The sequence below is a fragment of the Thiomicrospira sp. genome (assembly GCF_036568485.1).
Lineage (GTDB): Bacteria > Pseudomonadota > Gammaproteobacteria > Thiomicrospirales > Thiomicrospiraceae > Thiomicrospira.
Window position 1 is genome coordinate 1 of the sequence record NZ_DATCSL010000008.1, and the last position, 57,671, is coordinate 57,671.

48 protein-coding genes and 1 pseudogene (1 of these 49 running past the window's edge) are annotated in these 57,671 nt (G+C 43.9%); 11 read left to right on the plus strand and 38 right to left on the minus strand.

All coding sequences use genetic code 11. The features are described 5' to 3' along the window. Positions 1-127, plus strand: a pseudogene (locus VIM91_RS00760) (IS3 family transposase); the annotation flags it as partial. 157 nt (positions 128-284) lie between these two features. Here the strand turns inward: VIM91_RS00760 and VIM91_RS00765 are convergent. The 9 genes from VIM91_RS00765 to VIM91_RS00805 all read right to left on the minus strand — a co-directional run bounded on the left by VIM91_RS00765 (position 285) and on the right by VIM91_RS00805 (position 10,419). Next, positions 285-2,093, minus strand: coding sequence for an AAA family ATPase (locus VIM91_RS00765; RefSeq protein ID WP_331862933.1), 1,809 nt, complete (start codon positions 2,091-2,093; stop codon positions 285-287). Positions 2,094-2,171: 78 nt separating this feature from the next. Next, positions 2,172-2,387: a hypothetical protein gene (locus VIM91_RS00770; protein WP_331862934.1), complete on the minus strand. Its 216-nt coding sequence runs from the start codon at positions 2,385-2,387 to the stop codon at positions 2,172-2,174. Between the two features lie 95 nt (positions 2,388-2,482). Continuing rightward, positions 2,483-3,226: a hypothetical protein gene (locus tag VIM91_RS00775; protein WP_331862935.1), complete on the minus strand. Its 744-nt coding sequence runs from the start codon at positions 3,224-3,226 to the stop codon at positions 2,483-2,485. Between the two features lie 284 nt (positions 3,227-3,510). Then, positions 3,511-5,121, minus strand: a complete 1,611-nt coding sequence (locus VIM91_RS00780) for a dipeptide ABC transporter ATP-binding protein (protein ID WP_331862936.1) — start codon at positions 5,119-5,121, stop codon at positions 3,511-3,513. 96 nt (positions 5,122-5,217) lie between these two features. Then, complete coding sequence (locus tag VIM91_RS00785; RefSeq protein WP_296833577.1) at positions 5,218-5,511, minus strand: HigA family addiction module antitoxin; 294 nt, start codon at positions 5,509-5,511, stop codon at positions 5,218-5,220. A gap of 10 nt (positions 5,512-5,521) precedes the next feature. Next, positions 5,522-5,800: a type II toxin-antitoxin system RelE/ParE family toxin gene (locus VIM91_RS00790; protein WP_331862937.1), complete on the minus strand. Its 279-nt coding sequence runs from the start codon at positions 5,798-5,800 to the stop codon at positions 5,522-5,524. A 49-nt stretch (positions 5,801-5,849) separates the two neighbouring features. Next, positions 5,850-7,247: an ABC transporter permease gene (locus tag VIM91_RS00795; protein WP_331862938.1), complete on the minus strand. Its 1,398-nt coding sequence runs from the start codon at positions 7,245-7,247 to the stop codon at positions 5,850-5,852. Then, positions 7,244-8,221 carry an ABC transporter permease gene (locus VIM91_RS00800; RefSeq protein ID WP_331862939.1) on the minus strand — a complete coding sequence of 326 codons (978 nt, stop codon included), beginning with the start codon at positions 8,219-8,221 and terminating at the stop codon, positions 7,244-7,246. Before VIM91_RS00800 ends, VIM91_RS00795 begins: the two co-directional genes overlap by 4 nt. Then, positions 8,218-10,419, minus strand: a complete 2,202-nt coding sequence (locus tag VIM91_RS00805) for an ABC transporter substrate-binding protein (protein WP_331862940.1) — start codon at positions 10,417-10,419, stop codon at positions 8,218-8,220. Before VIM91_RS00805 ends, VIM91_RS00800 begins: the two co-directional genes overlap by 4 nt. Before the next feature lie 56 nt (positions 10,420-10,475). Here VIM91_RS00805 and VIM91_RS00810 point away from each other — a divergent pair, with 56 nt between their 5' ends. Further along, on the plus strand, positions 10,476-11,255 hold the full coding sequence (locus VIM91_RS00810; protein WP_331862941.1) for an enoyl-ACP reductase: 780 nt from the start codon (positions 10,476-10,478) through the stop codon (positions 11,253-11,255). A gap of 119 nt (positions 11,256-11,374) precedes the next feature. Here VIM91_RS00810 and VIM91_RS00815 read toward each other — a convergent pair whose 3' ends face one another. From VIM91_RS00815 to dnaE, 19 genes are all read right to left on the minus strand, one after another. Continuing rightward, positions 11,375-12,631, minus strand: coding sequence for a HipA domain-containing protein (locus tag VIM91_RS00815; RefSeq protein WP_331862942.1), 1,257 nt, complete (start codon positions 12,629-12,631; stop codon positions 11,375-11,377). Between the two features lie 140 nt (positions 12,632-12,771). After that, positions 12,772-13,116 (minus strand): GIY-YIG nuclease family protein, encoded by a 345-nt coding sequence (locus VIM91_RS00820; protein WP_331862943.1) that lies wholly within the window; start codon positions 13,114-13,116, stop codon positions 12,772-12,774. A gap of 18 nt (positions 13,117-13,134) precedes the next feature. Beyond that, positions 13,135-16,032: an insulinase family protein gene (locus tag VIM91_RS00825; RefSeq protein WP_331862944.1), complete on the minus strand. Its 2,898-nt coding sequence runs from the start codon at positions 16,030-16,032 to the stop codon at positions 13,135-13,137. A gap of 216 nt (positions 16,033-16,248) precedes the next feature. After that, on the minus strand, positions 16,249-18,333 hold the full coding sequence (gene pnp, locus VIM91_RS00830; RefSeq protein WP_331862945.1) for a polyribonucleotide nucleotidyltransferase: 2,085 nt from the start codon (positions 18,331-18,333) through the stop codon (positions 16,249-16,251). Between the two features lie 256 nt (positions 18,334-18,589). Further along, positions 18,590-18,856: a 30S ribosomal protein S15 gene (gene rpsO, locus VIM91_RS00835; protein WP_029934666.1), complete on the minus strand. Its 267-nt coding sequence runs from the start codon at positions 18,854-18,856 to the stop codon at positions 18,590-18,592. A 113-nt stretch (positions 18,857-18,969) separates the two neighbouring features. Further along, the gene (locus VIM91_RS00840) at positions 18,970-19,461 is read right to left on the minus strand and encodes a cyclic nucleotide-binding domain-containing protein (protein WP_331862946.1); all 492 of its coding nucleotides are present in this window, start codon (positions 19,459-19,461) and stop codon (positions 18,970-18,972) included. Continuing rightward, positions 19,430-20,287 carry a methyltransferase domain-containing protein gene (locus tag VIM91_RS00845; protein WP_331862947.1) on the minus strand — a complete coding sequence of 286 codons (858 nt, stop codon included), beginning with the start codon at positions 20,285-20,287 and terminating at the stop codon, positions 19,430-19,432. The genes VIM91_RS00840 and VIM91_RS00845 overlap by 32 nt, the downstream gene beginning before the upstream one ends. Further along, positions 20,277-21,209 carry a tRNA pseudouridine(55) synthase TruB gene (gene truB, locus VIM91_RS00850; protein ID WP_331862948.1) on the minus strand — a complete coding sequence of 311 codons (933 nt, stop codon included), beginning with the start codon at positions 21,207-21,209 and terminating at the stop codon, positions 20,277-20,279. The genes VIM91_RS00845 and truB overlap by 11 nt, the downstream gene beginning before the upstream one ends. 2 nt (positions 21,210-21,211) lie before the next feature. Then, positions 21,212-21,568, minus strand: coding sequence for a 30S ribosome-binding factor RbfA (gene rbfA, locus VIM91_RS00855; protein WP_029934661.1), 357 nt, complete (start codon positions 21,566-21,568; stop codon positions 21,212-21,214). Positions 21,569-21,705: 137 nt separating this feature from the next. Then, positions 21,706-24,198 (minus strand): translation initiation factor IF-2, encoded by a 2,493-nt coding sequence (gene infB / locus VIM91_RS00860; protein WP_331862949.1) that lies wholly within the window; start codon positions 24,196-24,198, stop codon positions 21,706-21,708. Positions 24,199-24,221: 23 nt separating this feature from the next. Then, positions 24,222-25,709 (minus strand): transcription termination factor NusA, encoded by a 1,488-nt coding sequence (gene nusA, locus VIM91_RS00865; protein ID WP_331862950.1) that lies wholly within the window; start codon positions 25,707-25,709, stop codon positions 24,222-24,224. 12 nt (positions 25,710-25,721) lie between these two features. Then, complete coding sequence (gene rimP / locus VIM91_RS00870; RefSeq protein WP_331862951.1) at positions 25,722-26,177, minus strand: ribosome maturation factor RimP; 456 nt, start codon at positions 26,175-26,177, stop codon at positions 25,722-25,724. A gap of 233 nt (positions 26,178-26,410) precedes the next feature. Beyond that, positions 26,411-27,031: a 3'-5' exonuclease gene (locus VIM91_RS00875; RefSeq protein WP_331862952.1), complete on the minus strand. Its 621-nt coding sequence runs from the start codon at positions 27,029-27,031 to the stop codon at positions 26,411-26,413. Next, the gene (locus VIM91_RS00880; RefSeq protein WP_331862953.1) at positions 27,031-28,863 is read right to left on the minus strand and encodes a putative nucleotidyltransferase substrate binding domain-containing protein; all 1,833 of its coding nucleotides are present in this window, start codon (positions 28,861-28,863) and stop codon (positions 27,031-27,033) included. The genes VIM91_RS00875 and VIM91_RS00880 overlap by 1 nt, the downstream gene beginning before the upstream one ends. A 78-nt stretch (positions 28,864-28,941) precedes the next feature. Next, a complete protein-coding gene (locus VIM91_RS00885; RefSeq protein WP_331862954.1) occupies positions 28,942-30,558 on the minus strand; it encodes a cation acetate symporter in 1,617 nt (538 codons plus the stop codon). Position 30,559: 1 nt separating this feature from the next. Continuing rightward, positions 30,560-30,787, minus strand: a complete 228-nt coding sequence (locus VIM91_RS00890; RefSeq protein ID WP_331862955.1) for a DUF485 domain-containing protein — start codon at positions 30,785-30,787, stop codon at positions 30,560-30,562. Between the two features lie 227 nt (positions 30,788-31,014). Further along, positions 31,015-32,970, minus strand: a complete 1,956-nt coding sequence (gene acs, locus VIM91_RS00895) for an acetate--CoA ligase (protein ID WP_331862956.1) — start codon at positions 32,968-32,970, stop codon at positions 31,015-31,017. Positions 32,971-33,106: 136 nt separating this feature from the next. Then, complete coding sequence (locus tag VIM91_RS00900) at positions 33,107-34,627, minus strand: sensor domain-containing diguanylate cyclase (RefSeq protein WP_331862957.1); 1,521 nt, start codon at positions 34,625-34,627, stop codon at positions 33,107-33,109. Beyond that, positions 34,624-38,103 carry a DNA polymerase III subunit alpha gene (gene dnaE, locus VIM91_RS00905; RefSeq protein ID WP_331862958.1) on the minus strand — a complete coding sequence of 1,160 codons (3,480 nt, stop codon included), beginning with the start codon at positions 38,101-38,103 and terminating at the stop codon, positions 34,624-34,626. Before dnaE ends, VIM91_RS00900 begins: the two co-directional genes overlap by 4 nt. Before the next feature lie 147 nt (positions 38,104-38,250). On the opposite strand from dnaE, the gene aat reads away from it, so the two are divergent. The 7 genes from aat to infA all read left to right on the plus strand — a co-directional run bounded on the left by aat (position 38,251) and on the right by infA (position 42,865). Next, positions 38,251-38,973, plus strand: a complete 723-nt coding sequence (aat, locus tag VIM91_RS00910) for a leucyl/phenylalanyl-tRNA--protein transferase (protein WP_331862959.1) — start codon at positions 38,251-38,253, stop codon at positions 38,971-38,973. An 87-nt stretch (positions 38,974-39,060) separates the two neighbouring features. Further along, positions 39,061-39,456, plus strand: a complete 396-nt coding sequence (gene sdhC / locus VIM91_RS00915; protein WP_331862960.1) for a succinate dehydrogenase, cytochrome b556 subunit — start codon at positions 39,061-39,063, stop codon at positions 39,454-39,456. Then, a complete protein-coding gene (gene sdhD / locus VIM91_RS00920) occupies positions 39,453-39,794 on the plus strand; it encodes a succinate dehydrogenase, hydrophobic membrane anchor protein (RefSeq protein WP_331862961.1) in 342 nt (113 codons plus the stop codon). Before sdhC ends, sdhD begins: the two co-directional genes overlap by 4 nt. After that, positions 39,791-41,584: a succinate dehydrogenase flavoprotein subunit gene (sdhA, locus tag VIM91_RS00925; protein ID WP_331862962.1), complete on the plus strand. Its 1,794-nt coding sequence runs from the start codon at positions 39,791-39,793 to the stop codon at positions 41,582-41,584. Before sdhD ends, sdhA begins: the two co-directional genes overlap by 4 nt. Before the next feature lie 16 nt (positions 41,585-41,600). Beyond that, positions 41,601-42,302, plus strand: a complete 702-nt coding sequence (locus VIM91_RS00930) for a succinate dehydrogenase iron-sulfur subunit (RefSeq protein WP_331862963.1) — start codon at positions 41,601-41,603, stop codon at positions 42,300-42,302. Continuing rightward, a complete protein-coding gene (locus VIM91_RS00935) occupies positions 42,299-42,556 on the plus strand; it encodes a succinate dehydrogenase assembly factor 2 (RefSeq protein WP_331862964.1) in 258 nt (85 codons plus the stop codon). The genes VIM91_RS00930 and VIM91_RS00935 overlap by 4 nt, the downstream gene beginning before the upstream one ends. Positions 42,557-42,646: 90 nt before the next feature. Next, the gene (gene infA, locus VIM91_RS00940; protein ID WP_029934638.1) at positions 42,647-42,865 is read left to right on the plus strand and encodes a translation initiation factor IF-1; all 219 of its coding nucleotides are present in this window, start codon (positions 42,647-42,649) and stop codon (positions 42,863-42,865) included. A gap of 91 nt (positions 42,866-42,956) precedes the next feature. On the opposite strand, the gene VIM91_RS00945 is transcribed toward infA, so the two are convergent. The 9 genes from VIM91_RS00945 to VIM91_RS00985 form a co-directional block, all read right to left on the minus strand. Beyond that, positions 42,957-43,454, minus strand: a complete 498-nt coding sequence (locus VIM91_RS00945) for a hypothetical protein (protein WP_331862965.1) — start codon at positions 43,452-43,454, stop codon at positions 42,957-42,959. Beyond that, positions 43,451-43,666, minus strand: a complete 216-nt coding sequence (locus VIM91_RS00950) for a hypothetical protein (RefSeq protein WP_331862966.1) — start codon at positions 43,664-43,666, stop codon at positions 43,451-43,453. The genes VIM91_RS00945 and VIM91_RS00950 overlap by 4 nt, the downstream gene beginning before the upstream one ends. A 9-nt stretch (positions 43,667-43,675) precedes the next feature. Continuing rightward, positions 43,676-44,443 (minus strand): 3-deoxy-manno-octulosonate cytidylyltransferase, encoded by a 768-nt coding sequence (kdsB, locus tag VIM91_RS00955; RefSeq protein WP_331862967.1) that lies wholly within the window; start codon positions 44,441-44,443, stop codon positions 43,676-43,678. Between the two features lie 56 nt (positions 44,444-44,499). Further along, positions 44,500-44,706, minus strand: a complete 207-nt coding sequence (locus VIM91_RS00960; protein ID WP_029934633.1) for a Trm112 family protein — start codon at positions 44,704-44,706, stop codon at positions 44,500-44,502. Beyond that, the gene (lpxK, locus tag VIM91_RS00965) at positions 44,703-45,725 is read right to left on the minus strand and encodes a tetraacyldisaccharide 4'-kinase (protein WP_331862968.1); all 1,023 of its coding nucleotides are present in this window, start codon (positions 45,723-45,725) and stop codon (positions 44,703-44,705) included. The genes VIM91_RS00960 and lpxK overlap by 4 nt, the downstream gene beginning before the upstream one ends. Before the next feature lie 71 nt (positions 45,726-45,796). Beyond that, a complete protein-coding gene (locus VIM91_RS00970) occupies positions 45,797-47,779 on the minus strand; it encodes a cation:proton antiporter (protein ID WP_331862969.1) in 1,983 nt (660 codons plus the stop codon). A 105-nt stretch (positions 47,780-47,884) separates the two neighbouring features. Further along, positions 47,885-48,838 carry a universal stress protein gene (locus VIM91_RS00975; protein ID WP_331862970.1) on the minus strand — a complete coding sequence of 318 codons (954 nt, stop codon included), beginning with the start codon at positions 48,836-48,838 and terminating at the stop codon, positions 47,885-47,887. Beyond that, entirely contained in the window at positions 48,835-50,505 is a 1,671-nt protein-coding gene (locus VIM91_RS00980) for a cation:proton antiporter family protein (RefSeq protein WP_331862971.1), read from the minus strand. Before VIM91_RS00980 ends, VIM91_RS00975 begins: the two co-directional genes overlap by 4 nt. A 142-nt stretch (positions 50,506-50,647) precedes the next feature. Then, positions 50,648-53,077, minus strand: coding sequence for a DNA internalization-related competence protein ComEC/Rec2 (locus VIM91_RS00985; RefSeq protein WP_331862972.1), 2,430 nt, complete (start codon positions 53,075-53,077; stop codon positions 50,648-50,650). On the opposite strand from VIM91_RS00985, the gene VIM91_RS00990 reads away from it, so the two are divergent. Further along, positions 53,076-53,663 carry a DUF2062 domain-containing protein gene (locus VIM91_RS00990; protein WP_331862973.1) on the plus strand — a complete coding sequence of 196 codons (588 nt, stop codon included), beginning with the start codon at positions 53,076-53,078 and terminating at the stop codon, positions 53,661-53,663. The genes VIM91_RS00985 and VIM91_RS00990 overlap by 2 nt on opposite strands. Positions 53,664-53,679: 16 nt before the next feature. Here the strand turns inward: VIM91_RS00990 and VIM91_RS00995 are convergent, their stop codons facing one another. Further along, positions 53,680-55,764 carry a bifunctional diguanylate cyclase/phosphodiesterase gene (locus tag VIM91_RS00995; RefSeq protein WP_331862974.1) on the minus strand — a complete coding sequence of 695 codons (2,085 nt, stop codon included), beginning with the start codon at positions 55,762-55,764 and terminating at the stop codon, positions 53,680-53,682. A gap of 227 nt (positions 55,765-55,991) precedes the next feature. Here VIM91_RS00995 and VIM91_RS01000 point away from each other — a divergent pair, with 227 nt between their 5' ends. Further along, a protein-coding gene (locus VIM91_RS01000) for a single-stranded-DNA-specific exonuclease RecJ (RefSeq protein ID WP_331862975.1) crosses the window boundary here: on the plus strand, positions 55,992-57,671 show its 5' portion. 114 nt of this gene lie beyond the right edge of the window; the window shows 1,680 of its 1,794 coding nt (coding positions 1-1,680); the start codon lies at positions 55,992-55,994; its stop codon lies beyond the right edge, outside the window.

The window sequence follows — 57,671 nt, forward strand, 5'->3', positions numbered from 1 at the left end:
TAGGGAGATGGCTTGGTTCTGGCGGTTAGATTATAACGAAGAACGCACCCATGAAAGTCTGGGTAATCTGCCACCGGCAGCTTATCGAGTAAAACTAGAAAACTCTACTTTACCAGTGTTTCACTAATGGGGAAGTGGACATAACCTTTCCCGTAAAAAATCTATATCTGTAAGGGTAACTGATATATCCGTCATTTAGTTCTCTGCTTCATATATGCCTCACGCCTCAAACACCGGCGCAGTTTACTGCGTCTGAGTGCTTTGACTTGTTACGCGCTGCTACGTTAGACCAAGCTAAGAAAGTCAGTAAACATTTCTGTGAATTCATATTTTTCTTGGCCGTTTTCAATGTATTTTTCAACATCTCTAATTTGTTCTGTGGTCATTAATGTCCAGTAGTTTTCAAGGACATTAGATTTTCGGGTGCCTTTTTCCCTTGCAATCAGATCTTTCGCATCATCAGTATCATTAAATGAGAATGTGCTTCCTGCGGGTAACTGAAGACAATCAAGATGAATATAGTTTTCAGGTTCTCGCTTATTTGTTAAGTAGGCTTTTATCCCGTCTTGATGTAACTCGGTTTGTTTATCAACATTCTGTTGGTGTTCGATTGTCCCCAGATCAGAATCAAGTAGCACGCAGTATGGAATATTAAACTGGGCGGCTAGCTGCAAAGTTCTCCAATGCTTGATGTTTCCACACCCTCCAATGGGTACAATAGCAATTCTTTTATCTTCAAAAGTTTCAGGAATATGACCGCCATCTTTTAACTTTTCGGCAGTATGATTAACGAAAGTAATATCTCCTTTACCCTCGACTAACAGCATAGCAGTGGCATTTTTTGGAATAGGGTCAGCTAGAATTCCTAGGGTATCTGCAATTTTCTCAAAAACCTGATCTGTGCCCATCTCAACAGTTCTGTCGTGGCCATCTTTCTCAATGAACCTTAAACTTTCAAGAGGAAGCAAGCCAGCTAGAGCTGGAGTATGTGTCGTCAATAGTATTTGGCTATTTGGAGTGTTCGATAGCTCAATAAAGGCTTGAATCAACATCTCCTGATGATCAGGGTGCTGCGATGTTTCTGGCTCTTCAAAAGCAAATATTATTTTATTTCCATTTCTTTCTTCGCGCATTCTTTCAGCTTCAGCGCGAAAGAAATTGAGCAAAATAAGCCTTCTAACTCCACTACCTCTTTTGTTAACGGAGATATTGTTTTCAGACTTAATAGATAGTTTAAACTGTGAGTCGAATTTGGGTTCAGATTTAAACTCAGGAATTAGTTGATCCGCTAATTCTGGTGACATTTCATGAAGTTTTTGTAGAGTTCTGTCAGCAGTATCTATAGCTCTTCGCCTAACCTCTTGCTTTATATGCTCAATTTCGGCTGTTAAATCCGAAAGTGCTTGTTTTACTGCAATTTGCATTGGGTCGGTTACTTCTTTGTCATCGTCCTTACTTTTCCGATCAGACTGAAAAAGAGCAAAGAGAGGCAGGTAATTTACAACTGCATCAAAGACCTTCTTCGTATCTTCTTTATCTACTAATAGCTCGGTATTAGTTAATTCTAGGTCATCGAAGTTATTTCTTATAGCCTGTCGAATAGATGAATTAATAGATCCCTTATAATTTTCTTCAGGAACGTTAATTTCATTGGCTCTAGTAACTAGTTGTGGTCGCTTAAGTGTCAGAAGATCATTTGCGTTAGCTACGGATGGATGATTGCAAATTATGTAGACTTTGGGTGAAGGGTTTGCCGCGGTAGCGGCAAATACCTTTTTAATTTCAAGTTTTCCATCACTATTCAATAAATACTCATCTGCGAGTGTTGTCGGATGAGCGGCATCAATAATTAGCTCGTCTGGTAGCTCGGAAAAAATACAGGAAATTTCTATCTTGTTATTATCCGCCTCAATATTGAGATCGTCCTTTTCACACTTAACTAGTTTATTATTGAAAAATATCTCTAGCGCTTCAAAAACTGAAGATTTCCCCGCATCATTTTTACCAATAAATGCGGTTAAGTTTGATATTGGGATAGTCCTTTCAGTTTTATAACCACGAAAGTTCTTTAGTGTAATAGATTCCAGTTTCATGGATATTCCTTATCGCGCGTAACGCTAAGCTAATCGGTGCGCATTTATGCGCATCCTTACTTGAGCGACCTGTTATGTTTACTGATCTAAAAACTCTTGAAGCTTATTTTTTAGTTCTATAGCCATCTCTCTGTTTAATTGAATATTTTGTTTTGAGCCTTCTTCTCTATGTATGTCACCATTTTTATATGTACGAATTTGAAATGCTGATTCATTGAAACAGTAATCGGCAGATACTGCTGTTCTATTTTGAGGAGTTTCATTGACGTGAATTAGCTCTCGAATAAAAGCCATGACAAGATCCTTTTTTTAATTAGTAAACATAACGCCTCAATAACTGGCGCAGCTATGCTGCGTACGGCGCCGAAGGCGCGTAGTTGCTTTATTTGTTAGAAGCTTTTCTCAAAGTTACAAGTCTTTACAGAAAATTGAGAGTTTTCTGGTTTTTTAGATTGATAAATTAAAACACGTTCTCCTCCTAAAAAAAGAACGCTATCTGTTGTATTTGCCCAATTGTCAGAACAAAGGTGGTTATTATTAAAATCTGCCCACAAAGCGAATCGCTTGATGAGAAGCTCTTTATTTACTACCAAATTAGTTACAGCTCCGATAAATAAAGAAAAAAAACCTATAACTAGAAAGCTAAATACGAAAACATACGCAATTCTCTTAAATGGAATAGGAAGCATTAACAGCATTGGAAAAATACTACCCCAAATCATTGCGGCGATAATTAAAGTATTCCACAACCCGGATAAAATCGATTCCTGGTAAAGCATTCCAAACGGGGTAAATAAAAACGCTAGCAATGTATATGTAATACCAAGATTGCTTGCGTCTACAAAAAATACTTGATTTATAACTCCTGCAGCCCATTTTTGAGCGTAAATAGCATATGCAAATAAAAACCATGATATGCCGACTGCAATATGCCACTTTTTTGCATGCTTTCTTATATTTTTCCCTATCTCTGACTTCGAGAGCCAAAGCACAATATAGACGAAAGGAAGCAATCCCGTATAGAAGATTGAGAATGCTGCTACGAGGCCTGATTTTGTCATCATAAAAATAAAGATGGACAGCAACCAAAACAGTAAAACTAAAATATAATCATTTTTAAGCTTATCTAGCACTTTATCTATACTCCTGGGGCTTCTAACATTTAGTATAAGGTTTATTTTATATTGAAGAGCTTTTCAGGCTGTTATGCCTTAGTATCCGCCATAACCTTTCATCCAGACTAGTTATGCGATATTATCTAAATTTACTGTCATAATGAAAAAACTTTATTAATACTACCTCAAAAAACCATACTTACTAGATTAAATGCGTAATAATTTACGCCATTAAGGGTATACCTATTCCACCGAGAATAGCTATTGCTATTGGCTAAAGCGCTTTGTGTAATTTCTCGACTTTACAAACTATGCTGTATGTCATGAAAACTCGGTGCCGCCGCTAGTAGCGTTTGGGTGTAGTGATGTTGGGGGGTTTCTAGGATGGATTGCACTTCGCCCTGCTCTACGATTCGGCCTTCTGACATCACGGCGACGCGGTGGGCGATGCGGGGGATGATGGAGAGGTCGTGGGTGATAAACAATAGGGATAGGTTGTAGGTTTTTTGTAAGTTGTTTAACAGGTCTAAAACCTGTGCGCGCACGGTGACATCTAGCGCGCTGGTCGGTTCGTCGCAGATGATTAATTCAGGTTCTACCGCTAAGGCGCGTGCGATGCCGATACGTTGGCGTTGACCGCCGGAAAACTCATGCGGATAACGTTGTTTGTGTTCTGGCAATAAACCTACTTGAGTTAGCAGTTCGGTAATGCGTGCATCTTGATCGGCTTTTTTCTGCGAACCGACTTTGAGGCTCACCATGCCTTCGCGAATGATTTCGCCAATGGTCATACGCGGGTTTAAGGCCGAATATGGGTCTTGGAAGATCACTTGTATTTTTTGACGTAAGGGTTTGATTTTGTTTTCTTTTAGCTTGGCTAAATCGACATCTTGATAACGGATTTCGCCATCCGTGCTGTCGATTAATCGCAAAATGGCTTGGCCGATGGTGCTTTTGCCGCTGCCGGATTCGCCAACCAAAGCTAGGGTTTCGCCGCGATTAATCACTAAATCGACACCGTCCACCGCTTTTACATAACCAACGGTGCGTTGTAATAAGCCTTTTTTAATCGGGAAATGCACTTTTAAGCCTCGCAAATCCAGCAGCGAATCTTGGCTTGTCGCGGGTTTGTAATCGCGAGTTGGTAGCGCATCTGCCAATAGTTGTTGGGTGTAAGGATGGGTGGGCGCGGTAATAAAGTGTTCGCATTCGGCGGTTTCTAGGATTTTGCCTTTTTGCATAACCGCAACTCGGTCGGCCATTTGCGCGACCACGCCCATATCGTGGGTGATAAATAAAATCGACAAACCACGTTCATCACGCAGTTTTTTCAGCAAAGTGAGTACTTGGGCTTGGATGGTGACATCTAATGCGGTGGTGGGTTCGTCTGCGATTAATAAATCCGGCTCGCAAGCTAAGGCCATCGCGATCATTACACGTTGTTTTTGACCACCTGATAATTGATGCGGATACCAATCCACTCGATCTGATGCTTCTGGAATGCCAACTTCATTAAACAGCTCTATGGTGCGCAGTTTGGCGTGTTTGGATGACAAGCCCAAATGCACACGTAACACTTCGGAGACTTGATCCCCTACTCGCATTACCGGATTAAGCGAGGTCATGGGTTCTTGAAAAATCATCGCGACTGATTTGCCGCGCACTTTTTGCATTTGCGCTTCCGACAAACTTAACAGGGATTTTTGATGCAATTGAATTTCACCGGCTTCAATGTTTAACGCCTCTGGCAATAAACGCATAATCGCCAATGAGGTTAAAGACTTACCACTACCCGACTCGCCCACTAAAGCAAAAATCTCACCCGGCTGAATGCTAAAACTAATACGGTCAATCAGCGTGTTTTCGCCTACTTTAATCACTAAATTATGGACATCTAAAACCGGCTTATTCACAAGCACTTCCCCTAAAACATTAAATATCGTTTGATCTTCTCAACCAGGCCTGGTGGTTAAATTGGAGCGGCAAACCAAGCCATAAAGCCTTCTACTTCAAGCCATGGCTGTTGTGGCAGGCTGAATGCTTGGCCTTGCTTTTTGTTGAACATGCCACAAGTCATATGCCATTTGCATTTTTAACCAGGCCTCTGCTGAAGGCGTTTGAAGCCACTGTTCTAATCGCAATGCCATGTCAGCGGAAATACCTGAATGCTCATTGAGTAAACGAGACAGCTGCACGCGCGATACACCCAGCTGTTTAGCGGCCTCGGTCACACTAAGGCCTAACTCTGGCAATATATCTTCACGTAAAATGGACGCTGGATGCGGAGGGCAAAACATCTTCATTTCATTTTCCTTAATGATAGTCCTGATAATCAACAAGCTCAGCATCTTCCCCATTGAAACAAAAAGTAAGACGCCAATTCTTATCTACACAAACAGCATAATGATTCTTTAATCCGCCAGCCAATGGATGGTAATGCCAACCAGCAACATTCATTTCTTCTGGGTGCGAAGCGTTATTGAGTAATAAAAGTTGTCGTGACAACTTAGGCGCATGCACCGCTTGAATACCGGCTTTAGAGCCAGTTTCAAAGAATTTTTTTAAACCTTTATGCCGAAAGGTTTTAATCATTTAAATTGTAACCTGTAGCGATACAGTTAACAAGCCTAACATAAAAATCTTAATTATTTTTGGGGTCTAGCACACGCTGGACTCGATCAGAGAACAGGTTGGCGGCCAGTACCAGAATAAACATAAAGATAAACGCACTCAGCAGCGACCACCATACCATGGGTTCGCGCGCCATTTCTAAGCGGGCTTGGTTGATCATATTCCCCCAGCTGTGCATGGTCGGGTCAACGCCGACACCGACATAAGAAAGTACGGCTTCGGCTAATACTAACGCGCTGAAATCTAACACTACGGCGATCAATACAATATGCATGACATTTGGCAGAATATGGCGACCGATGATTTTAAATCGGCTCACACCAAATGCGCGGGCGGCGGTGACGTATTCGACTTGGCTGATTTTTAGGGTTTCGGCACGTAATAAACGACACAACCCTGTCCAGCTGGTGAGGCCTAAAATCAGCACCAATACTAGCAAGCGAATATCCGCACGTTCGGTGGCGGTTTCAAACCAGTGTGGATTGTTCATAATCATGGTTTGCATGACCAACACGGCGGCGGCGATTAATAAGATGCCGGGGATTGAGTTCAACGTGGTGTAGAGGTATTGAATGACATCATCAATCCAACCACGGAACAAACCGGCGCTGATGCCTAAAATCAGTGCCAAAGGTAACATTACCAAGGTGGTTAATACGCCGATTAATACGCCGGTTCGCACACTTTTGAAGCTTTGATAAAGCACATCACCACCCACTTTATCGGTGCCGAGCACATGGTAATAATGGCCTAAATGATAAAGCCAAGCTAACACGATTAAACCGATACTAAAGGTTAAATAGGCGGTGCGCCACGGCAAATCGGTTTTACCTTTAAGCACCAGGCCTGCTTGTTGCCGCCAGCTGATTTTCGCAACGCGCGCGCGCCAGTAAATATGCAAGCTAATGAATAATTTGCTTAATACCAAAGCGACGAATATTGCCCAGAGGGATTTAAGCAGAATGTCTTGGTTTCTATCCTCCGCCGCGGCTAGATGCGAACCAGCGTGGCTTAAATCCAGCGCCATTTGTTTGATTTGGCCGTCGTCGGTTTTAATAATGGAGCTGCTGTGTTCTTTTAACGCAAACGGCGCCGAATAGGTGCGCTCTACTTTGTCGCGAATTTCATCAAACACCCAATCCAAAACACTCAGCGTTTGGCCTTGGTATTGGACTTTTTCACCCACAGGTTGATCGGGCAAGGCTAATCTAAAATGCAACGAATCCAGCAAAGCGATGGAAACATACATTAATAACACAATCGCCGAAGTCATCGCGATTTTAGAGCGGAAAATTGCGATCCATTGCGCTTTTACCTGTGGTGAACGCGAGATTGTCCAGCCCCACAAACCAAGCGACACCACCAAGAGCCAAATCATGATGTCTGTCCATAACCATACCCACATCATGATAAACGCACCCTTGGATCAAAAATTGTGTAGGAAATATCGGTCAAAATCAGACCAATGATATAAAGCACTGCGCCAAAAAACACCATGGCTTTTACAATCGCAAAGTCTTGCGCGTTGATGGCGTCAATTGTATAGCTGCCTAAACCGGGAATGCCAAAGAAGGATTCCATAATTAAACTGCCCATAAACAGGCTAGGAATCACGACCACAACCCCGGTTAAAATAGGCAACATGCCATTGGGTAAAACGTGTTTAAACAATACCTTGATTTCCGACAAACCTTTAGCGCGCGCGGTGCGTACATAATCTCGGTTGATTTCTTCGAGGAAAATACTGCGATACCAACGTGTGCCTGCGCCTAATCCGGCAAATACACCAATCAGCACCGGTAGTATGACAAATTTGACGCCCACCCAGCCGGATTCATAGCCGGAAATCGGCACCCAGTGCAGAATTTTGCTAAATAAGACTTGGCCGGCAATGATATAAAACAGCCCAGAAATCGACATAATCATCACCGCAATCACCATCGCGGACGTATCCAAAGCGGTGCCTCGGAATAACACAATCAATAATGCCAAGGTTATGGTGGTGATTAGGCCAATCGCAAAGGTGGGTAAAGCGATCTGCAGACTTGGCCACATGCGTTCTAAAAAATCCGCGCCAATATCGCGCCCTGAATCCGAGCGACCAAAATCAAATACAAATAATTTCAGCGATTCTTCAACAAACAAGGTATCGCTAAACTTCACCAGGCCTGGTGCTTCGTTATTAAAGAATAGAGGTTTGTCGTAACCACGTTCGGCTTTCCAGGTTTCAATCATCGCGGGGGTGGTTTGTTTTGCACCCAGTTGGGCGCGCGCCATATCGTCTGGGCTGTTGACCATAAAAAACAGTACAAACGTAATTAGGTTAACGCCAATTAAAATCGGAATCGCATAAAACAATCGGCGTGCAATATAAGCCATCATGAGGCGTTGTCTCCTGTTATAACACGCTGTTGTTGGCGTTGGCGATACGCCCAGAACGCCCAAATAATCAGTAACAAAGTCGCAATGCCGGTTAACCACAGCGGCCAAACAATTGGTTGGTTCCACTGAGCTTGTTTTTGCGCACGTTGCTGGGCATCAATTGCGAGATATTTGATGGTATTGTTGGCCAGGCTATTCGGCCAAACGTTTTTATACCAGCTGTGATACAAGCTTAACGAACGCGGGTGTAAGCCCCAAATCCAAGGTGCATCTTGACGAGCGATGCTTAACATTTCTTGCAGTTTTGCCATGCGTTCTGGCGTATTTTCCATGGTGCGGATTTGTTCAAATAAGCGATCAAATTCTGGATTGGCGTAGTTGGATGAGTTAATGCCCGCCCCATTGGTGGCAACCGAGCTGTTTGGGCCGTATAACAAGAATAGGAAGTTTTCTGGATCAGGGTAGTCCGCATTCCAACCCCAGAAGAAAATCTGCGCATCGCCTTTGCGCACCTTGTCTTGGAAACGGTTGTAATCGGTCGAACGAATCATCAGTTCAATACCCAACTGCTCAAATTGTTTACGCATCCAATCCATGCGACTGCGATCATCTGGCCCGGTGGCGACAGCATCATAATTTAATTGCAATGGCCGCCCTGTCTCTTGATTACGACCTTCTGGATAACCGGCTTCGGCTAGAAGTTGACGCGCGGTTTCAAGCGATTTACGGCGGGCTTCGCCTTCGTGCCAATCATGCACATACGGATTCACCCCGGCTTCGCCATCCACATGACCAAAAATACCCGGCGGGATTGGCCCTTGTGCGGCCAAACCGCGTTCGTTCATAAAGATCGAAATAAACTCTTCATAGTTCACCGCAATACTAATGGCTTGCCGCAGTTTTTGCGCTTTTTCATCGTAGCCGCCGACCACCTCATCGAGCATATTAAACGCTAGATAAAAAATGGTTGGCTGCACACTCGATCGCATTTGAATGCCTTTGGCTTTCATTTCGCCGGTCAAATCTAAATCGCCGTTTACTGAAACCTGCACCGCCTGATCGAAACTGTCAGAGCTCAAGCCTGACGCATCGTAATAACCTTGCAAAAACTTATTCCAATAAGGCACGCTTTCTTTTTCGAGGGTGTAAACCACTTCGTCAATCATCGGCAAACGTTTGCCGGCATCTTCTAGCAAACTATATGGCATGTTTTCAGCTAAACCATCGTTTGGATAATATTGTTCTTGGTAAAGCGGGTGTTTTTGCAAACGCATGCGACGGTTTGGGTTGTTTTCTACCAAACGATAAGGCCCGGTGCCGACCGGAAAGGTATCAAAACTGATATTTAAATCCACCAGGCCTGGTTGTGCGTAAAACTGCATGACTTCCCAAGGCACGGGGGCGAAAAAGTTCATGCTAAGCCAATACATAAACTGTGGGTAGATGCCATGCAAACGAATACGTAATTCGTGATCGTTTACCACTTTTACGCCTTTAATCTCGTATGATCTTAAATCAAAAAACTCGTGATTATCGGCTTTAGAGCGTAGTTCGCTGATCTGTTCCGAAAAGGCTTTCAAACCAACGATGTGTTCGTTCATGCTGTCTAAAATGGGGGAATGGTTTTGGCGCACCGCCATGCGTTTAATCGCATAAGCGTAATCGGCGGCGACTAGTTCACGACTAGACTGATCTTTAAGATCAAAGGGTGATTTTAGGCCGCTTAAATCTTTTGCTGATAAAGTCGCATATCGTAAATCGCCCTGCTCGTCTTTAACAAACGCTGGATGCGGTTGATATTGAATGCCGGGTTTAATTTTTAAAACCACCTCGGAATAAGCAAAATCGGCATCAGTCACTAACACCGGCTCGCCTTGCTGGTTCAGATAACGTACTTCTGGCATCTGACTAAGTGTGAGCGGTTCGAGCGTATATGGACGTTTTAAATAGTGATATTGCAGCGGCGGCTCTAAAACCTGGGCGTTAATCGCCCATTCGTTTGAACTATAAGAACGCACTGGATCAAGGTGTTTGGGCGGCGCTGAAAATGCGCTAAATAAAGTGTTAGAGGCCACTTGTTGAGCAGTATAAGGCGTGTTCCATTGATCCGAGCAGGCCGTTAGTGCTAAAGCCGTCAGGCTTAATAAAACAAATCGTGCGCCTTCAAACAGCATTTTTATCTTCGATTTTAATTTCACGTTATAATGACGCCACTGTTTTATTTAGAATTGAATCAACCGTTACGGAGAAAATTATGGGATTCTTAACTGGCAAACGTGCCTTAATTGTCGGCGTCGCCAACAATAAATCCATCGCTTATGGTATTGCAAAACAAATGCATGAGCAAGGCGCAGAAATCGCCCTGACCTATCAAACTGAAAAACTTAAGAGCCGTGTTGAAGGCGTAGCTGAAGAATTAGGTTCAAAAATCGTTTTACCTTTGGATGTGGCTGACGACTCGCAAATTGAAAACGTATTTAGCGAATTAAAAAAACAATGGCCAGAAGGTTTGGATATTTTGGTTCACTCTGTTGCGTTTGCACCACGTGAAGAATTAGAAGGCCGCATGATTGATGCGTCAACTCGTGAAGGTTTCAAAACTGCTCACGACATCAGTGCTTACAGCTTAACCGCCTTAACTAAAGCCGGTTTTGAGATGTTAAAAGCGCGCAAAGGTTCAGTGATGACCTTGTCTTATTTAGGTGCAGAACGTGCGGTGCCTAACTATAACGTGATGGGTATTGCGAAAGCCTCTTTGGAAGCAACTGTACGTTATTTGGCCGCTGACCTAGGTCAAGACGGTATCCGTGTAAACGCGGTTTCAGCTGGCCCAATCCGTACTTTAGCGGCCTCTGGCATTAAAGACTTCCGTTCTATGCTAGACAAAGCGGCACAAGCGACCCCTTTACGTCGTAACGTTACAATTGAAGAAGTCGGCAACACTTGCGCCTTCTTGTGTTCTGACCTAGCGTCAGGCGTGACCGGCGAAATCACTTATGTAGATGGTGGTTACAACATTACTGCTTCAACCTAAGTTTTTCCTGCATGTCAGCTTGAGTGAAACGAAGGATCTTTTAGCCGACCAACTCGGTAGGAGATGTTTCGCTTCGCTCAACATGACAGTTAAGTATAAAGTCACACCATCCAACCCCCTTACCCTTGATTAAACAGTTTTTTGGTATCGTAAGAAATCAGATAATTTTCAAACACCCGCTTGATATAGTATTTAGCCAGTTCTTTGGCTTGTTGTACTAACTCGGGCTCGACATCAAACAAAGCCGGATCTTGCCATTTTGGGGTTGGAAGTTCGCCATTTTTGGGCATCAATCGCATTGGTAACATATCGTAAATCGGCGCAAGTCCTTTCAGTTCGAAATCCTCAAAATAGAATGAAATATTCGCCAAGTGCCTGTCGTTGTTTCCAATGAATGCGCCAAACGCATACAGCAAGTGAATGGTGTTTTTTTCGTCTTCATTAATCACGCCCTGCTGAAATAACGCATCCGCCGTTAATGCCCAGTTTTGAGTTTCGCCGATATAGTGCTCCGCCAAAGCTTTTAATGAAATCACGCCGAGCCGCCCTTTTTGACCAACTCGATCAAAACGTTTAAGTTGCAAATACAAACGCTCTGACTGCACCAGCTTGGCTTCTGATACCGCTAAGCCGGTCTGACCTAATATTTGTAAAGCCAAGAACTCACAGACTAATAAATCTTTATAACGAATGGCGAGAGGATCATGCGCATCTAACTTGGGCGAATATTTAACCAGCAAATGCTCGATGCCGTTAAAGCAAGTGAACTTTGGTTGTTTTCCGACTAGCCAACCGCCTGGGTTTATACCACTGGCGAGTTCCTTAACCATTCGGGCGTAATCGGCTTCTTTTACAATCGGTGTTTCAATATGCAACCAGGCTTCAACGGTATGGCGGCCAAACAGTAAATTACCACTCAAGTCTGTGCCGTAATGAGTTAAGAAATACAGCAAATCCTCATGTGACCAGTGCAATGAATTCATCGTGACTCGACTATCTAAACGATGAATTTGCTCTAAACCAATTTCGGCCAAAAATCCGCTGGGGATTAAATCCAGCATAAAATGCGGCAAGTTTTTGAAGGCTTGGGTTTTGTTATCTTGAGTGAATTCCAGCAAACAACGTTGGTTGGGTTGTCGATAAATAAACGCGACTTTTTCAGCTTGACCTTGTGGGCTAATTTGAAAAATTGGTTCAGCCGAATCTTCGATCCAAGCAAAACGAGAAGCTCGACCTGCACCTATTTTCTTAACGGGTAGATCAGCTAAACTTCGACTCACTGTGGGTTGACTTAAGCCGGTTTTGTTGGCGATTTGCACGCTGCTTAAGTTGTCTAACGCCAAGGCTTTCTGAATTTTAATGCGATTATCTTTCATAGCTAAAGGCTTACCTGATACTTGTAAAATGAATAGATTAGTGAATAGATTTAAATTACCATAAATTATTCAAAAATAATAACTTAAACTTTAATTTTACAATATTAATTTGTATAAATGAATAGATTAATAACCGGTGATTAAGCTTGGTTTTCGATTAAGAATTGCTGGATTAAAGCCAGTTTTTGCGGACGTGAAAGTTGTTTGATTTGGTATTCGTGTTGCGTAGCTAAAGAGCGATTTTGATGCGGCCAAAAAGCTTTGATTTCGACAGGTCGTCGGGTCGCGGTGTACTTGGCGCCACCGACTAATTCGCCATTATGTTGTTTAAGACGGCGTGCCAAATTATTGGTCACACCACAATAAAGTGAACCATCTGCACAAGCGACCAAGTAGGTATACCAAGCCTGGTACTCGGATGCAGATACCTCATCAGACGTTAGGCTTGCGTTGGATATACCACAAGCCTTGTTGGAATCCGTCATGCTTAATTTAAGCCTAACTTACAGCTTAATTAACTCAAAGCCTTGCGCACTTAGTAAGTCTGAGTGGCTGGACTGGGTGACAACGGCACGAGTATAAGGCGTAGTTAAATAACGCTGGGCTACCTCACGTAATTGTGCCAATTCAGCATTCAAAACGGTCTGGCGATAAGCAAAACGTTTTTCGTGACTGCGGCCATAAAGCTCTTGATAGAAGGTCTTTTTGGCTTCACCGGCGGGTGAACCGGGTTTATCCATCGCACTCACGACATTTAAAATCGCTTCGTCTACCTGCGCTTGAGTGGCATCGGTCATTAACCAGTTTAAAGCGCGCTCAAAATCCGCATAGGTTTCCATTAAACGTGGGTCACGATACGAGAAAAATACGAATGCACCGGCTTCGGCATCAAAACTCGCGCCACCACCATAAGCCCCACCCTTTTCACGGATCGCGCTGTGCAAAAAGCCATTACGCAAACAGGCACTCAAAACCGATAATATTGGCGCATCTTCGTGCCCCCACATCACCGCTGGATAAGCTTGCGCACAGAAGTTAACCTGTGTAGAGGTCAACCAGGCCTGGTGCTTGACTGAGTCAGGTTTAGCTAAGTTTAAAGCGCCCGATTGACTATTAACCGGATCGGCCAGCATATCAGCAAAACCTGCTCTCGCGGAGTCGTAACCCTGCTCATCGGCGACCAACAAACCCTGCTTGGGCGCATGTGCAATCTTGTCGCGCAATTGCGCCAAGGTATTTGAAAATTGAGTTAGTTTTTCGTCATCCGCTAGGTCTTTATCCAGTTGTTTGATATAGCGAATGCCCGCCAAACCAGAACGTTCAAAACTCCATTTGGCCGCAACCGAGAAACTTTGCGAAGCCGCACTCATGGCTAAGCTGTGACCAGCGCCAGTAATGCGATGTTCCATAGATGAGCGAATTTGAGCAATCAGGTCTTTTAAACGCTGGGTTTCTTTAAAGTCCACTTGATGCAGGGTTTCAGTCATCAACTGAGTTAGATCGGTTTGATGGCGATTTAATGCTTTACCCGCCAATACGAAATGACTGCGGTATTTGCTTGGATCAGTTAAATCCGCTCGCACCGCTGAACGCGCACTTAAACCACCGGTTACTGAAGCTTGCAACGATTGGGTCGCTAAGTAATCACGCCCGCCACTGCCGACTTCAGTTAAACAACTATTAAACAAAGGCATCACCGCCTGCTCTTGCTCGGTTAAGTCCGGCATATCCATAATCAGCTGTTGATACACCAAACCATTGGTTCCGCGCTGGTAGCTGGTTAGGTTTGCCTGCTTATGTTTCGCTTCAATTTTGGGTACGTCAGGATCAACATCTTCCTTGGTGACTTTTGGCAGAATGTTGGGATCATCTTCTTGCGCCTGACGCTTTTCCAACGCTTTGGCCTGATCAATAATCGCTTGTTTCTGCTCGGCCGTTAAACCGGCCTGAATGTTAGCTAATTTCGCCTTTTCAGCCTGTTCACGTTGTGCCGCCAACTCTGGATCAGGTTTTAGAGTTAAACGCACACGATGTGGATTATCGAGCAACCAGGTTTGTATTAGGTTCGGGATAAATTCAGGTTGGCGCACTTCGGCCTGCAATTCCAACAAAATCTTATCAACATCTAACAAGGCGACTGGATCACCTTGATGCAGCGCACCCGGCAAAGCGCCCAACATTAACTCTAGTCCATAAGGATAGCTATCGCCGCCGACTTCACGCTGCGATAATTCAAGTTGATGCAACATGGCTTCAACATGAGACTGGTCGACACCTTCTTTAACAACACGCTGCAACTCATTGATAATTAAGTCTTCTATCGCCTGCGCATGCTCTGGCTCGGTGCCTTGTAAACCCACCACAAATGCCATTTCTTTATTGGAGTCTTCGATTCCACATAGCGGTGATGGCGCGGTCGCCAACTCAGATTGCTCCAATACATAACGCAATGGCGACGCGCTGTTGTCCAACAATACCGATGACAATAAATGACCTTTTAAGACATCCATTGGGTCTTTATTCAGACCTAACAACCAGCCTAATACCACGTGGGTTTTTTGGCTGGTGTCTTCTTCCTCTAACGCATAGGTTTGCTCGATGGATTTGGGTGCATTAAAACGCTGCTCGGTGCCAACATAAGTGGGTTCGATTTGATCTTTAAAACGTGCCAAAGCCAAGGCTTCAAAATCAGCTTGTAGTTCAGCCGGATTTTGGTTGCCATAGGTCATAAACACCGCATTAGACGGATGATAATGCGTGCGATGGAAATCAACCAATTGCTGGTAGGTTAAATCCGGGATCGCTTCAGGATCGCCACCACTGTTGTAGTGATAAGTCGAGGTTGGATAAAGCTCGGTGGTTAAGGTTTGCCAAAGCGTTGAAATCGGTGAACTCATGGCCCCTTTCATTTCATTAAACACCACGCCTTTGTAGATTAAAGGCGAGTTGGCATCGTCCATGGTTTCAAACTCAAAACGGTGACCTTCCTGGGCAAAATCAAGTGGATCTAAATTGGGGAAAAATACGGCATCCATATAAACTTGCAGCAGGTTTTGGTAATCCTTGTCGTTTTCAGTCGCAAACGGATAGGCCGTCCAATCACTTGAGGTAAATGCGTTCATAAAGGTGTTAATGGAGCGACGAATCATCATAAAGAATGGATCACGCACCGGAAAGCGTTCACTGCTACACAAGGTAGTATGTTCGAGAATGTGGGCCACGCCAGTTGAGTCCTCAGGCACCGTACGCAATGCCACCATAAAGACTTTATGCTCATCGTCCGCGGCTAAATGGTAATGCATGGCGCCGGTTACTTTATGGCGATAAGTCAGTACATTAACCGACAAACTTTCTATCGCATGTTCACTGATGAATTCGAATGTTGTGTGACTGGGTTGCATAACACCTCACATATAAAAAAACCGTTTTGCAACGGTTTTAATTTTGTAAATTTTTTCAAAGAATCAAGACGAATATGACTTAATTTTGAACCACGAAGCTCACGAAGCTCACGAAGTTTTAAAGCGTTGTAATATTAAAAAGAATAAATATCAACGATTATCTTCGTGCCTTCGTGGTTAAAGCCAACGCGATATAAACGTTGGCTTTTTCAATCATTAAACCGCTTTGATTGAAAGCTTAACACGGCCCTGTTTATCAATTTCTGTTAGGCGCACTTGAATTTCTTGACCTTCTTTTAAATAGTCTTCGACATTCTCAACACGCTCATCTGAAATTTGCGAAACGTGAACCAAGCCTTCACGACCTGGCATGTAAGAAACAAAAGCACCGAAATCAACGATTTTAACGACTTTCGCGTCATACACTTTACCGATTTCCGGTTCAGCGACTATCTGCATAATGCGTGCAATTGCATCATCTGCACACGACTGATCCGACGCGGCGATACGCACCGTACCGTCGTCATCTAACTCAATGACCGCACCCGATTGCTCGGTTAGCATACGGATGGTTGCGCCACCTTTACCGATGATTTCACGTACTTTTTCTGGCTTAACTTTAATGGTGGTAATACGTGGAGCGGTTTCAGCAACATCTGTATTAGATGAGGTGATAGCTTTGGTCATTTCACCCAAAATATGCAAACGCCCGGCTTTCGCTTGATCCAATGCGATTTGCATGATTTCTTCGGTAATGCCTTCAATTTTAATGTCCATTTGAAGTGCGGTAATACCCTGCTCAGTACCGGCTACTTTAAAGTCCATATCACCCAGATGATCTTCGTCACCCAAAATGTCAGACAAGACCGCAAAGCCCGATTCTTCTTTAATCAGACCCATCGCAATACCAGCGACTGGTGCCGCAATTGGCACACCTGCATGCATTAACGACATACTGGTACCACACACGGTGGCCATTGAACTTGAACCGTTTGATTCGGTGATTTCAGACACCACACGAACGGTATAAGGGAATTCATCGGCTGTTGGTAACATGGCCGCAACACCGCGACGCGCTAACATACCATGGCCGATTTCACGGCGACCTGGTGTGCCCATACGACCACACTCACCTACTGAATAAGGAGGGAAGTTGTAATGCAACATAAAGCGATCTTTGTAAGAACCGGTTAATTCGTCCACAATTTTTGCATCTTGCTCGGTACCCAAGGTCGTCACAACCAACGCTTGAGTTTCACCACGTGTAAACAAGGCTGAACCGTGAACTTTTGGCAATACACCCACTTTACAATCAATCGCACGAATGGTTTGGTTATCACGGCCATCAATACGTGGCTGACCCGAGACGCTACGACCCCGTACGATGTCTTTCTGCAATTTACCAAATAAGCCTTCTAATTCTTTCTCAGACGCGCCCTCTGGATTTTCTTCTGTCGCCGCTAAAGCTTGCATTAACTTCGTTTTAGCTTCATCCAACGCCGCATAACGCGCCATTTTGTCGGCGATGTTATAAGCCGATTCAACGTCTGAACGGATTAAGCTAAATACTTGATCTTTTAATGCGGTGTTTTCTGCAACTGGCTGCCAATCCCAACGTGGTTTGCCGATTTCTTCAGCCAATTCACGAATCGCTTGAATTGCCACTTGCATTTGCTGGTGGCCAAACATCACCGCGCCTAACATGACATCTTCCGGTAATTCGCTGGCTTCTGATTCCACCATTAATACCGCAGACTCGGTACCGGCGACACTTAACTCCAAATCAGATTCATCAAGGTGTTGAACCGATGGGTTTAAGATGTATTCGCCATCTCTGTATCCGACAATCGCCGCCCCAATTGGACCATTAAATGGAATGCCTGAAATCGCTAAAGCCGCTGACGTACCTAACATCGCGGCGACTTCGGTACCCGCATCTGGGTCTAAAGCCAAAACCGTGGCGACCACTTGAACTTCGTTCATAAAACCTTTCGGGAACAATGGACGAATTGGACGGTCGATCAAACGTGAGGTTAAGGTTTCAAATTCCGATGGACGACCTTCGCGTTTTAAAAAGCCCCCTGGGATTTTGCCGGCGGCGTAAGCTTTTTCTTGGTAGTTCACCGTTAATGGGAAAAAGTCTTGGCCTTCTTTGGCCTTTTTAGCCCCGACTACCGTGACTAAAATGCGCGTATCACCCATACCGATAATCACCGCGCCATCCGCTTGACGCGCAATTTCGCCGGTTTCTAATGTAATGGTGTGGTGACCGTACTGGAAGCTTTTTACATGTTTTGCCATCAGAATTTCCTTTCTGCTTGCTTTAACTGGAAACCTGAATCCCTAAAATCACCGGCTAGTTATCCGTTCACCAGGCCTGGTGGTGGATTAAACGCGGATGGGTTTAGGGATTCAGGTTATAAAGGGTTTTCAGTTAAATCGTTTAAATAATCTAAAATATCAGCTTTTTATTCAGCCTTATATTGTACAGACTTTGTTGGACTTTCGCCTACAAAAAAGCCCCGACTAAGCGGGGCTTCTTTAGCAGCTTTGAAACTTACTTACGTAAGCCAAGACGTGCGATCAAATCTAAATAACGCTGACCGTCTTTTTTGTGCAAGTAGTCTAGCAACTTACGACGACGACCAACTAAACGTAATAGACCAACACGTGAGTGATTGTCTTGCTTATGCGTTTTGAAGTGACCTGTTAGGTATTGAATACGGTGAGTTAACAAGGCAACCTGAACTTCAGTTGAACCTGAGTCGTTTGCATTTGCGCCATATTCAGCGATGATTTTTGCTTTAGTTTCAGCATCAAACATTATCTTCTCTCCTAGAGATCGGTTTACTATTAAAAATCAATTTCCGCAACCGATAGCAGAAACTGAACCGCGTACTATACAGATTTTATTGAATTTTTCAATCTAATTCGCAATTAATGCTTACCGTAACCATGCATGTAATGTTCGATCTGCGCCATGGATTCACTCATCGCGCGCACCAGGTGATCCAAACTCACCACCGCATTTTCGAGAATGTTTACCGCAATATAGGGATGCTCAACTTTTAAACGATCATACATTGAACGTGTTAGAGCCAATAACGTGACTTTTTTAGATGAACAATACATTCTTAAATTACGTGGCTTGCGGTCGAAAAATGACATTTCACCAATCAAACTACCCTCACCTTGATGGCCGACATTGACTTCGTTTTGACCATCATAACTGGTAAAACCAACCTTGCCCTGCACTACAAACATTAAGCAATCGCCTACTTCGCCTAGGTCTGAAATAATCTGATCACGTTCGTAGGTTTTTTCCTGCAAATAACTGGTTAAAGTTTCAACCTCATTGCGAGTTAGTGACTCACAAATAAAGTTTTTTTGGAAAAACTCAAAAAGTTCGGTGGCTGTCATATCCGTCATGTTTATTCTCCTCTAATCGTCGCGCCAAGAAGGACGCAACCGGGCGGCCATCTTCAATGCGGCTTATTTTATCAACTATCACTTCAAACTCGACAAATTCTTTTGCTAATTCGTGTTTTTTTACAATTAAATTGGGGTTTCTAGGTGAACCAAAGGCTTCAACGCCTTCTGCAAAAGTATGAATTAACACATAACCACCAGGCCTGGTATGAGCACGCATATAAGGATATAACGCACGATTAAGAAACCGATTCATCAAGATTAAATCGAACGATTGGGTTGGTAAACAATCAGTCGATCTTAGGTCACAGCAACGCCAATCCACATCAACCGCATTATGTTTTGCCAAGGTTTTGGCACGTTCAATAACACGAGCCTGTTGATCTATGGCGGTAACTTGCCAGCCTTGCTCGGCTAAATAGACCGCATCACGCCCACCGCCACAACCCAAATCTAGTGCTTGAGGCGATGTTAGATTGGGATCGAGGTTTAAATACTGCTTTAGCGTGGTTTCAAGAAAAGGGTTTGGTGACCATAGCCGCATCGAAGAATTACCCCGAACCAGGCCTGGTTCAGCCAGATTGGCAAATTCAATATCGGTTAAACAAGCGTTAATGTTATAGCCCTTTTCGCGCAAAAAGCTTCGGATGTCAGCCAGATGAACCTCAGATGCGATGAGACCTAAATTCGCGGGCGCGGCCGGCAATTCGTTTAAACGAACTTTCAATTCAGGCCAGCTAAAAAGCGCCGCGTTGGGAAAGTGCCCAGCACGATAATCTTGCGCCGAACGACAGTCTAACCAAGCCTGGTGCTCACTATTGAGCATGTGAATCGAGGGTGGGATCAACGTTAAACCCGCGTTTTATTTTTAAGCGTTGCTTATCTGCACGCCATTCGCCAATGGCAAAAATCTGCTGATGCTCGTTATATAACCGAACCAAGCAATCTTGATGGGGGTTTTGCGGTTTTACATCAAACAAAAACCCACCCATCCAAAGGTGGTTTTTTTGCTCAACTGTAAGATGAACCGCTTCGTAGTCAATTAAAGCAATATCAATCGGCAATAGATTGGTGACGCGAAACATCGCAATCTCATCTAAGTCACGCATCATATCGGCTTTAAACACACCGGTTTGTGTTCGGTGTAATCCGGTCAGGTGGCCTACTGTACCTAACGCCTTGGCAATATCCTCACCTAAAACACGTACATACGTGCCTTTTGAACAATGCACTTCGAAACGGATTTGGTGTTGATCAAAATCTAGTAGGTTTAACTCCATAATCTGAACTTGGCGTGGTTCACGCTCAATTTCGATGCCTTTGCGGGCATAGACATGCAGAGATTTACCTTCAAATTTAAGCGACGAATACATGGGCGGCACTTGGAAAATATCACCCCGAAAAGACTCTAAAACCGATTCAATTTTTTCGCTTGTTAGCGCTGGCACCACCATCTGTTCAATAACGTTACCGTCATGATCGCCGGTATCGGTTTCCACACCTAAGCCTAAAGTAGCAATATAACGTTTGTCAGAAGCGAGTAATAACCCTGAGACTTTTGTTGCTTCACCCAAACAAACAGGCAATAATCCGGTGGCAAATGGGTCTAGCGTGCCGGTATGGCCGGCTTTTTTAGCTGAGTAGATTCTTGTGATCTTTTGCACCACATCTCTTGATGTCAAACCCGCCGCTTTATTTACCAACACAATGCCATTAACGACTTTTTTGCGTCTACCTCTGGCCGCCATGTTTAATACAAGGCCTTCTTGATCAATTGTTCAATATGATCGACATGCTCAGGTACGGTATCGTGGTAAAAGCGCAAATTTGGCGTAATACGCAAACGTAATTGTTTACCAAGTTCAGTGCGGAAAAAACCCTTGGCTTTCTCTAGGGCTTTAATCGCCTCTTCTACTTCAACATCACCAGACTTAGCACCCAGCACGGTAAAATAGATTTTCGCCAAGCTCATGTCTTTCGTGACTTTACATTCTGTCAGGGTCAAACCTTGCAAACGTGGATCTTTGGTCTCACGGCGCAACATGTTGGATAACAAACGAAATATTTCTTGCGACACACGATCGGTGCGGCTAAATTCTTGACTCATGATTTTCCATTTCCATCAGACCACCAGGCCTGGTTACTTTGTTTTCTGTAAAAACAAAATGCCCCGAAGGGCATTTTAAAACTATAGGTATTTATCGAATTTACATAAATAGTTCAATCAGTGAAATATTATGTAAATTAATCGAGCGTACGTTTCACTTCATAACGCTTAAAGACTTCGATTTGATCGCCGACTTTAACGTCATTATAGTCTTTTACGCCGATACCGCATTCCATACCTTGACGAACTTCTTTCACGTCGTCTTTAAAGCGACGTAAAGATTCCAATTCGCCTTCGTAGATAACCACGTTATCACGCAATACACGGATTGGCTGGCTACGTTCAACAATGCCTTCAATAACCATACAACCAGCAATCATACCGATTTTCGGTGCTTTAAACACATCACGAACTTCAGCGGTACCGATAATTTCTTCGCGTTGTTCAGCCGATAATTTACCTTCGATAGCACGTTTCACTTCGTCCACAACTTCATAAATGATGCTGTAATAGTATAAGCCCACACCTTCACGTTCAATCAAACGTTTAGCAGACGCATCAGCACGTACGTTGAAACCAAACACTAAGGCTTCAGACGCAATCGCTAAGTTAACATCACTTTCAGTAATACCACCTACGCCACTGCTTACAACGGTTACACGTACTTCTTCGTTACTTAAGTCGGTTAAGGCATTGCTAATGGCTTCAATCGAACCTTGTACATCGGCTTTTAGCACGATATTAACGGTTTTCATTTCGCCTTCAGCCATCTTGTTAAACATATTGTCCAGCTTGGCACTTTGCTGACGTGCGATCTTAACTTCTTTATATTTACCTTGACGGAATAACGCCACTTCACGTGCTTTACGTTCATTGTCAACGGTGATCATTTCGTCACCCGCGGCTGGCACACCCGATAGACCCAAAATCTCCACCGGGAAGGATGGACCAGCGCTATCGACAATTTTGCCTTGTTCGTTAACCAATGCACGCACACGACCAAATTCCATACCACATAAGGCGATATCGCCTTTTCTCAAGGTACCAGACTGAACCAATACGGTGGCAACCGGACCACGACCTTTATCAAGACGCGATTCGATGACGACGCCTTTCGCATGGCCTTCTGTGGGCGCATCTAATTCTAAAATTTCCGCACTTAACAAAATGGCTTCTAGTAAGGCATCAATCCCCATACCGGTTTTTGCCGACACAGGTACAAACTGGATATCCCCACCCCATTCTTCTGAGATGACGTCTTCATTTGCTAATTCTTGCAATACGCGATCTGGGTTGGCACCTTCTTTATCCATCTTGTTGATGGCGACCACAATCCCTACGCCAGCCGCTTTCGCGTGCTGAATCGCTTCTTTTGTTTGTGGCATCACACCATCGTCAGCCGCTACCACGATAACCACAATGTCCGTTACCTTCGCACCACGTGCACGCATCGCCGTAAAGGCTTGGTGACCTGGGGTATCGATAAAGGTTATATCACCATTTGGCGTTTCAACATGGTAAGCCCCGATGTGCTGGGTAATCCCACCGGCTTCACCTGTGGCCACTTTGGCTTTACGAATATGGTCAAGCAACGAGGTTTTACCATGGTCAACGTGACCCATGATGGTTACGACCGGTGCACGGTGAACAAATTCACCATGATATTCTTGCTGAAGCACTTCTTCTTCAAGAGCGTTTTCTTTAAGCAAAATCGGCTTATGACCTAACTCTTCAACCACAATGGCCGCAGTTTCTTGGTCTAGTACCTGGTTAATGGTCACCATGGTGCCCATGCCCATCATAAACTTAATGACTTCAGCTACTTTTACCGACATCTTATCGGCCAATTCAGCGACTTGAATGGTTTCAGGAATCGCAACATCACGTACAACGGGGCCAACTGGCTTTTGGAAACCGTGTTGGTTATCTTGTGACGTTTGCGAATTACCTGGTTTTTTATGATCAAAGCGTTTTTTAGATTTACGACGCCCCAAGCTCATTTTTTCATTATCATCACTGACAATTTTGGTTTTGATGGTCTTCTTCGCTTTGGGTGGTCCATCTTCTAAACGACTATCAAGTGTTTTGCCTTTTTTGGCTTTTGATTTTTTGTCGTTCTTAGAATCCACAACGGCTTCGGGTTCAACAATCGCCGGATCAACAACCTCTTCTGTGGTTTCGTCTGGCGTGTTTTCAACGACCGTTTCCGTCACTGAGGTCGCATCCGTAGCAGATGCCGCCTGAGATGTGACTTCTTCGCTGGCTTTCACTTCTTCGGCTGGCGCTGAGATAACCTCTTCCACTTCCTCAGGTTTGGTTTCTTCTAATTCAGAGCGTTTAACATAAGTGCGTTTTTTGCGTACTTCTACATTAACCGTGCGCTTGTTTGAGCCTGATGACAAGTTAAGCGTCTTAACTTCTTTACGACGCAGCGTCACTTTTTTAGGCTCATCTTCCGCAACTTCACCATGCAGACTTTTTAGATAAGCCAACAAGGTACGTTTTTCTTCTTCGCTGATCGCATCATCTTTAGTCTTGTTTTTGACGCCCGACGCTTCTAGCTGTGCTAATAATTTATCTACAGAAAGGTTGAGTGTTTCTGAAAACTTTAATATCGATACTTCGGCCATAATCTCGCCTCTCCCTTTTCCTGTTATTCAAACCATGGTGCGCGTGCTTTCATAATGAGCGCGGCAGCGGCTTCAGCATCTAAACTGACAAGTTCTAACAACTCATCAGTACCCAGTTCGGCTAAATCTTCTTGGGTTACAATGCCTTTAGATGCCAGCTGTTTGGCCATATCATCGTTCATGCCTTCAAGCGCCAATAAATCATCAGCGGGCTCAGCAAGCGCGGTTTTTTCTTCATTTACAATGGCTTGCGTTAACAATGCGTCTTTCGCGCGTTGTTTCAGCTCGTTGACCAAGTCTTCGTCAAAACCATCAATTTCTAACATTTCTGCGGTCGGTACATAGGCCACTTCTTCAATCGTCGTGAAACCTTCTTCTACCAATACTTGCGCCAACTCTTCATCAACTTCTAACAAAGTCACAAAGGTGTCGATGTATTTACCGGCTTCATTGTTGTGTTTTTCTTCCATGTCGGTTTTCGACATGATGTTTAGCTCCCAGCCAGTTAACTCAGAGGCTAAACGAATATTCTGACCACCCTTACCAATCGCTAACGAAAGCTGATCATCTTCTACTGCCAAATCCATTTCGTGACGGTCTTCGTCCACCATGATTGAGGTAATTTCAGCTGGCGCCATCGCATTAATTACAAACTGGGCATCGTTTGGATCCCATTGAATAATATCAATACGTTCACCATTTAGCTCATTGGTCACCGCTTGAACACGGCCACCACGCATACCCACACAAGCACCAATCGGATCTAGGCGAGGATCGTTTGCTCGTACTGCGATTTTGGCACGGAAACCAACATCACGTGCAGCCGCCATAATGTCAATAAGGTCATCGCCAATTTCTGGTACTTCAATTTTAAACAATTCCATCAGCATTTCTTTACAGGCACGTGACATAAATAACTGAGGACCACGTGGACGGAAGCTGACTTCTTTTAAATACGCACGAACTCGATCACCGATGCGAAAAGTTTCACGCGCGACTAATTCGCTGCGTGGAATAATCGCATCGACGTTATCACCCATATCTAGAATGACATCACCGCGATCAACTCGTTTCACTTGACCCGTTAAAATTTCGCCAACACGCGCGCTGTAATCTTCCACAACTTTTTTACGTTCCGCTTCGCGTACTTTCTGGATAATCACTTGCTTCGCGGTTTGGGCGCCTATACGACCGAATTCGATAGATTCAATTTCTTCTTCAATATACTCATCTGGCTGGGCGTGTGGATCGATATCTACCGCATCCATCATACGAATATACAAACCTGGCTCGCCTTCAATCGCGACATCATCTTCAATCACTAACCAACGACGGAAAGTCTTGTAGTCACCTGTATGACGGTCGATTTCAACACGTGCATCAATCTTGTCATCATAACTTTTGGTGGTGGCCATCGCTAAAGCGGTTTCAATCGCCTCAAAAATGATTTCTTCATCCACGCCTTTTTCGTTAGACATGATTTCAACAACGGATAATACTTCTTTACTCATGATTCAACCGCCTTACAGTTCTACGACTAAATTTGCTTTATCAATACTCGAAAATGGAATCTCATAAACTTCACGATCCACTTCCACCTCGATCTGGTCTTGACCCGCTTGGATCAATTCCCCTTTAAACTTGCGGCGCCCCATAATAGGTGAGCGCGCACGTACATTTACTGTTTTACCAATATAGGGTGTGTAATGTTCTGGTTTGAACAAAGGGCGATCCATACCCGGTGATGAAATTTCGAGCAAATAAGCCGCCGAAATTGGATCTTCAACATCCATGATCGCACTCACTTGACGACTTACTTTGGCACAGTCATCAACCGTGACACCGACACCTGGACGATCTATATAAATACGCAAGGTTGAATCTTTACCGGCTGGGATATATTCACAGCCCCATAAATCCATCCCTAGGGCTTCAATCGCAGGAGCGACAAGCGATTCAATTTTTTGTTCTAACGTCACACTTCACCTATAGTCAAAAAAAACCAACAAAAAACCCCGTAAAAACGGGGTTCTCTAAGGCCAAAAAACGGTTAAATTAAGTTTAAAACTTACCTGTAACCGCTTTTTGAAAAATACATTTCAGAAAAACTGCGCTAAGAATACTCGCAGATTGGCTTTTTGTCAAGATGAAAGCCTTTATTTACAGAGTTTTAAACATCTCTCTCAAAATTATTTACAACGGATATAGCCGCTTATGAAGCCTTTAAACTTTGCAACTTAACATAAATCATCGCGGTCATTAAAGCATCGTTAAATGCATCATGCTGGCCCATTCTTGGCAAATGCAATTTATCCAGAATTGCATTAAAACTCAAATCAAAAACCTCATGCTCTGGTTGCAGCCAATCTTGGTAAAAGTGTTTATGATAAAGCTCGGACACCTCAATTTGTTGATTGGGCAGCTTAATACCTAACCAAGGTTGAATCACAGCATTGACCATTGCCATGTCAAATTCCAGGTAGTAACCAACCAAAGGACGCGAGCCAATAAACTCAACAAATTGCTTAATCGCTTCACCTTCATCTAGCCCCACCTCGACATCAATATTGCGGAGCCGATGAATAACGATACTTTCAGGGTTAATGTTGTGTTGTTGCTTAAACTTAAGATTTAAGCTTTGACTCGATAGAATTTGGTTTTGCCTAATTTTAATCGCACTTAGAGATACAATTTTGTCAGACTTAGTATCTAAACCCGTCGTTTCACAGTCAAAACAAACCAGATCCTCATCATCAGGCGGTTGGAATAAAAACCCATATTCCGGCTGCTTAAGACGTTTTTTTAACCAGGCCTGGTGAAGCCTTGCCAACATTAGATTGCCCCATCCATTTTGAAGTGCTGTTCAATTAATTTTTTAAATTTATGCACAACACTAAACGCATCTTTTAAAAGATCTTGTTGAAAATGATTTAAATGATCGGTTTCAATCGAGTTATCAACGGCTTTACCCCGAGCTTTCTTTTCCAGCATAGATTGCAACCTCAGGGTATTTAAAAAGTTCAGGGTTTCCCCCAACTCCACCCCAAAGGCTTCATCGAATACATGTTGGTTTATAAGCTCTCGAATCCGCCAATGGGTGTTGGTTTTTTCAATTTCTTTTTCCATAGCCAAACAACGCACACCATGCACAATCGGAAAAATACCACCTTTTTTTAAGTCGATTGAATGGCCGTCATCCTTTTCGGTAATTAAACGCCCAAATAAACCAATTGGCGTATCAAATTGCAATACACTCCGCGCAAATTGGGTTAAAAACATTTGACGTTTCTGCACTTGTTTACTCAGAACTTTTTTAATGCGTTGCAAACGATCCGCATCTCCCCGAACCGCCTGAGCATCAAACAAAATCGATAAATTCATAAAGCTTTCTAAAGAAGGATGCTCAAACCAATTAATTATCTGGGATTCAAATGCACTCTCACTCAAGCACCATTTTGGATTGGAAACCATTATTCCACCGGGACAAGGTGGAAAACCCAATCCAATTAACTTAGCTGAATAGTTTTGACAAAACGTTATCAGCGTCTTTGGGTCAAGATGATCGGCGTGTATTAACGCATTATCCTGATCCGTACGCACGACTTGCTCGGAGCGCCCTTCACTGCCCATCACGATCAGGGTTGTTTCAGAAAACACCTGTTCTTCATCTAGAATCTGCCAAAGCTTGGCTTGAAGTTTTCGATGCAACTCATTGACTAACTTAGCGATATAGTGGGTTTTCACACCTTTGTTTGATAAACCTGCGACTAGATCATCAATTTGCTGGGTGACCTTTTTTAGATCATCAAAACACTCGGCCCGCTCAAGCGTTAACATCACTAAGCCCGATTGATTGGCAAATAGGCTCATTAATTCTTTTTGATGCAAGACGCCAACAAATCCCTGCTTACCTCGCACCATCAAACGATCCACGCCATATCGGGTCATTTTTAATAAAGCATTAAACAGATAGTCATTTTGATTAATTGAAATCACTGGATAACTAACCAAATCGTTTACTGGGCTGCTTAAATCAAATCCCTTAATCGCTAATCCTCTCAACAGATCAGAAGAGGTAATGACGCCTAAATGATCACCATCTTTCACTAAACAAGCATCGGTTTTTTGGGCCTCCATTTGCTCTACACAATGTTTAATACTCGTTTGGCTACTTATTTCCACTAAAGCATGCAGTGGCGCAATTTTAACCGCGTCCATCATTGCTTCACTTGAGGACTCGATTTGTAACTGGCGATGAAAATGACTGAGTTTTTGCGTAATGTCATTAAAATAAAAGGACTCAAACTCGGGATTATGTTTGAGTAAATTTTTGAAGGTCACAAATGGCAGTCTATAAGCCAAGGTTTCTTCAATGGCCTGATAACGCAATCTCGTTTTTTGGTCCAACAAGGTTGAAGCACCAAACTGTGAATTGATTCCGTAAAGCCCACATTGGGCATTTCCATCTTCCCCCAGACACTCTGAGACACGCCCTTTAATTACAATATAGATAAATGCATTTTCCGTTGAATCTAAAGGTATCTTGTTACCCAACGGGAAATACACTACATCTAAGGCAGCGGCCGCTTCATTTAAATAGTCGCTATCTAAACACTCAAACGGATGAATGTTTGTTAGAAAGTTAACTTGTTCAACAATAGACATAGAAACCTCAAAAAAACGAATAAAAAAGGGAGCCGAAGCTCCCTCTTTATTATGGTTTAAATTCCTTTAGTAAGAAATTTATTTACCATGGGCTTGAGCCATAAACTCGTCAGTATTACCACGATCGCTTGTTAGATAACTAACAACAATCGTCACCAATACCGCAAATGGTACAGAGTAAAGCGCTGGGTTAACCAGTACATCTAAACCTAACATTGACGCTTCACCAAAGAACTTAGCGAAGGTAAACAGTAAAGATGATACAAGACCTGCAGCCATACCCCAAATAACGGCTTGGCTTGTCATACGTTTCCACCAAACTGCAAATACAAGCGCTGGTGCAAATGTACTAGCCGCAATACCAAAACACATTGCCACTAACATGGCTACGTTTTGTTCTTTCAACCAAAGTGACATCAGAATCGCGATAACCGCTAAAACCGCTGCGCCAGCTTTTGCAAAACGAACTTGCTGTTCATCGGTTGAGTTAGGGTGAATTACACCTTTAAACAAGTCATGAGACAAACTAGTCGTGGCTGAGATTAATAAGCCCGCAGAGGTACTTAACATCGCAGCCATTGCACCGGCTGCAATCACACCCATTAGCAATTGACCACCCATCATTTCACCTAGCATTGGCATCGTCATGTTAGTTGCAACACCACGCTGACCACTAGCAATCAATTCAACCAAAGTTGGGTACAAAGCATACATCGCAATCAAACCAACGAAGAATACACTTCCGTAAAAGATAGCCAGACCCCAGATCGTGAACTGAGCTGATTTACGCGCATCTTTTGCGTTAGATACGGTATAAAAGCGAATCAAAATGTGTGGTAAACCTAGTACACCCAAAAATAAGGCTAAAACCAAACTGGCATTATCCATCAAGCTACGTAACTGAACACCTGGTGTGATAGCTGTTGGTGCTTCTGACATCATGCCACGTACCGTTTCAATCGCAACCGCACTTTCAGCATTTGTCATACCTGCAATTGCAGTAACAGCATCAGCATTAGCCGCAGCTAAAACTGGCGGAACCATATCCTTACCTTCGATAACCATACCAACAGGATTTCCACCGAAGAAATGTACAATACCGAAAATAAGCAAGAAAATTAACGCACCAAACAAAATCGCACCCTGAACAGCTTGGTTATAGCTAGTGCCCTTCATGCCACCCATGATAACGAAAATCGCCATCAATGAACCAGTCACGATAACTGTTGGCGTATATTCCCAATCTAGCAATAGACCGAATAACAAACCTGCGCCCACAATTTGAGGTACCAAATACATAACACACAGCACTAAGGTTGAGATCATAGCAACCATACGAATGCCACGTTCACTGCCTTGGTAACGAGAGTTCAAAACGTCGGCTACTGTAAACTTACCCACATTTTTTAATGGGCCAGCAATCACCAACAAAACAACGATCCAGGCTGCAAAGAAACCTAGTGCAAGCCACCAACCGTCAACACCCATCAAGGCAACGGCACCCGCAACCCCTAAGAAACTCGCGGCACTGGCATAGTCACCAAACATGGCCATACCGTTAACGCGTGGAGAAATACCACCACCAGCAACATAAAAGTCGGCCGTTCTAGCCGTAGAACGGCGATGATAGTAACTGATATATAACGATAAAAGGATGCCGAATATCACGACTCCTAGAGCTACAATATTTTCCATACTAGTTAGCTCCTTCTTCTAATTCTTCTGATTTTTTAAGATAAAGCCCAGTAATGACCACGCCTGAGATGATAATAAGCAAACCACCCCAAACAGCCAATGGCAAACCAATTAATTCCAAAGCCGCCACATCTTTAAACGTAGCCGATGTCATCAACGCCACGCCAAAATAAAGCACGGTGTAGATCGCCAATAGAATGGCAGCAAATTTTACTTTACTATTATTCATAGCTGCCTCCCGCGATATTCGTCGTTTTATCCATAGTTAAAACTCTCCTAATTGATATAAATTCAACTCTTCCTCTTGAAGCCAGAGCTAGAGCCGACCTCGCATCGTATTATGATTTTTTTTGACACTCATTCGCAACAAAAAAATGCACAATTTGACCAGAAATTTTTTGTTCAAGCCCAAAAACAGGTCAAATTGTGCACTCAATGTGACAATTTGTTCACTTTTTACTTTTGCTGAAATTGCTTCAAGATACCTGGGTCTTCCAAAGTCGACGTGTCTTGTGTAATTTCTTCACCTTTCGCTAAAGTACGAAGTAAACGACGCATAATTTTACCCGAACGTGTTTTGGGCAAATTGGTACCAAAACGAATATCATCTGGCTTCGCAATCGGACCAATTTCTTTGGCCACCCAATTACGCAACTCAGTCACCATGGCATCGCGCTCTGCACCTTCAGGCAAGTCTTGGTTTAGTACCACAAATGCAAATACTGATTCACCTTTTACATCATGCGGTTTACCAACCACGGCGGCTTCTGCAACTTTTGGATGCGCCACTAAGGCCGATTCAATCTCCATTGTGCCTAAACGGTGACCGGATACATTCAATACATCATCAATACGACCAAGAATCCAGATATAGCCATCTTCGTCTTTATGAGCACTGTCGCCCACTACATAATATTTGTTATTGAACTTGGCATAATAGGTATCGATATAACGCTGATCATCTCCCCAAACAGTTTGCAGCATAGATGGCCAAGGCTTACGAATCACTAAATACCCACCCGAGTTATTGCCAATCTCATTGCCTTCTTCATCCACGACAGCGGCATCAATACCAGGTAATGGGCGTGTGCAAGAACCTGGTTTTAATGGCGTAACACCCGGGAAAGGTGCAATCATGTGAGCCCCCGTTTCCGTCTGCCACCAGGTATCAATAATCGGACATTCGCCACGGCCAATCACTTCGTGATACCACATCCAGGCTTCTGGGTTAATGGGTTCACCAACGGTGCCCAAAATTCTTAGTTTTGATAGGTCATACTTGGCTGGAATTTCTTTACCGAACTTCATCAAGGCACGAATGGCGGTTGGCGCGGTATAGAATACGGTGACACCATGATCCTGACAGATTTGCCAGAAACGACCGGCATCTGGGTAGGTCGGCACACCTTCAAACATCAAGATAGTTTGCCCCATCGCCAATGGACCGTAAGCGACATAACTGTGACCAGTAATCCAGCCCACATCAGCGGTACACCAGAAAACATCACTGTCTTTTAAGTCAAACATCCATTCGTTGGTTAGCATCGCATTTAACAGATAACCACCTGAGCTATGCTGAATACCTTTTGGTGTGCCTGTAGAACCCGATGTGTAAAGTAAAAACAATGGGTGATCGGCGTTAACCATCACTGGATCATGATAATTACTCATGCCAGCTTCGGCTTCATGCCACCAAATATCACGCCCTTCTTTCATGTTAACTTCTTGCTTAGTACGCTGATAGACAATCACGTTTTTAACCGTCTCACAACCTTTTGCCAGCGCTTCATCGACCGAGGCTTTTAATGGTACAGATTTGCCACCACGTAAACCGCCATCGGTGGTGATGACCATTTTGGCACCCGCATTTTCAACGCGATCTCTTAAGGCTTCCGCCGAGAAGCCGCCAAATACGATCGAGTGAATAGCACCAATACGCGCACAGGCTTGCATTGCAAATACGGCTTGTGGAATCATCGGCATGTAGATAATGACACGATCGCCTTTTTTAATACCTTTTGCAGTTAAGGCGTTTGCAAAACGAGCCACTTCATCGTGTAATTCTTGATAAGTATAATGATGTACATCACCCTGATCGCCTTCAAAAATAATCGCTAACTTATCACTTTTGGTTTCGAGGTGACGGTCAATACAGTTATAGGAGACATTCAGTTCACCATCACTAAACCAACGAAAAAGTGGCGCTTTTGAATCATCCAACGCTTTAGTGAATGGCTTAGACCAGCTTAATTTCTCACGGGCTAAATCCGACCAAAACCCTACGTGATCCTTATCTGCTTTCGCATACATCGCATCCAAAACTTCTTTATTGATGCCGGCTTGGCTTTTTATCATTTCTGAGGGCTCAAACACACGGCTCTCGGTTAGGATTGATTCAATATTGTTAGACATCTCCACCTCCAGTCACTCATTCTAAAAAATCGAAAATTAGGAATATTTGATCAATGCTGAGAGCATTGCAAAATACATAATTAGGTTATTACTGCAAAATTGGGCGTATTCTAACGCGTTTTGGCACGTATCGGTCTTAAACTTCTTGATCACCAGGCCTGGTTGTTTTATTAAATGGACCAATTATTTGATTTCGACCTTTTTCTTTTGCCTGATACAAACGTTCATCAGCCAGTTTAAAAGCCTCATCTAATGCCTCTTTTGAATCAATGGCGGCAACACCACCACTAATGGTAAACAAATAAGGTTGATGACTATTGCTAGAAGTTTCAATAAACTGACGGAAACGCTCGGCTTTTTGATAGGCTTCATCTTGCGTCATATTATTGATAAACACGGCAAATTCTTCACCGCCCCACCGAACAATTAAGTCATCCTGGCGGAAAAAGCTGGTCAACATTTGAGCAAGCTCAACTAATACTTTGTCACCCGCTTGATGACCATGCGCATCGTTAAGTTGTTTAAAATGATCAATATCAAAAAACAATAAAGTGCCTGTTTGACCGTAATCTAAAAGCTTCTGTAACGACTCATTGAAAAACCGTCGGTTATACAAGCCAGTGAGCTCGTCTGTATTAGCCTGAGTGCGTAATTGATGACTTTTTAAGTGCAAGGCTTGAATCGTGTGATAAGAGTTTTCTAACGCAAAGGTGTAGCGACTGAATATCACATAAATAACCACCCATAAAAACAATAACACCAGCAAATTAAGCACCGCTTCCGCCACCAATGAACGCTGATTTAAGTTTTGTATATCGGTAATATCGGTGGCAATGACCACTTTGGATATGACATCGCCTTGATGATTAGGCTGGTCCAAACTTGTTAACACCAAGTAAGTGCGGCCTTCTGAAGTTAATAACTGTGATTGACGCTTTAAATTAATCTGACTTGCTAACTCTTCAAATAAAGGCGTTTGTTGGATAATAGAAAAGCCATTAAGATGCTCAAAGCCATAATCGGTTTGCAGTTGACCCAAGGAACTGGATTCCACCAAGATCATGGATTCAACCTCAAATCGCTCCACCAATTTTTCTACAAAATAGTTGGGCCGAACACCAAACTCTAATATTCCCAGATAGTCTTGATTTTGATTAAACAAAGGCGTGGTAATGCGATAGGTAATGCCGTTCTTACCCACTTCAAATCCTTGCAATGCGGTTTTTGCAGTATTCACTTCACGTACAATAGGACGAATTTCTGTTAAGTCGTCATCGTAAAGTTCTGGCTGGTGTAATCTTAAGATTGAGTGATTATCTGGCGCAATAAAGTGCATGATATGCAAGTTAGGTTCCATCGAACGCATACGTTCATAATCCGCTTGCACATAACTTAACAAAGCGTCATGGTTACGCGTTTGCATAAAGGACGTCATTTGTGGTTCATAAGCATAATGTAGTGACAGGGTTAGATATTTGTCGCGCAGCCCTTCGATCAAGTCATCAAAATATAAGTGCGCATCTGCACCCAAGCTCTGCACCTGAGCAGCCAGTTGGTTTTGATGTTTAATATTGGCATTAATGGTCTGCACCAGCACACTGATTAGAATAAAGCCAAAAATAAAGCTGAGGTATTTCCACTTTAATTTATGCGTCATTTCATCACCACTTCCGGCTGCCACTCTAATGCGTTTAAAGCTTCAATTAAATCGTCTTCTGGACGAAGAAACCAGTTTGACTTGAGTTGTGCTTTAGCTTGTCGATTTTGATATTCCAGCACCAATGGCAAGCCGGTTTCAGATTTATAGGGCATCACCATAGCCAAAAGCTCTTGCAAGGCCGCTTCACTCATTCTAGTCGATTCTGCATAGAGTTTTAAGGCACGTGCTTCTTTAATGCGCATTTCTGATAGAGCGACCACCTGCTCGGCATCCAGTTTAATCCCGCCATTAAAGCTATCTTCGGCTACCGTACCATACATTAATAATACAACATCGGGTTCAATTATGTCTTTCGCACTACTAAATACAGCCGGACGCAACACGGCTTCTAGACGTGCAGTTCGGTCATCTAAAGTCACAAACCCCATTTTCTCGCCACTGCGCGTATTTTTGGCACGCACCCCTACCACCAGGCCTGCTACCCAGCGTTTATCGTATTTATTTGGGGTGAGTTTAGACAGGTTTTGCGACACATAATGCGTCAACTCTTGTCGATAAGCTTCAATCGGGTGACCGCTCAAATACAAACCTAAGGTCTCTTTTTCGCCTTTTAACTTATGTCGCTCAATCATCTCTGGCACATCCACTAAGCTGGCGGCTGGAGTTAAATCTGGTTCATCTGAACTGAGTGCGCCAAATAAATCTTCTTGACCAGAGTCGGCGTTCTTTTGTTGTTGTTCAGCTTGATGCAAAGCCAAGGTCACACTCGATAACATGGCTTGGCGATTGGGGTGCAAACAATCCAATGCGCCAGCACGAATCAACGCTTCAATTAAACGCCGGTTAATTTTTTTGCCCGCGCGCGCCGTAAAGTCAAACAAATCTTTAAACGGCCCGTTTTCAGTGCGATCTTGGATCACCCCCACTAAGGCCGCTTCGCCCACGCCTTTTATCGCGCCCAAACCATATAAAATCGTGTCGGTCGAGCTGGCTTTGAATTTGATTTGGCATTGATTAATATCCGGCGACACCAGATTCAAATTCATCGCGTAACACTCATTAATCATATGCACGACTTTTTCGGTGTTATCCATGTCGGATGAAATTTGTGCGGCCATAAAGTGTGCCGGATAATGGGTTTTTAACCAGGCCGATTGATAAGAAACCAGCGCATAAGCCGCCGAGTGTGATTTGTTAAAACCGTAGCCGGCGAATTTTTCCACCAGGTCGAAAATTTTCATCGCCAAATCGGCGTCAATATTATTATTGGCTGCACCTTCGGCAAATCCGGCACGTTGCTTTGCCATTTCTTCGGGCTTTTTCTTACCCATCGCACGACGAAGCATATCGGCTTGACCTAGGGTATAACCTGACATAACTTGGGCAATCTGCATAACCTGCTCTTGGTACAAGATAATGCCGTAGGTGGGTTCTAAAGTTTCTTTTAAACACTCATGCTGATATTGCGCATCAGGATAAGACACCGCCTCTTTGCCGTGTTTACGCGCAATAAAGTTATCCACCATGCCTGACTCTAACGGGCCGGGGCGGAACAAAGCGACTAAAGCGATAATATCTTCAAAACAATCGGGTCTTAGACGGCGAATTAGGTCCTGCATACCGCTGGATTCGAGCTGGAAAACGCCGGTAGTACGGCCGGTTTTAATCAGCTCAAACACCTTCGGATCATCCAATGGAATACGCGCAATGTCGACAAAACCTTCATCACCAGGCTGCTTGCCTTCGTTAATCGCTTGCAGTGCCCAATCAATAATCGTTAAGGTACGCAAACCTAAGAAGTCAAATTTCACTAAACCGATGGTTTCAACGTCGTTTTTATCGAGTTGTGTGACCACACTGCGGCCATCGGCTTCTGAATAAAGCGGGCAAAACTCATCCAGTGGTCGTGGACCAATTACCACACCACCGGCGTGTTTACCGACATTTCGTACCGTGCCTTCCAGCTTTAAACCTAAATCAAGCAGGGTTTTTACATCTTCGTCTTCGTTATAGCGTGTTTTTAGTTCTTCTTCTTTTTCAAGTGCATCGCCCAGCTTGATACCCAGCTCATTAGGAATCAGTTTAGCAACGCCATCTACCATACCGTAAGCGTTACCCAATACACGCCCTACATCCCGCACCACCGCTTTTGCCGCCATGGTGCCGTAGGTAATAATTTGCGATACATGGTCTCGACCATAATGCTGGGAGACATAATCAATCACTTCATCACGTCGCTCCATACAGAAGTCGACGTCAAAGTCAGGCATCGAAACACGTTCGGGGTTTAAGAAACGTTCGAAAAGCAAGTCGTACTCAATCGGATCCAGGTCGGTAATTTTAAGCGAATAAGCCACTAACGAACCCGCCCCTGAACCTCGTCCTGGTCCTACCGGAATCGCTTGGTTTTTAGCCCATTGAATAAAGTCGGCAACGATTAAGAAATAACCAGGGAACCCCATTTGTAAAATAGTTTTGAGCTCAAACTCAAGGCGCGCCACATATTCTTGTTTTTTGTCAGCCTGCTGTTCGGCACTTAAATGGCCAAACAAAAAGGCTAAACGCTCATCCAAACCTTTACGACACTCTTGATCAAAAAACTCATCAATCGTCATGCCTTGCGGGATCGGAAAGTTGGGCAGGAAATATTCGTCTAGCGTCAGCTCTAAATTACAGCGTTTAGCAATCTCCAGCGTGTTTTGAATCGCTTCTGGAATATCTTCAAACAAGGCCAGCATGTCTTCAGTTGAGCGGTAATATTGTTCTTCTGAATAAGGTTTAGGGCGATTAGGGTCATCTAAAACATAACCACCGTTGATGCAACAACGCACTTCATGGGCTTCAAAATCGTCCGCTTGCATAAAACGCACATCGTTGGTTGCGACCACCGGCAAGTCGTAACGTTCCGCCACCTCTAATGCGGCTTGAATGTAACGTTCTTCGTTCTCGCGATTGGTACGAACCAGTTCTAAATAATAGCGATCTGCAAAATGGGTCTGCCACCACTGAACACGTTTGGCGACTAAGTTGGGTTTTTCGGCCAAAATCGCCAACCCAACATCGCCTTGACGTGCGCCAGATAAAACAATTAAACCGGCATTGTGTTCCGACAACCAGGCCTGCTCAACAAGCGGTACTTGCTGTAAGTTCCAAATTTTTTGATTGGATAAATAGCTTTTAGAAATTAACTTAGAAAGGTTTAAATAACCCTGCTGATTTTGACACAAGACCGTAATCCGAAACACCTCGCCTTCGGCTTGTTCAACCAATAAATCAGCGCCCAGAATGGGTTTAATCCCGGCACTGCGTGCCGCATTGTAGAACTTAACCAAGGCAAACATATTACCTTGATCCGTCAAGGCTAGTGCCGGTTGCTGAAAGTGTTTCGCTTGCGCAACCAACGGCTTAATATGGAGAAGACTATCCACCACAGAGTATTCTGAGTGAACATGCAGGTGGACGAATTGATTCATAGAATGCGCATAAAGGTTGAGGGGCTCGTTAAACATAGCGAAACAAGCAAGCTATTTTAAATATAATGCACAGTTAATGCCAGACTTAAAAACCTTAAGATGCTATTTAAACAAACTGATTAACTGAATGAGAATCTAACGCAGACTATGAGATGTTACCCCGACTACCTACCTATCTGGATTGATGACTCGTTACCGCCGCATTTTCCGCCCACGCATTTAGCCTTAGATGAACCGGATGGTTTACTGGCGGTTGGCGTCGAAGCTTTAACACCAGAATGGATGCTTAAAAGTTATGCGTTAGGCATCTTCCCTTGGTCGGGCGACGACGAACCTATTACTTGGTGGACGCCGAACCCGCGCGCGGTGCTGTTTACCGATCAAATTAAAATCAGCAAAAGCCTGCGCAAAACCCTTAACTCTGAAAAATTTATGGTGAGCTTTGATCAAGCTTTTTTAGACGTTGTAAAAGCCTGCGCAACCACCACCAGGCCTGGTCAAGACGGCACTTGGATTCGCCAAGATATGCAACAAGCCTTAGTGCAACTTCATCAAACCGGAAACGCACATTCGGTTGAAGTTTGGCATGAAGAACAACTGGTCGGCGGCTTATATGGTTTAAGCGTGGGTCAAATGTTTTTTGGTGAATCTATGTTCGCTTTAATGTCGGACGCCTCCAAAGTGGCGCTGGTGGCGTTATGTCAGCAACTTAAAGCTTGGAACTGGCCGATGATTGATTGCCAAATGGAAACCGATCATCTTAAAAGCTTGGGCGCCACTACCCTGCCACGAGAAGAGTTTGAAGCCATTATTCAACGCCAAACGGCTCTACCCGCGGATCCTTTTCCGTGGAAGCTGCAATCCATTTGAGCTTAATCGGCTTTGCATTTGCTTTAGCGTGTGTCATGGAATAAGATTCAAACACAAACCGCGACAAGCATTTCGTTAAGGAGGCTCATGATACCGCGCACCGATAAACGGCCAGTTAACTTAAGTTTGTGGCACTTCCACTTTCCGCTCAACGCCCTCGTTTCTATCAGCCATCGCATCAGTGGCGTGGTTTTAATCCTCACTTTATTTATTTGGCTATTTGTTCTTAATCAAATGCTATTTGTGCCAGATGACTTTACAAAGCACCAGGCCTGGTTGTCGAGTATTGGCGGTCAGATATTTTTGAGTTTATTCTGGCTCGCACTTTGGTTTCATTGGTTAGCTGGAGTTCGACATTTACTGATTGAATTTTGCCTAAATAGCCGAATTAAAACCGCCTTAAGAACACACCAAGCCGCCCTCGGCAGTTTCATATTTTGGGGGCTCGGTGCCCTACTGATTTTGGCGAGGATTTGGTTATGAAATTATTAAGTGGTCAACGTGCTTATGTCTGGCAAATGCTGAGTGGGTTTTATCTTGCCTTATTTTTCCCTTATATTGCTTGGCTTAGTTTGAACCAACCCATTCAATCATTTAATCAATTAACGGCTTTGCTGAGTTCACCTGCGGTTTTTATACCAGGCCTAGTGGCGATCGCTTTAGGCTTAATCCACGCTTGGGTTGGACTGCGTGATGTGTTAATCGACTATGCGCCCAGACGTTATTTAATGGGCTTGTTGTTTAGTATGGCGTTGGTTTGGTTATTTGTGATCGCCAATTTAGCCTGGTTAACCACACAACTAATCGGAGCACACTTATGAACACCAGTTTACAAACAGATGATTTTCATTTTGATGCCATTATCATCGGCGCTGGTGGGGCAGGATTGCGTGCTGCATTAGAACTGGCCGAATCCAAACACCAGGTCGCCGTCATCTCCAAAGTCTTTCCCACACGTTCCCATACTGTAGCGGCTCAAGGTGGCATTAATGCCGCTTTAGGCAATGTATCGGCTGATAATTGGCATTGGCATATGTTTGACACGATTAAAGGCAGTGATTATTTAGGCGACCAGGATGCGATTGAATTTATGTGTCGTGAAGCCAGTGAAATTGTGCGCGAACTTGAACATTTTGGCGTGCCCTTTTCCCGTTTGGATTCTGGCAAAATTTATCAACGCCCATTTGGTGGACAAAGCCAAGAGTTCGGCCAATCTCAAGCCACTCGCACTTGCGCCGCCGCTGACCGAACCGGCCATGCGATTTTGCATACGCTTTACCAGCAAAACCTCAAAGCTGGCACTAGCATTTTTTCTGAGCACTATGCACTTGATTTAATTAAAGACCAAGACGGTCAAATCGCCGGGGTGATGTGTTTAGATATTCAAACCGGCGAATATCGTTTAATGCGAGCGCATCATATTCTGATCGCCACTGGCGGTGCCGGCCAGGTTTATCGAACCAATACTAATGCCACCATCAATACCGGTGACGGTTTAGGCATGATTTTACGTGCCGGTTTGCCTTTAATGGATATGGAATTCTGGCAATTCCACCCTACCGGCATCGCGGGCAAAGGCATGTTAATGTCCGAAGGCGCGCGTGGTGAAGGTGGTCTGCTACGTAATTCGCAAGGCGAAGCCTTTATGGAGCGCTATGCGCCCAAAGTAAAAGACCTAGCTTCACGTGATGTAGTGGCGCGCGCGATAGCCATTGAAATTCGTGAAGGTCGCGGTTGTGGCCCAAACAAAGATTATATTCAACTGGACTTAACCCATCTTGACACGGACATCATCAAAAAACGCCTACCCGGCATTCGTGATCTTTGCTTAACCTTTGTCGGTAAAGACCCAATTGAACACCCGATCCCGATTCACCCAACTTGCCACTATATGATGGGCGGTATTCCGACCAATTTACACGGGCAAGTTATCACGAAACAAAACGGTCAAATAAAGGTGGTGCCAGGTTTATACGCGATTGGCGAAGCCGCTTGTGTATCAGTACATGGTGCGAACCGCTTAGGGGGTAATTCTTTATTAGACCTAGTGGTATTTGGCCGTGAAGCGGCGCGACATTTAAATCAAAGTTTAAAAACCAAATCGGCCGAACGCTTTGATCCCGCGTTAGATTTGACCCAGGTTGAGCAACGCATTCAAAAATGGCAGAATCCAGAAACCAATAGTGATTCAGCAAGCCCTAAGGATTCAATTCGCCAAATCAAACAAGATCTGCAACAAATCATGGAACAGCATTGCGGCGTGTTTCGTGATCGCGATACGATGCAACAAGCCTTACCAAAACTCGATGCCTTAAGTCAGCGATTAAGCCAGGTAGGATTACAGGATCGATCCAATGTCTTTAATACCGAACGTCTGCAGGCATTTGAGCTAGATAATTTACTCGCGATTGGTTATGCCACCCTACACAGCGCCTTAGCCCGCGAAGAAAGTCGTGGGGCGCATTCTCGTATTGACTTTCCGGAGCGTGACGACCAGGCCTGGTTAAAACACAGTTTGTATTTTGCAGGCGCCCATCAGTTAGATTACAAACCGGTGCAACTCAAACCGCTCAGCGTTGAGAGTTTTGAACCTAAAGCCCGCGTTTATTAAACGCCAGGAATCCATTATGAAATTTATCATTTACCGTTTTAATCCAGAAACCGATTCTGTGCCCTATACTCAAACGTTCGAATTAAATTCAGCTGAATTTAGCGACGATATGATGTTGCTCGAAGCTTTGCAAAAACTCAAAGAGCAAGATCCGACTCTTACCTTTCGCAGCTCTTGCCGTGAAGGTGTGTGCGGTTCGGATGGCATGAATGTAAATGGCCAAAACCGTTTAAGTTGCATCACCCGTTTATCCGAACTCAGCCAACCCATTACCATCCGCCCACTACCCGGTTTACCCGTGATTCGTGACTTGGTGATTGATATGGACACTTTTTACCAACACTATCACGCAGTTGATCCTGCCCTTGAAGCGCCGATTAAAGACCTAGATCATGAACATTTGCAAAGCCCCGCAGAACGCGATCAACTGGACGGGAGTTACGAATGCATTTTATGTGGCTGTTGCACCACCAGTTGCCCCTCTTTTTGGTGGAACCCAGATAAGTTTTTAGGCCCAGCCGCCTTATTGGCTGCGAGTCGATTTTTAAAAGACAGCCGTGATCAACACACCGAATTACGTTTAGAAAGTTTGGATGACCCCTACAAAACTTTCCGCTGTCGAAATATTCAAAACTGCACCAGCAGCTGTCCGAAAGGCTTAGATCCGAGTAAAGCCATCTCTGAAATCAAACATATGATACTTAAAAAATCATTATGAGTAAGCACAAGGCCTGGTTAAATCCAATTCGGCTCGCGGCTCGACGCGGGAATTTGGAAGCTGAACTGTTGCTGAATGCTTATATTGACAAGGTGTTAATTCAGCAAGATAACCCGGCTCTCATCAACCAATTTACACAATTGCTCGAGCAAGATGACCAGACTTTGTTTGACTGGTTAATGCACCCCACTTCCTGCCCCGCCGAATTTGAATCCCTGATAAAAGATATTCGCCAAACCTACCTAACCCCTTAGATCAGTTTCACTATTTTTTAAATTTTCCTATTCAAAACATGGTATAATCCGCAACAATTTTAATCCAAGGGCAATTCCTAGAAAGGACTTATGGCAAAACAAGACGTAATCGAATTTGAAGGTACGGTTCTAGAAACCTTGCCAAACACTATGTTCAAAGTACAACTCGAAAATGGACATGAAATTCTGGCTCACATTTCGGGTCGCATGCGTAAGAACTATATCCGCATTTTAGCGGGCGATAAGGTTAAGGTTGAACTCACACCTTACGACTTAACTAAAGGTCGCATTACCTACCGCGGAAAATAATAACTTGCGCGATTGATAAAAAAGCCGACTTTTCATGTCGGCTTTTTTGGTTGTGGTTATAAAAAACCACAGCTTGGCTAATTCAGATAATTTAGGGATAGAGTTTTAAGATCCCCGTCTCACCTAGCATATCCCCTAACAACCAAATCTGTTCAAACGGATGAGAATCCGGCAAACTCACTAGATGCAAATTACGTTCAAAATCTTCACGTGTCCAAAGCGGATTAGCATTACGAATGACGAGCCAAGTTTGTTCAGAATGATAACGTTTGTCGCCCTTATTTTTGAGCAACAGATTTAGGGCTTCAAGTAAGCGATGATCTGGTGGGGTTTGGATAAGGTTAATTAAAGCTTGGCGGGTTTCGTGTTTTAGTTCGCGACCTAATAAATGCATGGCTTCAGCCTCACTGCCATATAGATGCGCAATTTCTAGGTCAAGTTTTTGATGGTCAAAATAACAGGTTACATCCGGCTTGCGCGGTTCATTGTGCAAAATATGACGCATTTTTATGCCGAATTTAGCTTCGTACAATCGCATAAAAAGCTTAGCCGCATCATGCTCAAGTTTTATTTTTTCAGATTGGCTCATGTCACCGTTTGCAGCATTTGATTAATTAGATACCAAAGCATATAACCACCATACAACACTACCATCACCAAGCTCAACAAGGTAATCGGGCGCAAGCCTTTTTGCTCGGGAACTCGCTCTCCTTTCCACTGCATCTTTTTTAAACGCCACTGACGCTGTAATAACCAGCCTAAAAAAATAACAACGCCAATTAAGGTAAGATATTTAAACATTCATTCTCATTATGGTTTTACGGGTTTCATCAACAGACGTACTTTATCCAGTTGCGCTTGGGTATCGACCCCGACACCAGCATCACATAAGGCATCTTCTACTAATATTTTTTCGCCATGCCACAAAACACGCAGTTGTTCTAACTTTTCGACCTGCTCCAAATCGCATTCTGGCCAAGCCACATAACGTTTCACAAACCCGGCGCGATAGGCATACAAACCAATGTGGCGTTTATAATGCCAATTAGTCGGTAAAACCTTGGGTTCATTCGCAAATTCGTCTCGCGCCCAAGGTAAAGGGGCACGACTGAAATTGATCGCAAAATTCTGCGCATCACGGCTCACCTTGACCGCATGAGGACTGAACAAGGTATCTAAATCCTCAATCGGTTCGCACAGCGTCGCCATAAACACATCATGACGGCCTTCTAAAGCTTGCGCGATCTGATGGATCAAGTCTTCCGGCAACATCGGCTCATCGCCCTGCAGGTTAACGATAATTTCGTTATCCAATAAACACAGCTGATCAATCACTTCCGCAATACGTTCAGTGCCAGATTGATGGTGTTCGCTGGTCAAACACACCTCTGCACCAAAGGCTTCGCATACGGTTTTTACCTGCTCGGATTCGGTTGCAATCACCACACGTTGTGCACCAGACTTACGAGCTTGTTGCCAAGTCCAATAAATCATCGGATGGCCGTGAATATCCATCAAGGGTTTGCCTTGCAAACGACTGGATGCAAAACGCGCGGGAATGATCACATTAAAAGACATAGCAAAGCCTTTAGGTAAATAGGGATAAACAAGTTGGAATATGCAACAAAACCAGATTAAGATTTTAACTTACGGTAATGTTCAGCCTCATCTGGCGTAATCTGACGCGCTTCTTCTTCAAGCATCACCGGAATACCATCACGTACCGGAAAAGCTAAATTAGCCGCGGTCGAAATCAACTCTTGCTTAGACTTGTCATACACTAGCTTGGTTTTGCTAATAGGACAAACCAAAATATCCAATAAGTTTGGGTTTAACGTCATGTGCTGGCCTTATGTTTAAGTTTAGGGTGGCGACTTATATGATTTAATAAATTTTGTGCAAATGGGTCGGAACACTCAGGTTCGACTTCTAGCGCCCACCAATTGTCTGCGGCAAATTTTTGACATTTTACCGCATCTTTCACTGTCATAAGCACGGGTTTTTGAGGGTCTAGCGATTTAAAGTCTTCTAACCGATAAGCATGGTGATCACTAAAATTAAGTGGCTCAACCTTCACCCCCAAAACTTGCAAGGTTTCATAAAAACGCGCGGGATTGCCAATTCCAGCCATAGCATAAACCGCCTGACCTGCAAATTTATGGATATCAAAACGTTTACCTGGTTGGTTAAGCGCATAAAAATAATCTGGTTTAAGTTGCATTTGGCCAATGGCTGGCGGACTAAATTCAAACCAGCTTGGTTGATCACCATTAAACACCACAAAATCTACTTCATTTAAACGCTTAGCGGGTTCACGCAAAGGCCCGGCTGGCAGACATAAACCATTGCCCAAGCCATTATTTGCGCGCGCAGAATCCAATAACACCAGCTCAATATCACGCGCGAGCGCATAATGTTGTAAGCCGTCGTCACTGATGACAACATCCACATCGAACCGACTTAACATTAAATCCAGTGCTTCGGCTCGCTTAGGTGACACCACCACCGGACAGTCTAAACTTTGTGCAATTAATACCGGTTCGTCGCCTACCAGGCCTGGCGGCGAATCTGGCGTGACAATTTGCGGCCAGGCTTTGGCTTGACCACCGTAGCCGCGACTGATCACACCATAAGACAAACCCCGCGCCTTAAGTTGATGACCCAACCATTGAATAAACGGGGTTTTACCCGAACCACCGACGACAACATTCCCCACTACGATCACCAGGCCTGGTGATTGAGGGCGAGTCTGGCGAAAACGCTCCAGTCGACGACGCGCCCACCAACATACCATTTGAGATAAAGGTGTTAACAGGCGACTGCGCCAATCGGCTTTTAACCAAAAACTTGGCCAACTCAAGTAATACTCCTCGTTTTGGCTTTAATTTGTAACATCATTTGATTCCTTAATACCAGGCCTGGTGCTTAACGCTAGTTAATTGCACAATAGTTGGTCATGCGGCTTTCAGCGCGTCTCAAGTTTTCAGTCGCGCCAAACAACACCAATACATCATCACGCTGCAAACGTGTTTCTGGATCGGGTGTTAAATTACGCTCGCCTTCTCGAACCAGTGCATTTAAGACTACAGCGTCCGCTTCTAAATCCAATTCTGCAAGCGTCTGACCAATCGCTGAGCTGCCTTCGGTCAAAGCGATGGAATGTAAAAACTCCGGCAAATTTCGACAGTCGTTGATTTCAACCGTGCTTCTGAACAATTCACGCATCATTTGATAACGGCTGACTCGGTTATCTTGCAAGGTTCTTGCCACCTTAGCCAAAGGCATTTTCAACGCCAACATGGCATGAGAACCCAACATTAAACCCGCTTCAAAGGTTTCAGGAATGACTTCGGTCGCCCCCGCTTTTTGCAGCTCATCAACGTGCATTTCGTCACGAGTTCTAACTAAGATCGGAATAGTTGGGCTGGTCTGGCGCACAAGCTTGAGCGTTTTTAAGGTAGAAGGTAAATCGTCATGGCAAATAAGTACCAATTTAGCCTGCATTAAGCCGACACTTTCAAGCACCGCCAAATCGGATGAATCACCATAATAAACCGGCTCGCCACCTAAACGTGCTTCTTTGACACGGCCTGAGTCCATATCAAGCGCCACATAAGGCACACTCTCTTTTTCTAGCATGTGTCCGACAATCTGCCCTATGCGGCCATATCCGGCAATAATAACGTGATTGGTTTGATTATCCGGTGCGCTCTGTTCTATGGTGATCTCGTTGCTCACGCCTTGATCGGGTTTGGGTTTAAACCAACTGGCAATTTTTTGATTATAACGAATCAAAAACGGCGCAATAATCATTGAGAATAACACCGCGGTTAACACGACTTGCGACATGCGTTCTTCTAGAATGGCATTTTCTATGCCAATCGCCAACAAGGCAAAACCAAACTCACCGCCTACTGCTAATAACAAACCGGTACGCAAGGCCGTGGCAAAATCGACACCAGAGAACTTAACAATGGCGGTGACCAACAGAAGTTTAACCGTTAATAGCGCTAATGCGCCCAGTAAGGCTTCAAGCCATATATCCGGCAAAATGGCTGGATTAACCAGCATACCGATACTGACAAAGAATAAACCAAGCAGAACATCACGAAACGGACGAATTGTTGACTCAACTTGATGGCGAAATTCAGTTTCGGCCAGCATCATACCGGCTAAAAATGCACCAAACGCCATAGACAAACCTAGACTCATAGTGGTCCAAGCCGCCATTAATGACACCAAAAGCACGGTTAAAGTAAAAAGTTCCGCTGAACCACGTTGGGCCACCATGTGAAAAAAGGGTTTTAATAAATAACGCCCTAATACAAACACAATCAAAAAAGCCAATACCGCTTTCAGCATGGCCCAACCTAAATCCATCGCCAGAGCTTGGGTGGAAGCAACCGCTAGTACCGGAATAATCACCACAAATGGCACCGCGGTAATGTCTTGAAATACCGACATGGTGACACCCAGACGGCCATGACGGGTTTGATCTTCGCCCTGCTCAACGAGCTGTTTAGAAATGATCGTGGTTGAAGATTGGGCAAAGACGGCGCCTATCACAAAAGCTGCAATACCGGGCACGCCCATCATCCACAAAATAAGCGCCACCACCGCAGTCGTTAAAACCACTTGAGCCGTGCCTAAGCCTAAAATTGTATGACGAGACGCATAGATTTGCGCCATTGAGAAACTTAAACCAATCGTAAAGAGAAGAAACACAATACCAAACTGTGCGATGACTTGAACATATTCAGCACTTACCACCGGGCCCGCAGTATGTCCACCAAGTAAAACACCTACCGCGAGGTAAGCTAAGCTGGCTGGAATTTGCAAACGCTGAAATAATAAAATGATAAAGACTGTGACGGCCAACAATAACAGCACTTGGGTCAGGGTTTGTTCTAACATCTACGAGCAACCTATAAGATAAATTTAACTTATAGCAATTATAGCAAACCCCCTTGCCTGTTATGACAAAACCTGCGCTAAACCGCTTATTTATCAGTCATTATCCTAGAGCGTTACTGGTGATACAAATCCATCAGGTTTAATCGCCAGAACCGAACATTGTACTCGCTCTAAAATGCTTTCCGCGGTATTACCAATGACCAGGCCTGGTAATCCAGCACGCCCAAGTGTGCCCATCACCAATAAGTCTACATTATGACTCAACACCAGCCTTGGAATGACCTCAGAAGCCTGACCTTTTGCTGCATGCACCTTTAGGTCTGGCTGAGTTTCGCGTAGCGCACGAATTTCATACTCTAACGCGGATAAATGCTGGTTGCGAATCGACTCATTAAAATTGACCATATCCTCATCTGACATGTCACTGTTCCAATAACGCACTAAGTTTTCCGCTTCTGCCTGCCAGGCATGTGCAACGTGCAACTGTGCCTTTTCGGCTTGTGCTAAGTCTTGCGCTAAGCCAAGTATGGTTTCATTTAACGGGTTCATGGTTACGGATTCCGACTCAAGATCGACATCAATACTGGCCATCACGTTGGTTAACTCGAGATTAGCGCCGCGTTTGTGGAGTAAAATCGGGCATGGACACTTGCGCAACAAATGCATATCCTGAGAACCAAATATGCGACTGGGGATGTCTTGTGCCTCTTCATCTGTTTGTTTAACAACCCAATCCACCTGCTCAACTAAGGCCATTTGAATGGCTTTGTAAAACAACTTGCCAAACGCCACATTTGTTTTTAGTTCTACCCCTTGTTGACGTGCTTGCTGATACCAAGCATGCATTGATTCTAAACCAAACTGCGTTTGTTTAGTCATTACATCAGAAGGCGAAACATTATTGATCCAACTGGTTAAACCAACACTGACAGCTGGAAATACGCGCAAACAAATCAAACTCGCTTGATGGCGTTTGGCCAAGCTTAGGGTCCAATCAAACAAGGCCTGCTCTTTAGCTGGGTCTTGTGACACAAACAAAATTTTATTTAAACGAGTCATATTCCATCCTTAGACTTATCAAATTCAATGGGTGCGCCATTTGTTAATAACCGATGTACAGCTTCTAAAGCGGCATCATGGTAAGGCACCAGTACCATATCCGCACCCATCAATTTGAGTTGATCAGCATCCTTTTGATGAGTGGCGGCCAGAGCGATCTTACCGTCAAAGTTATCTTCTTTGAGTGACTTAAATAAGGCCATATTTAAATGCCGATCTCGCATCGTACCCACCACCCACTGAGCTTCATGCAAAGGCAAACTAGCAATAAACTCAGGATCTTCGGCGTCGCCGTAACGCGTTGGCACACCATGTTCGGAGGTTTCTCGGACCAAATCTGGGTTAAAATCCACACCCAATACGGTTTTTCCTTGCTTTTGAAGGTTTTGGGCAATCACCATCCCAAAACGCCCCAAACCAAAAACAATTACATCGGTGGGTTTCTCAATTTGTTCCTGATCTAATGCGACCTCGCGATAAGGTACTTTTCGCTCAAATACACCCATTAACGGGGCTAACTTTTCATAAAGCGGGTGCGAATATAAAATCATGTAGGTCGAGGCCGAAATCGTAATTAAGCCGACCAGAGTGATTAAGCCTACCGTCTCTTGATTGATATGACCTAAATTAAAGCCTAAAGCGGCCAAGATTAACGAAAACTCGGAAATCTGTGCCACCGTTAACCCGGCTAAAAAGCCAGTACGTTTTCGATAGCCCATATATCCCATAATGATCATGACAATTAATGGATTACCAACTAAAACAAACACCGATAAAATCAGCGCTGGAACTACTTGAGCGCCAAGTGTTTCCATTTCTAAGCTCGCACCCAAGCTGATAAAGAAAAACAACAGCAAGAAATCTCGCAAACTGACTAAACGCGCGCCAATTAACTCACGATAATGAGTGGATGCGAGCGAGATGCCCGCCAAGAAAGCGCCGACCTCCTGGCTGAAACCTAACATTTGTCCGGCTGAGGCCCCCATTACAGCCCACGCAATCGCAAACAAAATAAGTAATTCAGGAGAACGCGCTAAACGGTTTAATAAGGCAGGAATAACATATCGCATAAGTAACGCGACCACTAGCAGCATAAACATGCCTTTAACCAGTACCCAAAAGGCCTCCAAACCTACACTGGTCGTGCCATCATTTTGCCCCATCGCGGTCAAACCAATCATCGCCAGCACAACTACAATGTCTTGCACAATCAAAAACCCAATTGCGATACGGCCATGCAGGGCATCTAATTCACGTTTGTCTGATAGCAGTTTGACGATAATAATCGTACTAGAGAATGTCAGAGCGACGGCGACATACAACGCGCCAATAGGCGACATTCCTAAGGCCAAGGCAATTAAATAACCAAATACCGAAGTAAAGATGACCTGGCCTAACCCGGTGAATAAAGCGACCACCCCCATAGTACGGATAATATGAAGGTCGAGCTTCAAGCCCACCACAAACAATAGAATCGCAATCCCCAGATGTGCGAGCAAATCAATCTGTTCATTTAGCGATACCACGCCTAATACCGCCGGCCCGACAATAATACCAACCGCTATAAATGCGACAATTAAAGGTTGGCGAAGTTGCATAGCGATAAAACCAACTACCGCGGATACGGCCAGTAAAATACCAAATTCAACAAAGGCGCTTTCAAACATAACTATCCAACCTAATTCTATCTAAATAATTTTTCTTAAAATATGACTTATATTAACAGAAACGATCAAGTATTCATTATCAGTCCTAGCGCCTGAGTTAAGCTTTATTATTTTATGCATAATTGATTTAACAGCGATTTCATTAGCCATCCCTCTGCTCCATTTCACATTGATGATGGAACCAACGTTTATCAGACATACGAGATTGATTCATCACCTGCCAACCCGTTGACCGAAACAGAACTTGAATCGCGCCTGCACAGGCAGTATTCAACCAATCAATCCCTTCGTTTTCAATACGTTGAAGGGTTTGGCGAGCGGGAAAACCAAAAGCATTACGATAACCGGCACTAAACAACACTAATTCAGGTTGTAAACTCTGTAACCAGGCCTGGTGGCTTGAGTGGCGACTGCCATGATGACCAGCGATCAATACCGAACTTTGTAGGCGTCCTGAACCATAATGGTCGATTAATTTGGCTTCATGTTTAGAACCAAGATCACCTGTAATCATGACACTCGTGTCACCCGCACTGACTTTTAAAACGCAGGATTGATCATTGTGATCCCCTGCTACAAATAAACCCGGCGCTAAAACTTCAAATTGAACACCATCCCACCACCAAGTTTGACCGGCCTGGCAAGCTTCAAAACCCTGCAGATCGAAATTCTGCTGTAAACGTTCAACTTGCCCACTTAAACGAGTTTCGATTGACCAATCTTTCGCTAAACTGAGTGCGCCACCCGCATGATCTCGATCTGCATGACTCACGATTAACACATCAATCGCTTGCTTAGCGCGATAACGCAAATATGGTGAAATGGCAATTTGGGCGCCATCAAAGCGCGCGCCATAACTTGGCCCGGTGTCATAAACCAAGGTTTTAGTTTGAGTTTCAATTACTAAAGCTTGGCCTTGGCCAACATCTAATAGACTTAACCAGAAGACACCATAATCGAGGGTTTCTGGTTTATTTGGCCAAAACAACACCCCAATCGCTAAACTCAAACTCAATCCCTTAACCAGTGGCCAGCGTTTTACAGGCTTTTTAAGCGGTTCAGGTTTTGATATCGAATCGACAGAGTAACGCCGAAACAAGATACCAAAAAACACCAACCCATACGCCAAAGCGACCTGCCATAAGCCAATCGGCCTGGGTTGCCACTCACTCAAAGGCCATTGCGCAATCTGGTTTAAAACCCACCATAAGCCAGTCCATAAATAATCGTTCAGCCAAACTAACAATGAGCCCAGTTCACTGGATACAAAAGACACCAGAGTGGTCACAAACAACAAAGGCAAACCCACAAAACTAACGAATGGCACGGCTACTAGATTTGCAAACAGGCTGTATACCGGCACTTGTTGGTAAAACCACCATAGAGCTGGCACTAAACCGATAGACAAGACTAATTGAATTAAAATCGCTTTTTGCCAAACAGGCCGTGACTTAACTTGCGGTTGGCTTAAAGCTAAAAAAATCAAACCCACTGCCAAAAACGACAACCAAAAACCTTGTGACAATACGCTTGCTGGCTGCCAAACAACTACTAAAAAAGCCGCCAACAACAACACAGACCAGGGTTGAAACTGTCGCCTTAACAATAAAAACACCAGCGTTACCGCTACCATGATCCAAGCTCGCTGAGTGGGAATACTAAATCCCGCCAACAAACCATAAATAGTCGCCAATATTAAAGCCAACGAACTGCCAAACCAATGCAGCGGATAACGCTCAAAGTGTCGAATCGGTAAACGCCAAATCAAACGTCCTATGCCATACCCCATTAAAGCGACCAAAGCCAAATGCAGCCCAGATATAGCCATTAGGTGGATAGTTCCAGTGGCGCGCATTAATGACCAGTCTTCATCCGAAATTGCCTGGCGATCGGCGTATAACAAAGCGTTATAAATTCCGTTAAAACGTGACTCGCCCCAAACCGTCTTTAAATGTTGTCCTAAGGCCGCACGCATTTGATGGTGATCAAATCCAGATTTAAGCAAGCGCGGTTCTGCCTCATTTATTCTGACATAGCCGGTGGCTTTTAAGCCCTGTTGATGCGCCCAGGCTTCGTAATCAAACCCGCCCGGATTCATGCTGCCATGTATGGGTTTGATTCGCACCGCTAATCGATAGGACTCGCTGGCTTTAGGCGTCCAATCACAGCGATAACAACTTAAACGAATCGTCGGTTTTGGCCACCACCAGGTCTGCTGAATAGTTTTATCAAGGCCTTCTAAGCGTGACAAACGCATCTCGAACCGCTGAATAGGCAGAGCGTCAGTTTGGGTTGCATTGCTTTGCACCAAACCCACTACTCGCCCTTCCGCCCATAGCGTTTGATCCATAACTGACTCGGTTAAATTGGGTGTCAAAAATACAAACAAACCTAACCAAATCCAGCCTATAATAACGCCTAAACTGAAGTGTTTAACGCGAGTCCAAGATCGCCAAATTGCAAAACCAAAAACAAACATCACGGCAAGTAGATATAACCCACTCGGCCAGTCACTTAGTTGATAAAGACCGAAAACAACCCCAATAAATCCAAGCGAAAACCAGATAAACATGCCAAAAAAACTCTTTAAAAAATGGATACCGGACCCAAAGAAACTACTTAAAATCAAAGGGTTCAGCGCAATTGCACATTGGCTTCAAGACCCCAATCTCTGGCACTTGAACCGAAACTCGGTGGCCAAGGCTTTTTTTGTGGGTCCTTTTTGGGCCGCCATGCCCATGCCGTGGCAAATGGTTACGGCGGCCTTATCTGCGATGTTTGTAAGAGCAAACTTGCCCCTGAGCGTTGCGCTTGTCTGGATTAGTAACCCCTTTACCATGGCGCCTATTTGGTACTTTAACTACCGGGTAGGCTCATTGTTGTTAGGGGAACATGCGAACGAAAGTTTGAACTTTGTCATAAGCTGGGAATGGATTTTCCATACTTTTGCTGTTATCTGGCAACCCTTGTTACTGGGTAGCTTTGTGGTGGGTTTAGCCTTGGGCAGTATTGGCTACTTGGGAATTCACGTACTTTGGCGTATTCAAGTCAATCTGAGTTGGCGTCGGCGCCTATCATCAAGAAAAAACAAGGTGGTATTTAAAAAGCCGCGCTTTTTTAACACCCCTGATAATGTGCATAAACAAGACGGTCTTTAAGCACCAGGCCTGGTGCTTAACTTGCATTTAATAGGTGATTTTCTGGCTTGCCAAACAAATAACCTTGCAAATTATCAATCTCAAGATGTTTGACGTACTCATAGATACTTTCATCTGCCACAAACTCGGCAACCGTTTGAATATTCAATTTACGCGCAAAATTAATAATCGTTTCGGTAATCACTTGAGACGATTTGTTATGCTGAATATCACGGATAATCGAGCCGTCAATCTTAATAAAATCAACATCTAAGCGCATAATGTAAATAAAGTTTGAATAGCCTGCACCAAAATCATCAATTGCAATTTTGACACCGTACTGTTTCACGTCGCGAATAAAATGATTCACAACATCGTAATTTTGGATACCTTCTGACTCCACAATCTCAAAAATGACGCGATCGGCAAACGTGCAGTGACGCACCTTATCAATAATCCAAGCACTGGTCACCGGATCTACAATATCTTCGATAGAGAGATTAATCGAAAAACTGTCTCGTTCCTGCGCAAACTTTTCAAACGCTTTGTCCAACATACGTCGAGTTAATTGTGGGTATAGTTTGAGTTTCTTGGCGGTTTCTAAAAAATTAAACGGTGACACAATTTGCCCATCGGTTTCCACAATCCGCACTAGGCATTCATAGTAATCGACCTTTAAGGTTTTGGCATTGACCACAGGTTGAAAGAAAGGAACTAAACGGTCTTCTTCCATCGCACTACGTAAACGTTTAATCCAAGCTAAATTGTTTTCATAACTTTGCTTAATATTTAAACTTGATTCGTAAAAAACAAAAGGTTTACGCTGTCTTTTAGCCATTTTAAGCGCCATGTCCGCCGCGACTAAGGCATCTTTGGCTTGGTTATTGAGCGCTTGAGAAGAAGCCAGACCCGCGGTTAAAGTTAAATTGATTTGTTCCAAGCCGACTTTAAAACTACGGGCGGATACCAGTTCTAGCAAACCCTGAACAAACGCCTCAAGATCAGCTCGAGACCAATCGTTTTTAATCACAATGGCAAACTCATCAATAGGCAATTTATACACTTGAGCTGGCAAACCTAAAGTTAATTCAACGAACTTACGCGCTAACACTTTTAAGAGTTTGTCGGCTAAATAGTGACCATAAAATGTATTGATTTCGTTAAAACTATCAATATTAAACAAGATGATGTGTTCAGACTGATTGGACGCCTCCGCATCGGCAAGCAACTTAACTCGATTAGGCAACTCGGTAAGTGAATCATAATGCAATCGATGACTTAACGCTTGGGTGGTTTCCATTAAAGGCGTGACATCATGGCTGATATTCACCAACTCAATGACCTGCCCCGATTCATTACTGATTGGCACTATATAAGCTTCGATATAAAAACTCGTGCCGGTTTTGGTCAACATAGTGACCATGCCATTCCAATGTTTACCACTTAAGACCATTTCGGTAATTTCAGGCACCAACTGTTTAGATTCTTGACTCCACAAAAAGGTGCAGGTTTGACCGATTAACTCTTCTGGCCGATAACCTGAGCGCTCACAAAGCGAATCATTGACTTCGATTAAGCGCTTATCCAGTGCGCACTTGCTGACCATACTGCTGACATCAATGGCTTTTTTATAGCTCGATAACACCGCCATTTGGTCATTCAAAACCTGAGTTCGCTCAGCCACAATATCAGACAAATATTGATTGTAATGTTCAAGCTCTTGACTGGTTTTAGTGAGCTTTGAATTCAGCTGATGAATGGGAGTTAAGTCACGTACACTAATGATTAAGCCGGGTTTGCCGTCTTCATCTAACAAAGTTTGAACATTTTTGGAGATATTTAATAAAGTGCCATCAGCGCGTTTGAAAATGGTTTCTTGGCCTTGACAAAAACCCTTGGCATTTATCTCAGCCTGACATTCCGCCAAAATATTTAGGTCTTGTAAATGGGTGGTGATCTCCGTTCCCAACAAGTCGTCTTCTTGGTATCCCATCAGTACACAAAAAGCGGGATTAACGTAGGTTATTTTTAACTCTGAGTTTAATGTAAACACCCCATCTGGGAAGTTTTCCATAATATGTTTAAGAAGCGTCAAACTCGTATGGGATTGTGGCTGGGTCATAGTTCGGCATAGCCTATGTAAATTTTATACAACTGAAATTCATATTAACCCTTGTTAAAATAAGGGTCAAACAAATCTACGATCACAATTACTAATAGGCGGATAAACCCATAAGTAAAACCTGATAGTAAAAACCCGTTCCCTTTATTTAATTATAAAAGCAACAAAACCACCAAAACTTTCATTCTAAAAGCACTCGCCGACCCGGCTAGGTCTGTTAAAATGCAGTGCCTACAATAACTGACCTATATTCGCTCATGCTCAAGCCGCCACGTATTAAACAACGTCCATTCAACCAAAATGTTTTTGAAACCGCTAAAACACTTGGTTTAACAGATTTGCAAGCACGCTTGGTCGCCCAGCGTTTAGATTCAGCTGAACAAATGGAAGCCATCATTTGGCCACAACTCAAGCACCTGCAACACCCTAGTCAACTGAAAAACTCGCAATATGCGGCCCAACTGATTGCCGATGCGATTGAAAGCGACGGACTAATCGTGTTAGCAACCGATTATGATACCGACGGCGTCACTTCGGCTTGGGTAGCCTATCGTGCACTGATTGATCACTTTGATGTCAATCCGGCAAGGGTGATTCATTTAATTGGTGAACGCAAAAACGGCTACGGCATTACCGATGAAATGTGTGATGAAATTTTAAGCTTAGAACAAAAGGTAGACTTGGTCATCTCAGCCGATCAAGGTTCAAGTGATCAGCCACGTATCGAACGTTTGGCACAAGCCGGTATCAAAGTCTGTGTCACCGATCATCACAACATTCCTGCTGAAGGCCCGCCCGCCAGCGCCACCTGTACCGTCAACCCACAACAAACTGGTTGTGAATACGATAAAACCATTGCGGGTTGTTTTGTGATTTTCTTGGTCATGACCCAAGTTCGTAACGAGTTGATACAGCGCGGTGTTTTACCCAAGGATGCGCCCTCTTTAAAAGACTTAACCTTGCATGTCGCACTCGGCACCATTGCCGATAGCGTGAGCTTAAAAAGCCCAAATAACCGCGCGATTGTATTAGCCGGCTTACAACAAATTAATCAATTCGAGCACCCGGCATGGCAAGCATTTCGTAAACTAAATAACAATTCAGATCGCCCTTACAATGCTGAATTTTTAGCTTTTCAAGTCGCCTCACGCATTAATGCGGCTAGCCGTGTCAATGATGTGACCCAAGCCTTTCACTTTTTAAATGCCGATAATATCGACCAGGCCTGGTTGCACCTTCAACAACTGGAAACCGACAATCAAGAGCGTCGCCAACAACAAGAAGGCTTGATGCAACAAGCCATGCAAAAAGCCCATGAGCTGTACCACGACCAACGCTTTAGTTTGGCGATTTCATTAGAGGGTAATGCCGGGATTCAAGGTATTGTCGCCACCCGAGTCGGTGAGAAATTTGGTTTACCTTGCGTGGCCATGACCGACTTAAATGATGGTACCTTAGCTGGCAGCGGACGCGGCATAGTGCCGGAATTTGATTTAATTCGTGCCTTTAATTGGATAGAGGCACAACATCCCGGTTTATTTTTAGCCAAAGGTGGTCATAAAGGCGCGGCGGGCTGTCAGATTAATCTGGCCGATTTTGAGATCTTTCAGCAGGGGTTAGAAGAAGCCGCACAACAGCAATTAGGGGATACCACGCCTAGTCCTTTAGTTGAAACAGACGGCGAACTAGAGGCCCATCTATTTACACCAGAGTTAATAGATGAACTTGAACGACTCGAACCCTACGGCCGAGAGTGGCCGCAGCCTCAATTTAATGGTCGTTTTAAAATTTTGGATATTAAACAGATTGGTCAAACTCAAACTCATTTAAGCTTACGTTTAGTACCCGAAAACAGTCGCTCACCCCTAAAAGCGATTTACTTTGGTGCACTGGATGATAGCCAACAA

Coding starts and splice junctions, on each gene's coding strand:
- VIM91_RS00820 (WP_331862943.1), bottom strand. CDS start 13,116: ATGACGGATTCCAACAAGGCTTGTGGTATATCCAACGCAAGCCTAACG.
- VIM91_RS00840 (WP_331862946.1), bottom strand. CDS start 19,461: ATGACGGATATGACAGCCACCGAACTTTTTGAGTTTTTCCAAAAAAAC.
- VIM91_RS00970 (WP_331862969.1), bottom strand. CDS start 47,779: ATGTTAGAACAAACCCTGACCCAAGTGCTGTTATTGTTGGCCGTCACA.
- nusA (WP_331862950.1), bottom strand. CDS start 25,709: ATGAGTAAAGAAGTATTATCCGTTGTTGAAATCATGTCTAACGAAAAA.
- VIM91_RS00950 (WP_331862966.1), bottom strand. CDS start 43,666: ATGTTTAAATATCTTACCTTAATTGGCGTTGTTATTTTTTTAGGCTGG.
- rpsO (WP_029934666.1), bottom strand. CDS start 18,856: ATGTTTGATGCTGAAACTAAAGCAAAAATCATCGCTGAATATGGCGCA.
- sdhC (WP_331862960.1), top strand. CDS start 39,061: ATGATACCGCGCACCGATAAACGGCCAGTTAACTTAAGTTTGTGGCAC.
- VIM91_RS00795 (WP_331862938.1), bottom strand. CDS start 7,247: ATGATGTGGGTATGGTTATGGACAGACATCATGATTTGGCTCTTGGTG.
- VIM91_RS00765 (WP_331862933.1), bottom strand. CDS start 2,093: ATGAAACTGGAATCTATTACACTAAAGAACTTTCGTGGTTATAAAACT.
- dnaE (WP_331862958.1), bottom strand. CDS start 38,103: ATGAATCAATTCGTCCACCTGCATGTTCACTCAGAATACTCTGTGGTG.
- VIM91_RS00770 (WP_331862934.1), bottom strand. CDS start 2,387: ATGGCTTTTATTCGAGAGCTAATTCACGTCAATGAAACTCCTCAAAAT.
- sdhD (WP_331862961.1), top strand. CDS start 39,453: ATGAAATTATTAAGTGGTCAACGTGCTTATGTCTGGCAAATGCTGAGT.
- VIM91_RS00985 (WP_331862972.1), bottom strand. CDS start 53,077: ATGTTTATCTGGTTTTCGCTTGGATTTATTGGGGTTGTTTTCGGTCTT.
- VIM91_RS00800 (WP_331862939.1), bottom strand. CDS start 8,221: ATGATGGCTTATATTGCACGCCGATTGTTTTATGCGATTCCGATTTTA.
- infB (WP_331862949.1), bottom strand. CDS start 24,198: ATGGCCGAAGTATCGATATTAAAGTTTTCAGAAACACTCAACCTTTCT.
- VIM91_RS00885 (WP_331862954.1), bottom strand. CDS start 30,558: ATGGAAAATATTGTAGCTCTAGGAGTCGTGATATTCGGCATCCTTTTA.
- VIM91_RS00930 (WP_331862963.1), top strand. CDS start 41,601: ATGAAATTTATCATTTACCGTTTTAATCCAGAAACCGATTCTGTGCCC.
- aat (WP_331862959.1), top strand. CDS start 38,251: ATGAGATGTTACCCCGACTACCTACCTATCTGGATTGATGACTCGTTA.
- VIM91_RS00845 (WP_331862947.1), bottom strand. CDS start 20,287: ATGCTCAATAGTGAGCACCAGGCTTGGTTAGACTGTCGTTCGGCGCAA.
- VIM91_RS00880 (WP_331862953.1), bottom strand. CDS start 28,863: ATGTCTATTGTTGAACAAGTTAACTTTCTAACAAACATTCATCCGTTT.
- VIM91_RS00975 (WP_331862970.1), bottom strand. CDS start 48,838: ATGACTCGTTTAAATAAAATTTTGTTTGTGTCACAAGACCCAGCTAAA.
- VIM91_RS00825 (WP_331862944.1), bottom strand. CDS start 16,032: ATGCAACCCAGTCACACAACATTCGAATTCATCAGTGAACATGCGATA.
- VIM91_RS00960 (WP_029934633.1), bottom strand. CDS start 44,706: ATGACGTTAAACCCAAACTTATTGGATATTTTGGTTTGTCCTATTAGC.
- VIM91_RS00935 (WP_331862964.1), top strand. CDS start 42,299: ATGAGTAAGCACAAGGCCTGGTTAAATCCAATTCGGCTCGCGGCTCGA.
- VIM91_RS00810 (WP_331862941.1), top strand. CDS start 10,476: ATGGGATTCTTAACTGGCAAACGTGCCTTAATTGTCGGCGTCGCCAAC.
- VIM91_RS00875 (WP_331862952.1), bottom strand. CDS start 27,031: ATGTTGGCAAGGCTTCACCAGGCCTGGTTAAAAAAACGTCTTAAGCAG.
- VIM91_RS00815 (WP_331862942.1), bottom strand. CDS start 12,631: ATGAAAGATAATCGCATTAAAATTCAGAAAGCCTTGGCGTTAGACAAC.
- rbfA (WP_029934661.1), bottom strand. CDS start 21,568: ATGAGTCAAGAATTTAGCCGCACCGATCGTGTGTCGCAAGAAATATTT.
- sdhA (WP_331862962.1), top strand. CDS start 39,791: ATGAACACCAGTTTACAAACAGATGATTTTCATTTTGATGCCATTATC.
- truB (WP_331862948.1), bottom strand. CDS start 21,209: ATGGCGGCCAGAGGTAGACGCAAAAAAGTCGTTAATGGCATTGTGTTG.
- VIM91_RS00785 (WP_296833577.1), bottom strand. CDS start 5,511: ATGAAGATGTTTTGCCCTCCGCATCCAGCGTCCATTTTACGTGAAGAT.
- pnp (WP_331862945.1), bottom strand. CDS start 18,333: ATGGCAAAACATGTAAAAAGCTTCCAGTACGGTCACCACACCATTACA.
- infA (WP_029934638.1), top strand. CDS start 42,647: ATGGCAAAACAAGACGTAATCGAATTTGAAGGTACGGTTCTAGAAACC.
- VIM91_RS00945 (WP_331862965.1), bottom strand. CDS start 43,454: ATGAGCCAATCTGAAAAAATAAAACTTGAGCATGATGCGGCTAAGCTT.
- VIM91_RS00890 (WP_331862955.1), bottom strand. CDS start 30,787: ATGAATAATAGTAAAGTAAAATTTGCTGCCATTCTATTGGCGATCTAC.
- VIM91_RS00790 (WP_331862937.1), bottom strand. CDS start 5,800: ATGATTAAAACCTTTCGGCATAAAGGTTTAAAAAAATTCTTTGAAACT.
- VIM91_RS00980 (WP_331862971.1), bottom strand. CDS start 50,505: ATGTTTGAAAGCGCCTTTGTTGAATTTGGTATTTTACTGGCCGTATCC.
- VIM91_RS00900 (WP_331862957.1), bottom strand. CDS start 34,627: ATGACGCATAAATTAAAGTGGAAATACCTCAGCTTTATTTTTGGCTTT.
- VIM91_RS00990 (WP_331862973.1), top strand. CDS start 53,076: ATGCCAAAAAAACTCTTTAAAAAATGGATACCGGACCCAAAGAAACTA.
- kdsB (WP_331862967.1), bottom strand. CDS start 44,443: ATGTCTTTTAATGTGATCATTCCCGCGCGTTTTGCATCCAGTCGTTTG.
- VIM91_RS00995 (WP_331862974.1), bottom strand. CDS start 55,764: ATGACCCAGCCACAATCCCATACGAGTTTGACGCTTCTTAAACATATT.
- acs (WP_331862956.1), bottom strand. CDS start 32,970: ATGTCTAACAATATTGAATCAATCCTAACCGAGAGCCGTGTGTTTGAG.